At 62.9% G+C, this 54807-nt stretch carries 57 protein-coding genes and 1 pseudogene (1 of these 58 only partly in view); 31 read left to right on the top strand and 27 right to left on the bottom strand.

What is annotated here, in order from left to right; all coding sequences use genetic code 11:
• Positions 1-116: 116 nt before the first annotated feature.
• A pseudogene (locus tag JF545_RS11725) lies at positions 117-1064 on the top strand (DMT family transporter); the annotation flags it as partial.
• 58 nt (positions 1065-1122) lie between these two features.
• On the opposite strand, the gene trmB reads toward JF545_RS11725, so the two are convergent.
• From trmB to thiS, 3 genes are all read right to left on the bottom strand, one after another.
• Positions 1123-1869 (bottom strand): tRNA (guanosine(46)-N7)-methyltransferase TrmB, encoded by a 747-nt coding sequence (gene trmB / locus JF545_RS19940; protein WP_242520804.1) that lies wholly within the window; start codon positions 1867-1869, stop codon positions 1123-1125.
• A 109-nt stretch (positions 1870-1978) separates the two neighbouring features.
• Positions 1979-2773 carry a thiazole synthase gene (locus JF545_RS11720; RefSeq protein WP_206942249.1) on the bottom strand — a complete coding sequence of 265 codons (795 nt, stop codon included), beginning with the start codon at positions 2771-2773 and terminating at the stop codon, positions 1979-1981.
• Positions 2774-2851: 78 nt separating this feature from the next.
• The gene (gene thiS / locus JF545_RS11715) at positions 2852-3052 is read right to left on the bottom strand and encodes a sulfur carrier protein ThiS (protein ID WP_206942247.1); all 201 of its coding nucleotides are present in this window, start codon (positions 3050-3052) and stop codon (positions 2852-2854) included.
• 140 nt (positions 3053-3192) lie between these two features.
• On the opposite strand from thiS, the gene JF545_RS11710 reads away from it, so the two are divergent.
• Positions 3193-3585, top strand: coding sequence for a DUF423 domain-containing protein (locus JF545_RS11710; protein ID WP_206942245.1), 393 nt, complete (start codon positions 3193-3195; stop codon positions 3583-3585).
• A 3-nt stretch (positions 3586-3588) separates the two neighbouring features.
• On the opposite strand, the gene JF545_RS11705 is transcribed toward JF545_RS11710, so the two are convergent.
• Both JF545_RS11705 and JF545_RS11700 read right to left on the bottom strand, forming a co-directional pair.
• Positions 3589-4002, bottom strand: coding sequence for a PaaI family thioesterase (locus JF545_RS11705; RefSeq protein WP_206942244.1), 414 nt, complete (start codon positions 4000-4002; stop codon positions 3589-3591).
• A 151-nt stretch (positions 4003-4153) separates the two neighbouring features.
• Entirely contained in the window at positions 4154-6340 is a 2187-nt protein-coding gene (locus JF545_RS11700; RefSeq protein ID WP_206942243.1) for a malate synthase G, read from the bottom strand.
• 450 nt (positions 6341-6790) lie between these two features.
• On the opposite strand from JF545_RS11700, the gene JF545_RS11695 reads away from it, so the two are divergent.
• Positions 6791-7816 carry an alpha/beta hydrolase gene (locus tag JF545_RS11695; RefSeq protein WP_206942242.1) on the top strand — a complete coding sequence of 342 codons (1026 nt, stop codon included), beginning with the start codon at positions 6791-6793 and terminating at the stop codon, positions 7814-7816.
• Positions 7801-8361: a hypothetical protein gene (locus tag JF545_RS11690; protein ID WP_242520803.1), complete on the top strand. Its 561-nt coding sequence runs from the start codon at positions 7801-7803 to the stop codon at positions 8359-8361. The genes JF545_RS11695 and JF545_RS11690 overlap by 16 nt, the downstream gene beginning before the upstream one ends.
• A gap of 81 nt (positions 8362-8442) precedes the next feature.
• On the opposite strand, the gene JF545_RS11685 is transcribed toward JF545_RS11690, so the two are convergent.
• Positions 8443-9948: a YifB family Mg chelatase-like AAA ATPase gene (locus JF545_RS11685; RefSeq protein ID WP_206942241.1), complete on the bottom strand. Its 1506-nt coding sequence runs from the start codon at positions 9946-9948 to the stop codon at positions 8443-8445.
• Positions 9949-10089: 141 nt separating this feature from the next.
• On the bottom strand, positions 10090-10464 hold the full coding sequence (locus JF545_RS19935; RefSeq protein WP_224907822.1) for an accessory factor UbiK family protein: 375 nt from the start codon (positions 10462-10464) through the stop codon (positions 10090-10092).
• A gap of 399 nt (positions 10465-10863) precedes the next feature.
• Here JF545_RS19935 and JF545_RS11675 point away from each other — a divergent pair, with 399 nt between their 5' ends.
• The 3 genes from JF545_RS11675 to glnK all read left to right on the top strand — a co-directional run bounded on the left by JF545_RS11675 (position 10864) and on the right by glnK (position 13029).
• Complete coding sequence (locus JF545_RS11675) at positions 10864-11202, top strand: P-II family nitrogen regulator (protein WP_206942240.1); 339 nt, start codon at positions 10864-10866, stop codon at positions 11200-11202.
• Positions 11203-11249: 47 nt separating this feature from the next.
• The gene (locus tag JF545_RS11670; RefSeq protein ID WP_206942239.1) at positions 11250-12500 is read left to right on the top strand and encodes an ammonium transporter; all 1251 of its coding nucleotides are present in this window, start codon (positions 11250-11252) and stop codon (positions 12498-12500) included.
• Between the two features lie 190 nt (positions 12501-12690).
• On the top strand, positions 12691-13029 hold the full coding sequence (gene glnK / locus JF545_RS11665; protein WP_206942236.1) for a P-II family nitrogen regulator: 339 nt from the start codon (positions 12691-12693) through the stop codon (positions 13027-13029).
• A 399-nt stretch (positions 13030-13428) separates the two neighbouring features.
• On the opposite strand, the gene JF545_RS11660 is transcribed toward glnK, so the two are convergent.
• Positions 13429-13644: a DUF3820 family protein gene (locus JF545_RS11660; RefSeq protein WP_045993906.1), complete on the bottom strand. Its 216-nt coding sequence runs from the start codon at positions 13642-13644 to the stop codon at positions 13429-13431.
• Positions 13645-13783: 139 nt separating this feature from the next.
• On the opposite strand from JF545_RS11660, the gene JF545_RS11655 reads away from it, so the two are divergent.
• Positions 13784-14419: an SDR family oxidoreductase gene (locus JF545_RS11655; RefSeq protein ID WP_206942224.1), complete on the top strand. Its 636-nt coding sequence runs from the start codon at positions 13784-13786 to the stop codon at positions 14417-14419.
• A gap of 96 nt (positions 14420-14515) precedes the next feature.
• Here JF545_RS11655 and JF545_RS11650 read toward each other — a convergent pair whose 3' ends face one another.
• Positions 14516-15292, bottom strand: a complete 777-nt coding sequence (locus JF545_RS11650; protein WP_045993904.1) for a ferredoxin--NADP reductase — start codon at positions 15290-15292, stop codon at positions 14516-14518.
• Positions 15293-15496: 204 nt separating this feature from the next.
• Here JF545_RS11650 and JF545_RS11645 point away from each other — a divergent pair, with 204 nt between their 5' ends.
• On the top strand, positions 15497-16423 hold the full coding sequence (locus JF545_RS11645; RefSeq protein WP_206942223.1) for a LysR family transcriptional regulator: 927 nt from the start codon (positions 15497-15499) through the stop codon (positions 16421-16423).
• 53 nt (positions 16424-16476) lie between these two features.
• On the opposite strand, the gene JF545_RS11640 is transcribed toward JF545_RS11645, so the two are convergent.
• Positions 16477-16905, bottom strand: coding sequence for a host attachment protein (locus JF545_RS11640; protein WP_206942221.1), 429 nt, complete (start codon positions 16903-16905; stop codon positions 16477-16479).
• Between the two features lie 269 nt (positions 16906-17174).
• Here JF545_RS11640 and JF545_RS11635 point away from each other — a divergent pair, with 269 nt between their 5' ends.
• Entirely contained in the window at positions 17175-17675 is a 501-nt protein-coding gene (locus JF545_RS11635; RefSeq protein ID WP_206942219.1) for a hypothetical protein, read from the top strand.
• Positions 17676-17694: 19 nt separating this feature from the next.
• Here JF545_RS11635 and JF545_RS11630 read toward each other — a convergent pair whose 3' ends face one another.
• Complete coding sequence (locus JF545_RS11630) at positions 17695-18027, bottom strand: VanZ family protein (protein WP_242520802.1); 333 nt, start codon at positions 18025-18027, stop codon at positions 17695-17697.
• Between the two features lie 52 nt (positions 18028-18079).
• Complete coding sequence (gene hemE, locus JF545_RS11625) at positions 18080-19156, bottom strand: uroporphyrinogen decarboxylase (protein ID WP_206942215.1); 1077 nt, start codon at positions 19154-19156, stop codon at positions 18080-18082.
• Between the two features lie 177 nt (positions 19157-19333).
• On the opposite strand from hemE, the gene ribA reads away from it, so the two are divergent.
• The 6 genes from ribA to JF545_RS11595 all read left to right on the top strand — a co-directional run bounded on the left by ribA (position 19334) and on the right by JF545_RS11595 (position 22358).
• Complete coding sequence (gene ribA, locus JF545_RS11620; RefSeq protein ID WP_206942213.1) at positions 19334-19969, top strand: GTP cyclohydrolase II; 636 nt, start codon at positions 19334-19336, stop codon at positions 19967-19969.
• Between the two features lie 85 nt (positions 19970-20054).
• The gene (locus JF545_RS11615; protein ID WP_206942211.1) at positions 20055-20333 is read left to right on the top strand and encodes a hypothetical protein; all 279 of its coding nucleotides are present in this window, start codon (positions 20055-20057) and stop codon (positions 20331-20333) included.
• Between the two features lie 188 nt (positions 20334-20521).
• Entirely contained in the window at positions 20522-20722 is a 201-nt protein-coding gene (locus JF545_RS11610) for a hypothetical protein (RefSeq protein WP_206942209.1), read from the top strand.
• A 362-nt stretch (positions 20723-21084) separates the two neighbouring features.
• Positions 21085-21378, top strand: a complete 294-nt coding sequence (locus JF545_RS11605; RefSeq protein ID WP_206942208.1) for a hypothetical protein — start codon at positions 21085-21087, stop codon at positions 21376-21378.
• A 271-nt stretch (positions 21379-21649) separates the two neighbouring features.
• On the top strand, positions 21650-21943 hold the full coding sequence (locus JF545_RS11600) for a hypothetical protein (RefSeq protein WP_206942206.1): 294 nt from the start codon (positions 21650-21652) through the stop codon (positions 21941-21943).
• A 121-nt stretch (positions 21944-22064) separates the two neighbouring features.
• Positions 22065-22358, top strand: a complete 294-nt coding sequence (locus JF545_RS11595; RefSeq protein WP_206942204.1) for a hypothetical protein — start codon at positions 22065-22067, stop codon at positions 22356-22358.
• Positions 22359-22576: 218 nt separating this feature from the next.
• Here JF545_RS11595 and JF545_RS11590 read toward each other — a convergent pair whose 3' ends face one another.
• Both JF545_RS11590 and JF545_RS11585 read right to left on the bottom strand, forming a co-directional pair.
• Entirely contained in the window at positions 22577-24136 is a 1560-nt protein-coding gene (locus JF545_RS11590; protein WP_206942202.1) for a Na+/H+ antiporter NhaC family protein, read from the bottom strand.
• A 163-nt stretch (positions 24137-24299) separates the two neighbouring features.
• Positions 24300-25316 (bottom strand): aldo/keto reductase, encoded by a 1017-nt coding sequence (locus JF545_RS11585; RefSeq protein WP_206942200.1) that lies wholly within the window; start codon positions 25314-25316, stop codon positions 24300-24302.
• 216 nt (positions 25317-25532) lie between these two features.
• Between JF545_RS11585 and JF545_RS11580 the strand changes: the two genes are divergently transcribed.
• Positions 25533-26453, top strand: coding sequence for a LysR family transcriptional regulator (locus JF545_RS11580; RefSeq protein WP_206942198.1), 921 nt, complete (start codon positions 25533-25535; stop codon positions 26451-26453).
• Positions 26454-26553: 100 nt separating this feature from the next.
• Here the strand turns inward: JF545_RS11580 and djlA are convergent, their stop codons facing one another.
• From djlA to JF545_RS11560, 4 genes are all read right to left on the bottom strand, one after another.
• Entirely contained in the window at positions 26554-27333 is a 780-nt protein-coding gene (gene djlA, locus JF545_RS11575) for a co-chaperone DjlA (protein WP_206942196.1), read from the bottom strand.
• Between the two features lie 476 nt (positions 27334-27809).
• Complete coding sequence (dxs, locus tag JF545_RS11570; RefSeq protein WP_206942187.1) at positions 27810-29711, bottom strand: 1-deoxy-D-xylulose-5-phosphate synthase; 1902 nt, start codon at positions 29709-29711, stop codon at positions 27810-27812.
• 16 nt (positions 29712-29727) lie between these two features.
• A complete protein-coding gene (ispA, locus tag JF545_RS11565) occupies positions 29728-30597 on the bottom strand; it encodes a (2E,6E)-farnesyl diphosphate synthase (protein WP_206942593.1) in 870 nt (289 codons plus the stop codon).
• A 4-nt stretch (positions 30598-30601) separates the two neighbouring features.
• Positions 30602-30880: an exodeoxyribonuclease VII small subunit gene (locus tag JF545_RS11560; protein ID WP_206942185.1), complete on the bottom strand. Its 279-nt coding sequence runs from the start codon at positions 30878-30880 to the stop codon at positions 30602-30604.
• A 337-nt stretch (positions 30881-31217) separates the two neighbouring features.
• Between JF545_RS11560 and serA the strand changes: the two genes are divergently transcribed.
• The 4 genes from serA to JF545_RS11540 all read left to right on the top strand — a co-directional run bounded on the left by serA (position 31218) and on the right by JF545_RS11540 (position 36747).
• Entirely contained in the window at positions 31218-32468 is a 1251-nt protein-coding gene (gene serA / locus JF545_RS11555; RefSeq protein WP_206942183.1) for a phosphoglycerate dehydrogenase, read from the top strand.
• Positions 32469-32617: 149 nt separating this feature from the next.
• Entirely contained in the window at positions 32618-33520 is a 903-nt protein-coding gene (locus JF545_RS11550; protein WP_206942182.1) for a DMT family transporter, read from the top strand.
• A gap of 322 nt (positions 33521-33842) precedes the next feature.
• Positions 33843-35198 (top strand): 8-oxoguanine deaminase, encoded by a 1356-nt coding sequence (locus tag JF545_RS11545; RefSeq protein ID WP_206942181.1) that lies wholly within the window; start codon positions 33843-33845, stop codon positions 35196-35198.
• A 199-nt stretch (positions 35199-35397) separates the two neighbouring features.
• Positions 35398-36747 (top strand): uracil-xanthine permease family protein, encoded by a 1350-nt coding sequence (locus JF545_RS11540; protein WP_206942180.1) that lies wholly within the window; start codon positions 35398-35400, stop codon positions 36745-36747.
• A gap of 124 nt (positions 36748-36871) precedes the next feature.
• Here JF545_RS11540 and JF545_RS11535 read toward each other — a convergent pair whose 3' ends face one another.
• Positions 36872-37432, bottom strand: coding sequence for a GNAT family N-acetyltransferase (locus tag JF545_RS11535; protein ID WP_206942179.1), 561 nt, complete (start codon positions 37430-37432; stop codon positions 36872-36874).
• Between the two features lie 231 nt (positions 37433-37663).
• Between JF545_RS11535 and JF545_RS11530 the strand changes: the two genes are divergently transcribed.
• The 4 genes from JF545_RS11530 to JF545_RS11515 all read left to right on the top strand — a co-directional run bounded on the left by JF545_RS11530 (position 37664) and on the right by JF545_RS11515 (position 40475).
• The gene (locus tag JF545_RS11530; RefSeq protein ID WP_206942178.1) at positions 37664-38473 is read left to right on the top strand and encodes an enoyl-CoA hydratase; all 810 of its coding nucleotides are present in this window, start codon (positions 37664-37666) and stop codon (positions 38471-38473) included.
• Between the two features lie 154 nt (positions 38474-38627).
• Positions 38628-39464 (top strand): IclR family transcriptional regulator domain-containing protein, encoded by an 837-nt coding sequence (locus JF545_RS11525; RefSeq protein WP_206942177.1) that lies wholly within the window; start codon positions 38628-38630, stop codon positions 39462-39464.
• A gap of 43 nt (positions 39465-39507) precedes the next feature.
• Entirely contained in the window at positions 39508-39882 is a 375-nt protein-coding gene (locus tag JF545_RS11520; protein ID WP_206942175.1) for a Rieske (2Fe-2S) protein, read from the top strand.
• Positions 39879-40475: a nucleotidyltransferase family protein gene (locus tag JF545_RS11515; RefSeq protein ID WP_242520801.1), complete on the top strand. Its 597-nt coding sequence runs from the start codon at positions 39879-39881 to the stop codon at positions 40473-40475. Before JF545_RS11520 ends, JF545_RS11515 begins: the two co-directional genes overlap by 4 nt.
• A 155-nt stretch (positions 40476-40630) precedes the next feature.
• Here the strand turns inward: JF545_RS11515 and JF545_RS11510 are convergent, their stop codons facing one another.
• Positions 40631-41137: a MarR family winged helix-turn-helix transcriptional regulator gene (locus JF545_RS11510; RefSeq protein WP_206942173.1), complete on the bottom strand. Its 507-nt coding sequence runs from the start codon at positions 41135-41137 to the stop codon at positions 40631-40633.
• Between the two features lie 249 nt (positions 41138-41386).
• Entirely contained in the window at positions 41387-42589 is a 1203-nt protein-coding gene (locus JF545_RS11505; RefSeq protein ID WP_242520800.1) for a GGDEF domain-containing protein, read from the bottom strand.
• A gap of 525 nt (positions 42590-43114) precedes the next feature.
• Here JF545_RS11505 and hmgA point away from each other — a divergent pair.
• From hmgA to JF545_RS11485, 4 genes are all read left to right on the top strand, one after another.
• Positions 43115-44434: a homogentisate 1,2-dioxygenase gene (gene hmgA, locus JF545_RS11500; protein ID WP_206942171.1), complete on the top strand. Its 1320-nt coding sequence runs from the start codon at positions 43115-43117 to the stop codon at positions 44432-44434.
• A 26-nt stretch (positions 44435-44460) separates the two neighbouring features.
• Positions 44461-45477: a fumarylacetoacetate hydrolase family protein gene (locus tag JF545_RS11495; RefSeq protein ID WP_206942169.1), complete on the top strand. Its 1017-nt coding sequence runs from the start codon at positions 44461-44463 to the stop codon at positions 45475-45477.
• A 21-nt stretch (positions 45478-45498) separates the two neighbouring features.
• On the top strand, positions 45499-46134 hold the full coding sequence (gene maiA / locus JF545_RS11490; protein WP_206942167.1) for a maleylacetoacetate isomerase: 636 nt from the start codon (positions 45499-45501) through the stop codon (positions 46132-46134).
• 197 nt (positions 46135-46331) lie between these two features.
• Entirely contained in the window at positions 46332-47546 is a 1215-nt protein-coding gene (locus tag JF545_RS11485) for a multidrug effflux MFS transporter (protein WP_206942165.1), read from the top strand.
• A 73-nt stretch (positions 47547-47619) separates the two neighbouring features.
• On the opposite strand, the gene JF545_RS11480 is transcribed toward JF545_RS11485, so the two are convergent.
• Positions 47620-48024, bottom strand: a complete 405-nt coding sequence (locus JF545_RS11480) for a hypothetical protein (protein ID WP_206942163.1) — start codon at positions 48022-48024, stop codon at positions 47620-47622.
• 198 nt (positions 48025-48222) lie between these two features.
• Positions 48223-49122 (bottom strand): PhzF family phenazine biosynthesis protein, encoded by a 900-nt coding sequence (locus JF545_RS11475; protein ID WP_206942161.1) that lies wholly within the window; start codon positions 49120-49122, stop codon positions 48223-48225.
• Between the two features lie 264 nt (positions 49123-49386).
• Between JF545_RS11475 and pyrB the strand changes: the two genes are divergently transcribed.
• Positions 49387-50415 carry an aspartate carbamoyltransferase gene (gene pyrB, locus JF545_RS11470; RefSeq protein ID WP_206942159.1) on the top strand — a complete coding sequence of 343 codons (1029 nt, stop codon included), beginning with the start codon at positions 49387-49389 and terminating at the stop codon, positions 50413-50415.
• Positions 50416-50588: 173 nt separating this feature from the next.
• Here pyrB and JF545_RS11465 read toward each other — a convergent pair whose 3' ends face one another.
• A complete protein-coding gene (locus tag JF545_RS11465) occupies positions 50589-51536 on the bottom strand; it encodes a DMT family transporter (RefSeq protein ID WP_206942157.1) in 948 nt (315 codons plus the stop codon).
• Between the two features lie 347 nt (positions 51537-51883).
• On the opposite strand from JF545_RS11465, the gene ada reads away from it, so the two are divergent.
• Entirely contained in the window at positions 51884-52975 is a 1092-nt protein-coding gene (gene ada / locus JF545_RS11460) for a bifunctional DNA-binding transcriptional regulator/O6-methylguanine-DNA methyltransferase Ada (RefSeq protein ID WP_206942155.1), read from the top strand.
• 36 nt (positions 52976-53011) lie between these two features.
• On the opposite strand, the gene ruvX is transcribed toward ada, so the two are convergent.
• From ruvX to gshB, 3 genes are all read right to left on the bottom strand, one after another.
• On the bottom strand, positions 53012-53467 hold the full coding sequence (gene ruvX / locus JF545_RS11455; RefSeq protein WP_206942154.1) for a Holliday junction resolvase RuvX: 456 nt from the start codon (positions 53465-53467) through the stop codon (positions 53012-53014).
• Positions 53467-54024, bottom strand: coding sequence for a YqgE/AlgH family protein (locus JF545_RS11450; RefSeq protein WP_206942153.1), 558 nt, complete (start codon positions 54022-54024; stop codon positions 53467-53469). The genes ruvX and JF545_RS11450 overlap by 1 nt, the downstream gene beginning before the upstream one ends.
• A 177-nt stretch (positions 54025-54201) precedes the next feature.
• Positions 54202-54807: the 3' portion of a glutathione synthase gene (gene gshB / locus JF545_RS11445; protein ID WP_206942152.1), read on the bottom strand. It continues 369 nt past the right edge of the window; the window shows 606 of its 975 coding nt (coding positions 370-975); its start codon lies beyond the right edge, outside the window — the gene reads right to left on this strand; the stop codon is at positions 54202-54204.

The following is a 54807-nucleotide window of genomic DNA, read 5'->3' as shown; positions in this document are numbered from 1 at the left end:
TCCAGGGTTAAGCAACATTGAAGTCAGCGTGCAAAAGCTTTCGCTACTCGAAAGTCTAGCATCTGGGCAGACTAAGCCAACGCTGACTCATCCACCGATGCCTAGAGGAGGTAACGATGCAAAGACCCACCCTTTCGCTAAACGTCGGGCACCGCGGCCTTCTCACCGCCCCCAGCACGACCGTCGGAGCTTGCTGTCTCGCAGCAGGTTTCGTGCTCTGCTGGAGCAGTGGCTTCGTGGGCAGTCGTCTGGCGGTGGAGCTGAACACTCCTGTGTTGGGCCTCTACAGCTACCGTTTCGCTCTGGCTGCGGCGCTGGCCTGGGTCGTGGTGGCCTGTCTCAGGCGACGCCCCGGATTGCGCCCGAATCGACAACAGGTTCAGCATGAACTGCTGACCGGCAGTCTGACCGTTGGCGTCTATCTGCTGGCGATGTTGATCGCCGTGGCGGAAGGGGTGAGTGCTTCGGTGGCTGCATTGATCGGAGCCCTGCAGCCATTGGCGGCTGCCTTGCTGGCCAAGCACCTGCTCCATGAGAAAAGTGAGAAGGCTCAGTGGTGGGGCATGGGACTGGCCACCTTGGGCGCCGCTGCCATGATCACCGGTGACATGCAGAGTGCCGGTGGCGCGCCCTGGTGGGCCTATCTGCTACCGTTGCTCGCGGTGGCGGCGGTCTCTCTGGGCAGCGTGCTGACACCCCCTGACACCTCACGCCCGGGCTCCCAGCATGCGCGTCCTGAGCCACTCTCCCTGGTGCTGCGGCTAGCCCTGCAGCTGAGCGCTGCCACGCTGGTCTTTGTGGTCGCAGCACTGCTGTTGGAGCCAGGCGTGCCCACGCCGCCACCACTGACACTCGACAGCGGCGTGGCGCTGATCTGGCTGGTGCTGCTGTCGACCTTCGGAGGCTACGGCTTTTTCGTCGCCAGTCTCGGCCGCTTCGGGGTCACACCGACCTCGGCACTGATCGCGCTGACGCCCGCAGTGACACTGGCATTGAGTGTCGTCCTGCTCGGCGATCGTACCGACATGCTTGGCCTGAGTGGCCTGGTCGTGTCGTTGCTCGGTGCCCTGTGGGCGCTGGCTGCAGGGCGCCAGCGTCCAGGGCGAGGAGCCGATGCGCGGCTTACTCGGCGCGGCGGTAAATCAGGTCCCAGACACCGTGACCGAGCCGTTCGCCCCGCGCCTCAAACTTGGTCAACGGACGAAAGTCGGGACGCGGCACATAGGGTGTCGTCTCCTCGGTCGCCGTATTGACGTAGCCCGGCGCCTCATCCATGACCTCGGCCATCCACTCGGCGTAGGCCTCCCAGTCGGTCGCCATGTGCAGGGTGCCGCCCGGCTTGAGCCGCTGGCGCACCAGCTCCACAAAGGCTGGCTGAACGATACGCCGCTTGTGGTGCTTCTTCTTCGGCCAAGGGTCCGGGAAAAACAGCTGGAGGGTGGTCAGGCTGGCTTCCGGCAAACATTGCTCGAGCACCGCCAGGGCATCCTCGCGATACACCCTGAGGTTGGTCAGCCCACGCTTGTCGGCTTCATCCAGCAACTTGCCGACTCCCGGCGCATGCACTTCAATGCCGATAAAGTCAGTATCCGGATGAGTTTCAGCCTGCTCGACCAGTGATGCCCCCATGCCAAAGCCGATTTCAACGACTCTAGGGGCGCTGCGTCCAAACAACGCGTCGAGGTCCTGGCGCCCTTGATCCAGCGTCAGGCCAAGCTTCGGCCATACCTCTTCCAACCCACGCGTCTGCGCCTGGGTCATGCGCCCGGCCCTCAGCACATAGCTCTTGATACCGCGACGATGCAGCGGTGCCTCGGGCCCTTCGGGGCCAGTATTCTTGCCCTCTTGCGGGCGCTCTTGATCGGTCATGATGGTGTCTGGCGGCGTGAAAAGTGACTGGTGAGCAGCGCTTCTGCGGAAAGCGCTGCCGCCACTGCTGCACTGGCAACATGACGACAGCGCGTTCCCAAGGCCGGCTTCACACGTTGATGCGTCCAGCGAAAGGTGAGGAGGCTTCAGCGTTGCGACGAGGCATGCGCCCGGCAAGAAACGCCTGGCGCCCGGCCTGTACCGCGTGCTTCATGGCTTCGGCCATCAATACCGGCTGGCGCGCGTGGGCAATGGCGGAATTCATCAGCACCCCGTCGCAGCCCAGCTCCATGGCTAACGCGGCTTCTGATGCGGTGCCAATGCCGGCATCCACCAGCACGGGCACCTTGGCCTGCTCGATGATCAACCGCACATTGTAGGGGTTTTGAATGCCTTGGCCGGAGCCGATCAGTGAACCCAGGGGCATCACCGCGCAGCAGCCGATCGCCTCGAGCTCTCGGGCTACGATGGGGTCATCGCTGGTGTAGACCATGACGTCGAAACCATCGGCTACCAGGGTTTCAGCCGCCTTGAGGGTCTCCACCACGTTGGGATACAAGGTGTTGTCATCGCCCAGCACTTCAAGCTTGACCAGCTTGTGACCATCCAGCAGCTCACGGGCAAGGCGACAGGTGCGCACAGCGTCCTTGGCGTTGTAGCAACCTGCCGTATTGGGCAGCAGGGTGTAACGCTCAGGTGGGACGACGTCGAGCAGGTTCGGCTCGCCGGCTTCCTGGCCCAGATTGGTGCGGCGCACCGCAAAGGTGACAACATCCGCGCCACTGGCGGCGATGGCATCGCCGGTCTCGTCAAAGTCCTTGTACTTGCCGGTCCCGACCAGCAAGCGTGAAGAAAAGCTGTAGCCGGCGACCCGTAGCGGGCTGTCCTGAAAGATATCGGTCATGCTCTGGTCCTTACTCGCAAAGCGATTCTGGGCCGCCGTCGAGCGGCGCACCATGAGAGTGAAGCGGGATGGCTCGCCTCAACCACCTCCGATAGCGTGGACGATCTCGATCCTGTCGCCATCGGCCAGCGGCGTCTGCGCGTGCTGGCTGCGCGGCACGATATCCTCGTTGAGTTCGACGGCGATACGCCGACCACCCAGGCCGAGCGCGTCAATCAACTCTGCCACGGTCTGTTCGCGGTCGAGGGCGTGGGGCTCACCATTGAGCTGGATCTGCATGGCCACCTCATTTTCAAGATGTCGCGGGGCCCACATTGTAGCGACTCACAGCGTCTCGGGGTACGGTTGGGGGCAGATTCCTTGCAACTGTCCCGGCCGCCGGCAGACGCTTCACGCCTCACCCACAGAGAGACCCCCTAATGCCTGATCGCCACTGGTGGATCACCCTGGCCCTGTCCGGGGCCTGCGTCGTCGGCCTCGGGGCCTTCGCCGCCCATGGTCTACATGACCGCTTGCCGGAGCGCCTGTCGGCGGCCTTTGTCACCGGCGTGCGCTACCAGGCATGGCACACCCTGGCCGCCATGGCCGTGCTGGCATGGCGGTCGCAGTTCCCGATCCCTGCTCAATTGCTGGCCCTGAAACTGTGGCTCGTGGGGGTGCTGCTGTTCTCGGGGTCACTCTACGCCATGGCCATGGCGGGACTGGCAGGTGCCGGGCTGGGCCCACTCGGGGTGATCACCCCCATCGGCGGTACGCTGTTGCTGCTGGGATGGCTGGCCCTCGCCTGGGGACTTTGGCGTCAGCCCCGCTGATCATCAGTCAGCGTCCGGCAGCACGTAGGTCGCCGTCACATGGGCCACCGGCGCCTCATCTCCATCAGAGAACAGCTCTACCTCCCCCACCGCCAGACGTCGCCCAAGCTTGATCAACCGGGCATTGGCGATAAGGTCGCGATCACCCCGCGCGCGACGCAGAAAATGGCAGTTGAGGTTACTGGTGACGGCCATGGGTTCTGGGCCTATCTGTGCCAGGATGGCCACGTACAGACACACGTCGGCCAGGCCCATCATGGTGGGACCTGACACACTGGCACCGGGTCGCAAATGCTCGTCCTCGATGGCCAGACTCATGGTCGCACGCATCTCGGACACGGCCTCGATGGTGCCACAGCGCTGTGGGAAGACATCATCGAGAAAATCCTCGATGGCGGCGGCGGTCATCACGGTCATGGCTCTCTCCCTGAAAGCAGTCCAGCGACTTCACCATACCCCAAGGCGCGACACCATACCTCAACGCCCTTGCCACCAGGGCACAACGCAGCACCCCCGGAAACAGGGTTCCGGGGGTGCTGGTGATGCGCTCGACAACGTCTTGAGCGTTTTACTTCGCCTTGTGGACCTGGCGCCAGTGGTGCAGCAGCGGCTCGGTGTAGCCGGCAGGCTGCTCACGCCCCTTGAAGATCAGATCGCTGGCGGCCTGGAAAGCGCTGGAGTTGGCAAAGTCCGGGCTCATCGGCGTGTAGGCCGGGTCGCCTTCATTCTGCCCATCCACCACCTTCGCCATGCGCTTGAGCGTCTCTTCCACCCGCGCAGCATCCACTACGCCGTGATAGAGCCAGTTAGCAATATGCTGGCTGGAAATACGCAGCGTGGCGCGATCTTCCATCAGGCCCACGTCATGAATGTCCGGCACCTTGGAAGCACCAACGCCTTGCTCGACCCAGCGCACCACGTAGCCAAGAATACCCTGACAGTTGTTGTCCAGCTCCTGCTGAATCGCCTCATCGGACCAGTCCGCGGAGGTGACCACCGGAATCGTCAGCAGGGCCTTGAGCAGCTCTTCACGCTGCTCGCTTTCATCCAGTTCCTCGAGCTCGCGCTGCACCTGGGCCACGTCGACCTGGTGGTAGTGAAGCGCGTGCAGTGCCGCCGCCGTCGGAGACGGCACCCATGCGGTGTTGGCACCGGCCTTGGGGTGACCAATCTTCTGCTCGATCATGGCCGCCATCAGGTCCGGCATGGCCCACATGCCCTTGCCGATCTGAGCACGACCACGCAGGCCACAGGCCAGTCCGACCAGCACATTGCTGCGCTCGTAAGCCTGGATCCAGTCGGCGCCCTTCATGTCGCCCTTGCGCAGCATCGGGCCCGCTTCCATGGCGGTATGCATCTCGTCGCCGGTGCGATCCAGGAAGCCGGTGTTGATGAACACCACGCGACTGGTGGCTTCATTGATGCAGGCCTTGAGGTTCACCGAGGTACGCCGCTCCTCGTCCATGATCCCCATCTTGAGGGTATGGCGAGCCATGCCCAGCAGGTCTTCGACGCGTCCAAACAGCGTGTTGGCAAACGCCACTTCCTTCGGACCGTGCATCTTCGGCTTGACGATATAGACAGAGCCGGTGCGCGAGTTGCGCGGCTGATCATCGCTCTTGTTGAGGTCATGCAGCGCAATCAATGAGGTCATGATGGCGTCGAGAATGCCCTCGGGCAATTCGTTGCCGTCAGCATCCAGCACGGCCGGGTTGGTCATCAGGTGACCGACGTTGCGCACGAACAGCAGCGAGCGGCCGGGCAGCGTCAGCTCGCCACCATCCGGCGTCAGGTACTGACGGTCCGGGTTCAGGCGACGGGTGAAGGAGCTGCCGCCCTTCGACACCTCGGCCGTCAGGTCTCCTTTCATCAGGCCCAGCCAACTGGCATAGACCCCCACCTTGTCCTCGGCGTCCACCGCCGCAACCGAGTCCTCACAGTCCATGATGGAGGTCAGCGCGGCCTCGACGACCACATCTTTGACATGAGCCGGATCGGTCTTGCCGATGGGGTGACTGTCGTCCACCTGAATTTCCAGGTGCAGGCCGTGGTGGGACAGCAGCACAGCGCTGGGCGCAGCGGCATCTCCCTGATATCCCACCAGCTTGCCGGGCTCCTTCAGACCGGTCTCGCGTCCACCTTCCAGTGAGACGACCAGGTGGCCGTCGCGCAGGAAGTACTTCACCGCATCACGATGTGAGCCTGTGGCCAGCGGCGCCGCCTGGTCCAGCACATTGCGAGCGTAGGCCACCACCTTTGCCCCACGCTTGGGATTGAAGCTCGAGCCTTTCTCGCAACCGTCCTCCTCGGAGATCGCGTCTGTGCCGTACAAGGCATCATAAAGGCTGCCCCAACGCGCATTGGCCGCATTCAGGGAGTAGCGAGCATTGTTGACCGGAACCACCAGCTGCGGGCCGGCTTGAGACGCGATCTCGCGATCCACGTTCTCGGTTGTGACCTCGACCTTGGCAGGCGGGTCCACCAGATATCCGATGTCCTTCAGGAAGGCTTGATACGCCGCCATGTCACTGACCGGGCCGGGGTGCTCGCGATGCCAGGCATCAAGCTTGAGCTGCAGTGCATCACGTTCGGCCAGCAACTCACGATTCTCGGGCGCCAGGTCGTGAAAGATCGCGTCTACGCCTTTCCAGAAGTCCTCGGGATCAATACCTGTGCCGGGCAGCGCCTGATCATTGATGAACTGGTCCAGCTCGGCGGCCACCTGAAGGCGATGGCGAGTAATGCGTTGCGTCATGGGGTCTAGCTCCTCGTTGGGCCTTGGGTGCCCCCCTGGCACCATCCGGCCGGACAGGATGAAAGGTGACTGCTCCCGAAAGATTTTGTGGAAAATAATTCCACATGTAAACCCAAACGCTTCGTCTTTCCCCCAAGGCTAGACCAAAAGATAAGCCTGCGACGTAACCAATGATTAGGAAACAGTGGTGCCGAACAGGCGCAATCGCTAGCATGGAATGAGCAAGGATGCGTTAACAGGAAGGTTTTCAGGCCTGCCGATGGGCTGCCTCACGCTGTGCCGGACCAGATGGATGACGGCAACCACCGGCCCCATCTCGCTGTCTTACTCAGACAGGGACTGGGCAGGCAAGCGAGGGGCAGCGCGCTGGTGGCTCCCACCCAGCGTACCCGATGACTTTGTTGGCTTCGGGCTCCCGCCACACGGCCGCACCTTCCCGCGGAGGATGCCATGACCGATTACACCCCACTCGAAGACATCGAGACGCTGACGACCATCGTCAATCAGGGGGGCCGACTGTCCGCGGCTGGCGCCACCCCGGCCCTGGAGCAGGTGCTCGAACAGTACCTGTCGCACTATCGCCTCGATGCGATACTCGACGACCGGGTCACCCTGCATGCGGGCAATATCGAGACCCCGCGCTTTCGCCTATGGACGCAGGTCTGGCGTCCACGAAAGCCCAGGGGCACCGCTGTAGTGGTCCACGGTTATTACGACCACCTTGGCCTTTATCGGCATCTGCTCAAGCTGTTGCTGGAGCTCGAACTGACCGTGGTGCTGTGGGATCTACCTGGGCACGGCCTGTCCAGCGGTGAGCGTGCCGATATTGAAGACTTCGCGGACTATGGTGACTGCCTGCGCGCCCTTCAGCAGTACCTGGGCGACCATGGCCTCGCCTCTGGCCCCTGGATTGGGCTTGGACAGAGCACCGGAGGGGCGATCCTCGCCACCGACGCTCTGAGCCGCGGTGACGACGGCCACTGGTCTGCGCTGGTGCTGCTGGCACCGCTGGTCAGGCCCTGGGGGTGGACCCGGGCAGCATGGGTCCACCTGCTGGTCAGCCCATTCGTCGATAGTGTGCCAAGAAAGTTTCGCCCCAATACCAACGATGATGATTTCGCGACCTTCCTGCGGGAGCAGGATCCCCTGCAGCCGGTCCGCTTACCTACCGGCTGGGTCACGGCCATGCGTCGCTGGATGCCGCGCCTGATGCAACTGCCGCCCTGTCAGCTGCCTACCCTGATCGTGCAGGGTAAAAAGGACATGACCGTGGATGGCCCATGGAATCTGGCCGTGCTCGGCAAGAAGTTCCCCCAGGCCACGGTGCATTGCCACGCCGAAGCGAGACACCACCTGGTAAATGAAGCCGAGGACATACGGCTGGAACTTTTCGAGGAAGTGCGTCACTTTTTGGAGCAACAGCTCAGCGCAGAGCCCCCCGTGAAAAGGATGTCACGACGATGCCCAGACGCCTGACCCAGAGTCGGTTCCTCCCCAACGTCTTTGCCCGCCCATCCAGCACCCGTCATCCTTTCAGCACTCTGCAATGGCTGACGTGGCTGATGGCGCTCTGGCTCAGCGGCTGCGCGGGAGCGCCGGAGCGCCCCGATAGCTTGCGTCAGGCGCTGCTGGGACTTGGCCACCATGCCGCCGAGCAGGTCGCCCAGGCTCCTCCCCTGGCGGAGACGCCGCTGATCGATCAGGTGCTGCTGCTGTCGCCGCCCAATGTGGATGAACGTCTGTCATTGAGCGTCGCCCGCGTGCAGGAGAGCCTGACCCGCGGCCTGCTGGCCATCGACGATGGCCCCCAGGTACTGGACTGGCAACCCGGTGATACCCCCGCCGCGGACACCCAGCAGTGGCTGATCGATAGCCGTCTGATTGCCGATGGCCCGCGCCTGCGTCTGTCAGATCGAGAGCTGGTGCCCTATCGCTTTGAACTGCGCCTGAGGCGGCCTGGCGACGGCGCGGCACTGTGGTCGACTGTGCTGAATGGCGCCTTCGACGCCGACGCGCTGTAATCACACCGGGCCATATCCCACGACATGCTCATGCTCGTGGTGGCATTCTGGCCCCACTGGTCAGGTGCCCCCCGTGTCCGGCTAACCTCGCTTGAGCAGACGGTCCAGTTGGCGGTAGCCAATTGCCTCGATCAGTTCGTCATGCCCTGGTGCGTCCTTGGCACCGAGATCGGCCAGCGTCAGCGCTACCCTCAGGACGCGGTGGTAGGCCCGGGCCGACAGTCGTAAGCGCTCCAGCGTCTGCGCCAGCCAGGCGCGCTCGGTGGCATCCAGGGCACAGGCGTTTTCCAGTGCCCTGCCCGATAAGCGCGCGTTCAACCCTCCTCGCGCCATTTGCCGCTCCCGCGCTGCCATCACCCGCGCCCGCACCATGGCGGTGCTTTCGCCAGGCTGCTGAGAGGTCAACTCTTCAACCGGCAGTCCCGGCACTTCGACCTGCAGGTCGATGCGGTCCAGCAGCGGGCCAGACAGCCGCGACTGGTAACGCTGAATCTGTGACGCCGTGCAGCTGCAGTCCTGGCGTGGATCCCCCAGGTGGCCGCAGGGGCAGGGGTTCATGGCAGCCACCAGCTGGAACCGAGCCGGAAAACGACGCTCGTGACTGGCTCGGGTGATGTGAATCTCTCCACTCTCCAGTGGCTCCCTGAGCACTTCCAGCACCTGCCGGCTGAACTCAGGCAATTCATCGAGAAACAGCACGCCGCAGTGGGCCAGGGAAATCTCGCCGGGACGCGGCCTCGACCCGCCTCCCACCAGGGACACCGCGCTGGCAGTGTGGTGGGGAGAGCGAAAGGGACGACAGCCAAAGCCTTCTGACAATGGCAGCGCACAGACGGAGCGAATGGCCGCCACTTCCAGGGCCTCATGATCTTCAAGGGGCGGCAGGATGCCGGGCAGGCGACTGGCCAGCAATGTCTTGCCAGTCCCTGGCGGACCGGCGAACAGCAGGTTATGACCGCCAGCGGCCGCTACCTCCAGGGCGCGACGCGCTTGATACTGTCCGCGCACATCACAGAGATCCAAGGCTGCCTCGACCGTCATCGACGATGCTGCCGCAGTACACGTCTGTAGCGGCACCCGTCCACTCAAGTGGGCGATGACATCCAACAGGTGGTCGGCGGGAAGCACCTCAAGGCCGCTGACCAGCGCAGCCTCCTGGGCATTGGCGGCAGGCAGGATCAATCGCCGCCCAGCCCGAAGGGTAGCCATGGCAAAGGGGAGCATGCCGGCGACAGGGCGAAGACGCCCATCCAGCGCCAGCTCTCCGGCACACTCAATACCGTCCAGCGCCGCCGCAGGCAACTGCCCCGATGCCACCAGCAGTCCCAGCGCAATAGGCAGGTCGAAACGTCCCCCTTCCTTGGGCAGATCGGCAGGGGCAAGATTCAGGGTGATACGACGCAAGGGGTAGTCGAGACCACAGGTCGCAAAGGCACTGCGCACCCGCTCGCGACTCTCTCTGACGGCGGTTTCCGGCAGTCCCACCAAGGTCATTCCGGGTAGGCCGTTGGCCAGGTGCGCCTCGACCTGAACTTCTGGAGCATCCAGCCCCACCCCGGCACGGGTCGTGATGATGGCAAGCGTCATGGGCTCCCTGCCTGACGGCTGACGTTATGGCTGTCAGTAGACCACGATCATCGGCCCCTCGCCGCCTGCGCACGCCAGAAACAGCCGGGCCGGCATATCCCTATGCCGGCCCGCTACATTCGCCAAGTGCTCTGGTAGAGATCACGCCGATGGCGTTTCACCGCCCTTGGCCGCGCCGTCCTGTCCTTGGGTCGCAGGGGGTACGGGGATTTCGGCAGCTTCCTCGCTGACCGCGGGCGTTGCATCGACACCTGTCTGGCCCGCCGCTGCGCGCTCTTCGACCAGGCTCTCCAGGGCTGCAACCTGTTTCTCGAGGGCCTCGACGCGTGAGCGGGTACGCTGCAGCACATCCATCAGGATGTCGAAATCTTCACGCGAGACCAGCTCCAGGCGGTCGAAGGCGCCACGCACCACCTGTTGCACGCCCTTCTGGATGTCTTCCGGGGCCTGAGAAGCGCCCTGCAGACGCTCTCCAATCTGCTGGGCTAAACGGCTGATGCGATCCTGACTGATCATGGGGCTCTCCTTGTGCATCAAAACGGCGACTCTATTGCCGACAGCATACGCAAGCCTGACGCCCAACGCATGTCTCTTGGCTGCCTACGTTGGCTACAACGCTGACGGGCCAGGTCGGCTAACGACGACGGTCCTTCCCTCCGTCACGACGGAACGTCGCGCGCTCACTGATGGCGCACACGCCTGATCGCCAAGCACCAAAGTAGTGCACCGTCATTGATGCAGTGCCGCAATTTACCCCCACTATGCAGCCTCCCGCATATTCAGCGCGCCCCCCATTGACTCCAAGTTCATGTAATAAAAGACATTAGGAATAAAGTGGCACATTTCCCGCTATTACAACGTATCCATGCACCGAGCGGAAACAAGCCGCCACCCATGCACGTAGGGAGCCATGCCATGAAACTGATCACCGCCATCATCAAGCCTTTCAAGCTGGACGACGTTCGTGAAGCGCTGGCCGACAACGGCGTCCAGGGCATCACCGTGACAGAGGTCAAGGGATTTGGCCGTCAGAAGGGCCACACAGAGCTCTACCGCGGCGCGGAATATGTCGTGGACTTTCTGCCCAAGGTCAAGGTCGAGGTGGCCGTCGACGAAGCTCGCCTGGACAGCGTGCTGGAAGCGATCTGCAACGCGGCCAACAGCGGCAAGATCGGTGACGGCAAGGTCTTCGTCACGCCGCTGGAAGATGTCATCCGCATTCGCACCGGCGAACGCGGTTCGGACGCGGTCTGATGTCCGCCCCTGCCCTGACTCCCGATAATAAATAGCGAGACACTCTCATGGTTGATATCAGTGAACTCAGCTACGCGCTGGACACCTTCTACTTCCTCATCTGCGGCGCCCTGGTCATGTGGATGGCAGCCGGTTTTGCCATGCTCGAAGCCGGGCTGGTTCGGGCCAAGAATACCGCCGAAATTCTGACCAAGAATATCGTGCTGTTCGCCGTGGCCTGCACCATGTATCTGCTGGTGGGTTACTACCTGATGTATTCGTCCGACGGTGGCGGCATCATTCCCAATCTGGGCTTTCTGATCGGCACTGAGAACAGCGTCGATGCCGTGCTGGCCGGTGGCGAAGATGCCCCCTACTACTCTGCTCGCGCCGACTTCTTCTTCCAGGTCGTGTTCGTGGCCACCGCCATGTCCATCGTCTCCGGTGCCGTTGCCGAGCGCATGAAACTGTGGGCCTTCCTGGCCTTCGCTGTGGTCATGACGGCCTTCATCTATCCAGTGTCTGGCTACTGGACCTGGGGCGGCGGCTGGTTGTCTGAAGCAGGCTTCTCCGATTATGCAGGTTCCGGCATTGTTCACATGGCGGGTGCCGCTGCCGCTCTGGCCGGTGTGCTGGTCCTCGGCCCGCGTAAGGGCAAGTACGGCAAGAACGGCGCGATCTACGCGATTCCTGGCGCCAACATGCCGCTGGCCACACTGGGTACCTTCGTCCTCTGGCTGGGCTGGTTCGGCTTCAACGGCGGCTCCGAGCTCAAGGTTTCCGACGTCGCTTCTGCCAACAACATGGCCCAGGTACTGGTCAACACCAATGCGGCTGCCGCGGGCGGCGTCATTGCAGCACTGATCCTGGCCAAGATCTGGTTCCGCAAGGCGGACCTCACCATGGCATTGAACGGTGCCATCGCCGGCCTGGTCTCCATCACTGCCGACCCGCTGTCCTCCAGCGCCCTGGGCGCCACCCTGATCGGCGCAGTAGGCGGCATCCTGGTGGTGGTCGCCATCGTGGTGCTCGACAAGCTGCGCCTTGACGATCCGGTCGGTGCCATCTCTGCCCACGGTGTTGCAGGTATCTGGGGCGTCCTGGCGGTACCGCTGAACAACGCCGACGCCACTTTCGGTGCCCAGCTGCTCGGTATTGCCGGCATCTTCGCCTGGGTCTTCACCGCCAGCCTGGTCGTCTGGCTGATCATCAAGGCGATCATGGGTGTCCGTGTCAGCGAAGAAGAAGAATACGAAGGCGTCGACCTTGCCGAATGCGGCCTCGAAGCCTACCCCGAGTTTAACGTCGCCAAGAAGTAAGCCTGAGCTTACCCGCGACTCCAGTGAGCTGGCGTGCTCCACCTGGCCCCTTCGGGGGCCTTTTTTATTGCTGGTTGCCAGGGGTATGCTTTGTCACACTAGTCAGGTCAGGCGCAACGGCGCGCCGCCCACGGGTTAGCGACGGACATGCCGCACGCCGCCCCTACACGGACAGGATGAGGAAACCGCCATGAAACTGGTGACCGCGATTATCAAGCCTTTCAAGCTCGACGACGTGCGCGAGTCGCTCTCCGAGATCGGCGTTCAGGGCATTACGGTGACAGAGGTCAAAGGCTTTGGACGACAGAAGGGCCACACCGAACTGTATCGAGGCGCGGAGTATGTGGTGGATTTTCTGCCCAAGGTGAAGCTCGAAGTCGCGGTGGATGACAGCATGACGGAACAGGTCATCGAAGCCATCGTGCAGGTCGCCAACACCGGCAAGATTGGCGATGGCAAGATCTTCGTCACTCCTCTGGAGCAGGTCATCCGCATTCGTACCGGAGAAACCGACAAGGACGCGGTCTAAGCGAACCTTGAAGGGTGGCGGGTGGTCGCCAAAGGGCGATGGCAGCTTTCTTTACGCCACTCCCCTGGAGCAGGTCATCCGCATTCGTACCGGAGAAACTGACAAGGACGCCGTCTAAGCGAACCTTGAAGGGTGGCGGGTGGTCACCAAAGGGCGATGGCAGCTTTCTTTACGCCACTCCCCTAGAGCAGGTCATCCGCATTCGTACGGGCGAGACCGACAAGGACGCGGTCTAAGCGAACCTTGAAGGGTGGCGGGTGGTCGCCAAAGGGCGATGGCAGCTTTCTTTACGCCACCCCCTTGAAGCAGGTCATCCGCATTCGGACCGGAGACACCGACAAGGACGCCGTCATTGCGACGGCTTCCTGGGGATTCCTTCCCGATACCGCTCGCTACCGCTTACCCCCGGCGTCGCAACGGCTCCAGCAGGTCGCTCAGGCCGTTGTGGTCGATCTCGTGCATCAATGCCAGCAGACGTCCAATCTCTCCGGGGGGAAACCCGACCCGAGCAAACCACGCCAGGTAGGGCCCAGGCAGATCGGCGATCAAGGTGCCCTGATGCTTGCCGAAAGGCATCGGCAAGGTAACCAGGCGTTCCAGGTCCTGAGGATTCATCGCTGCTCCTGAGCGGGTGGGTAAGGGGAAGACGCACAGGGTACCGGCCTGCAGGCGGCGTCGCCATCGATTCGCTCCCCATTGAAAGTCTTCCCCTTCGACGCCATGGTCATTCCCAGGTATCGACAAGGAGGACGACATGACCACACTCGTGATAGGTGCCAACGGCCAGATCGGCCGCCAGGTCTGCGCCATCGCTCACCGTCAGGGACATCCGATTCGCGCCATGGTCCGCCGCGCCGAGCAGCGCGACTGGTTCGAGCAACAGGGGATCGAGACGGTCGTCGCCGACCTGGAGGACGACTTCGCCTCCGCCTTCGATGGTTGCGATCAGGTGCTGTTCACCGCCGGCTCCGGTCCGAACACCGGGCCCGACAAGACACTGTTGATCGACCTCTACGCCGCTACACGGGTGGCGGACGAGGCCAGCCGCCTGGGGCTGAACCGCATGCTGATGGTCAGCGCCATGCGAGCCGAGCAGCCGCTGCAAGCGCCGGAGAAACTCAGGCCCTACATGGCCGCCAAGTTCGCCGCCGATGCTTATCTGCGCAGCAGCAAGGTGGACCATGTCATCGTCAAGCCAGGCCGGCTCACCGACGACGACGCCACCGGCCGGGTGGCCACGTCACTGGACGAGACGGGGGGCAACAACCAGATATCGCGAGCCAACGTGGCCCACGCCCTGGTCCATCTATTGGGGCAAACAAAGATTCGTAACCACGAGACGGTGCTGCTGGACGGCGAACGCGAGATCGCCGAGGCGCTCGGCGACTGACCACTGCCACACCGGCCAACCTCCGCCAGCACCAACGACGACGCCGATGGCAAGTGGCCATCGGCGTCGTCGTTTACGGCGTCCTGTCGAGGTGCCTTACTTCTCCACGAAGGCACGCTCGATGACGTAGTCGCCGGGCTCGCCCATGCGCGGGGAAATATTGAAGCCGAGCTCGTCGAGCAATGCGCTGGTGTCATCCAGCATGGCCGGGCTGCCGCAGATCATGGCCCGGTCCTGCTTGGGATCGATGGGCGGCAGGCCCTTGTCGTCGGTCAGCTTGCCAGTGCGGATGTGATCGGTCAGGCGGCCCATGGTGTGGAAGTCTTCACGGGTCACGGTGGGGTAGTAGACCAGCTTCTCGCTGATCTCCTCGCCCAGGTACTCGTGAGCCGGCAGCTCCTTGGTGATGAAGTCGGCGTAAGCCAGCTCATTCACGTGACGCACACCGTGCACCAGCACCACCTTCTCGAAGCGCTCGTACACTTCGGGGTCCTGAATCAGGCTCAAGAACGGCGCCAGGCCGGTGCCGGTGGAGAGCATGTAAAGGTTACGCCCAGGCAGCAGATCGTCGCATACCAGGGTACCGGTAGGCTTGCGGCTGACCATGATCTGATCGCCCACCTGCAGGTGCTGCAGACGTGACGTCAGCGGACCATCCGGCACCTTGATGCTGAAGAATTCAAGGTGGTCTTCATAATTGGGACTTGCCACGGAGTAGGCACGCATCAGTGGCTTGCCATTGACCTCGAGCCCGATCATCACGAACTGGCCGTTCTTGAAGCGCAGGCTGCGCTCACGAGTGGTGCGGAAGGTGAACAGGGAATCGTTCCAATGGTGAACGCTCAGCACCTCTTCCAGGGCAAACTTGCTCATGCCAACTCCTTAAAAGCGTGGGCTTATACGTTTAAAGAATAAGCCTTGATATCAAATCTTGCGGATAATTCTAAGGCCGGCCATATTATCTGTTAAATGAATTGTATGGATATGTCTTATCTATTTCTTTGATATAGACAGTCTTCATCAGGAATTTTTGCTATCCGCGGCGGGTGCCTGATCCCCCCTCAAGGAGCCTCAATCATGCGCTACACCCTTCGCCAGCTGGAGGTCTTCGTGGCCGTCGCCCAGCACGAAAGCGTGTCTCAGGCAGCCCGCGCCCTGTCCCTGTCCCAGTCCGCGGCAAGTACCGCCTTGGCAGAGCTTGAGCGACAATTCGACTGCCAATTGCTGGATCGCATTGGCAAACGGTTAAAGCTCAATGCCCTGGGCTTCCAACTGCTGCCCAAGGCGGTGGCCTTGCTCGACCGCGCCGAAGAAGTGGAAGAACTGCTACGGGGACAGCAGGGCATCGGTACCCTGGATGTGGGCGCCACCCTGACCATCGGCAACTATCTGGCGACCCTGCTGATCAGCGACTTCATGCAGCGACATCCCGGCAGTCGCGTCCGCCTGCAGGTACGTAATACCCGATCCATCATTGATGCGGTGCGCCACCACCAGCTCGACCTCGGCCTGATCGAAGGGCAATGTGAAGAAGATGACGTTATCACCCAGCCCTGGGTGGAGGATGATCTGGTGGTGTTCTGCTCACCCCGCCACCCCCTCGCCAACACGGGGCCAGTGGAACTGGACCGTCTGCTGAGAGAGCCCTGGATCATGCGAGAGGAAGGGTCAGGGACGCGCCTGACTCTGGAGCAGGCGGCACGTCATCGTCGTGGACGCTTTACCATCCTGCTGGAGCTGGAACATACCGAGGGGATCAAACGTGCGGTGGAGTCGGGCCTGGGGATCGGTTGCGTCTCACGACTGGCGCTACGCGACGCCTTTCGGCGTGGCAGCCTGACCCCGTTGCCCACACCGGAGCTGGATCTCAGCCGTCAGTTCACCTTTATCTGGCACCGGCACAAGTACCTCACGGCCGGCATGCGGGAATTCCTTAGACAGTGCCGCCACATGACAGAGGGCATCCAGCGCAGCGACCAGATCGATCTGCCCCAGATACCGTGACGGCGCCCCACGTCGCGCCGTGCCTGTTGAACGGCCGCGACGTGGGGCCTATTTCAGCGCAGATCATCCACCGCATCGCTGATACGCGCACTGTCTGCCTTGGTCAGGTCCTTGGACAGCGTGTGTATGACCAACTTGGCAGTCGGAGCATCGAGCTTATCGCGCAGATGACCAAGGAAGCGGGGGGGCGCCACCATGATCAGCTTCTCCATGCTGTTATCCACTCGGGCCTTGTACAACCGATCGGCCACTTCTCGTGCGAACAGTACTTCGTGGTGATGCGTTGCGACGTCCTCGCTACCCGCTTGGCGAGATGACGTTGCACTGGACTCATGAACATCGCCGCCCTTGTCGGTCACTAGATCCCCCTCATGCAGCCGGCCTTCGGCATGCACAAGACTCTCCAGCTCTTCAAACCGGCGCCCTTCACGGGTGAAAATCCGCGCCCGTGACGCATCGGCTACCACGATATAGGTCGTCATGATCAGTCCTCGCCTCCCTGAGCTCTGTCACTCCGGCACAATGACCGGTACAGAATCACCATGGCAACGGACCTCAGATGCGTCAACTGATGGTTTTCGGCGACACCTGCGTCGCCCATCTCGGACACTGACCACAAGGACACTATTTGGGGTAGGATGCAGCGACTTGGCCCGCCGGCGAGCCAAGTGAGCACACACTCTCCCCCGCCGAGCAAAGATTCATATCTGTGGATAGTCCAAAACGGGCTACCTGCTGGAGGACCCAGACCATGCGCCAGTTCCTGCTACCCCGCGCCCCCCTGGCCCGGCGCACCCTGCTTTGTTGCCACCTTCTGGCCCAACTCGGTGTTCTTGCTGCCGGCCTGTGGTGGCTGATACCACGCTCTCCATGGGTCACCATGTCGAGCTGGAGTGACAGCTGGCCACCTCTGGCCGTGGGCGCGGGGGTCACCCTGCTGACCATGCTGGCTTTGCGTCTGCTGGCGGAGCTGTGGTTACTGCCCCACCACCTGAGTGCCCAGCGCCCCGGCTTTGCGCCAGGCGCCGTAGTGACGCGCTCCTATGACCGGCGTCCGGCGGTACACGATGGCGACAAGGCCTGGACATCGCAGGCACGCTCCATCGAGGACGACGACGCCGTCGTCGGCAGCGCGCGGGTGACCCGCGAGGCCGAGCCCCTCGCCCAACGCAAGCAACGCGAGCCGGGGCTGGATTTCCATCGTGCCCAGCAGGAAGAGCCCGCCGGACGACGCCAGGAGCCAAGCCTCTAGCGCGCCGCCAAAGCGGCTGTCAGCATCCTCGCCATAACCGTCGCCGCCATAGCCGTCGGCACTGACAGACGAGCAGTACGCCCAGCAGCGCACCTAGCGTGTTGGCCAGCATATCCCAAGGGTCTCCCCCCAGGCGGCCAGGCACCGGGATCTGCGCAAGCTCGATCAGCACCCCGTAGCCGACGGCCAGCCCCACCGATAGCCACGCCCTGTCACAGGCCAGCGCCACCAACGCCGCCAATCCGGCATACGCCAGCAGGTGGTTGGCCTTGTCCCATGGCAGGTCTTCGGGCAACTCGCTGGCCGGCATCAAACTGCCCCAGGCGATGACCGCCGCTAGCAACAACGCCATCCCCCACCACCCGCCTGAATGACGCGGGCGCTGGCGGGTGGCGCCACTAGCGTCAGCCTGTCGCGATGTTGGCATGGTAGGCCGGGCTCAATTCATGCAGCGCGTCCATGAAGGCAGTCACGTTGCTCGGGTCGGTAAACTGGTTGATCCCGTGGCCCAGGTTGAAGATGTGACCAGGCCCTTCGCCGTAGCTATCGAGAATACGGCCGACTTCGGCACGAATCGCCTGGGGAGTGCCAAACAACACGTTCGGGTCCATGTTGCCCTGCAAGGCCACCTTCCGGCCGACCCTGCCGCGCGCATTGGAAAGCTCTGTGGTCCAATCCAATCCCAGCGCATCCGCCCCGGTGTCCGCCAGGTCCTCGAGCCACTGCCCGCCATTCTTGGTAAACAGGATCACCGGCACCCGGCGACCGTCATGCTCCCGCTCCAGTCCCGCCACGATCTGCTCCATGTACTTGAGCGAGAACTCGCGATAGGCCGGCGTCGACAGCGTCCCTCCCCAGGTATCGAAGATCTGTACCGCCTGTGCACCGGCACGAATCTGCGCATTGAGGTAGTCCGTCACGGCATCCGCCAGCGTATCCAGCAATTGATGCATGACGTCGGGGGTGGCGTAGAGCATGCTTTTGACGTGACGGAAGTCCTTGCTGGAGGCTCCCTCGACCATGTAGGTCGCCAGCGTCCAGGGACTCCCGGAGAACCCGATCAGCGGCACCCGACCATTGAGCTCACGCCGAATGGTGGAGACCGCGCGCATCACATAGTCGAGATCTCGCTCGGCATCCGGCGCCTGCAGCGCAGCCACGTCAGCGGCGGTTCTCACCGGCTTGCGGAACTTCGGACCTTCTCCAGTCTCGAAGTACAGCCCAAGGCCCATGGCGTCGGGGATCGTCAGAATGTCCGAAAACAGGATGGCGGCATCCAACGGAAAGCGTTCCAACGGCTGCAGCGTCACCTCACAGGCACGATCGGTATCGCGGCACAGGTCCATGAAGCTCCCGGCCTCGCCACGCACCCGCTTGTACTCGGGCAGGTAGCGACCCGCCTGGCGCATCATCCATACCGGTGTCCGGTCCACTGGCTGCCGTGCCAGAGCGCGCAAAAATCGATCGTTCTTCAGTTCCATGCAGGCATCATCCAACAGGAGATTTGCCCGCATTGTACCGCAATGACTGGCTGACGAGAGGCCCCTGCGACCGTGTGTCGTGGCTTACCCGAGTGCTTCCCGTGAGCCCAGCGCGAGTTCCTGATAGACTAAACGCCCCTTGACGGCCCGACCGTTGTCTTGACTTCGAGGTACCTCGTGACGATCCGCTTCATCGCCGCCTCCCGCCTACCCACCCCCTGGGCGACGTTCACCATGCACGGCTTCGAAGATGAAGCCACGGGCAAGGATCATATTGCCCTGACACTGGGCGATATCGACGATGGCGCCCCGGTGCTTGGTCGCGTGCATTCTGAATGCCTGACGGGGGACGCCTTGTTCTCGATGCGCTGCGACTGTGGCTATCAGCTGCAAGAGGCGCTCAAGCGTATCGCTCAAGAGGGGCGCGGGGTGATCCTCTACCTGCGCCAGGAAGGTCGCGGCATTGGTCTGCTCAACAAGATCCGCGCTTACCATCTGCAGGATCAGGGCGCCGACACGGTGGAGGCCAACGAGCGGCTGGGATTCGCCGCCGACTTGCGACGCTATGACCTGTGCGTCCCCATGCTCGACCACCTTGGCGTGCAAGGCCTCAAGCTGATGACCAACAATCCCAGAAAGGTCGATGCCCTGACCCAGGCCGGGGTGCAGGTGGTGGAGCGCGTAGCCCTGACCACCGGGCTGAATCCCCACAATGAGCACTACCTGTCGACCAAGGCTGGCAAGCTTGGACACATGATGGCCCTTGGTGATTTCACTCAAGCAGACGACGTGGACATCGAAAGAAAGTCCTGAGGTTGTAAGGAACCTGAAGGCGGCCCCGACAGAGGATCAAACGTCAACATGGCGTTCCATGGATTCCTACTGATGAGGTGTCACCATGAAATTCAAGTACCTGCTGCCCCTTGCTGCCATCGCCGCTCTTCCCTTGACCGCACAGGCTGATGCTCGCGCCACCGATCTCGCCAGGGCGCTCAACAGCGAACCCCTGTCCATGCGCGACGCGATGGCCAAGCCGGGGGACGACATCATCAATGCGCATATCGCCAGTGACAGCACCGAGGCCCTGCGCAAGGCTCGCCTCCGCCTGCAGTCCCGTCATGTCGACATGACCAACTTCATGCTGAACCTTGATTTAAGCCGAGCTGCTACAAAGTAAGGTTTAGTTTTCAACACCCTAAAGACATACGACCGTTTTAATAGAAACCGTCAATCGGCATCATTGAAGACCTTGGCTGGCACACAGCACCGCTGCCCAGCATACTCATTTCAGCGTTCGGCGGGGCCAGCAAGCGCTCACACTGTGAGCTACCTTCAGGCTCCGCTGTAACGGCAAGGAGAGACATCATGAAACGCGCTCTGTTACTCGTTACCGTCACCGCTATTCTCGCCGGCATCCTGCCCGCTTCGGCCATCGCAGCGCCACCCAAGTACGCGCTGGCGCAGCTGGACACAGTGGACGGAGATAGCACACAGCATCAGCTCCGCACCCGTATGCCGGCGATGATCGAGGCACAGCAGCCTAGCCAGGTGCAACGCTATAGCTGAGAGCCCTGATTCCTTGTCCGTAAGAACGGGTCCGTAAGAGCGGGTCAGGAAAAACGAGCCCGGAGAAGCGAGTCCTGAAAGTCGCGCCATGGAACGAAGCGGAGTTAGACCAAGGTTGAAAAGGTATTTGACAGTTAGTTAGTCTGTTAATATTATGTCGCCAAGCAATAGCCATCCCCATCAGCGACCGACAGGTTCGACGCTACGCCTGACCAAGGCGGTGGATGGCTAAGCACTCGTGACAGCCAAGACACGGTAGGCCCAGATGGGCCAAAAAATGCCGGAAAAATTAAAACGACCGTTTTATTTTAAACAGGTCGACCAATGAGAAGGGGGCCAAGCGGCCCGCAAGGAGAGACATCATGAAAGCCAAGATTACCGCCACAGCCCTGCTGATCGCTGCTGCCCTGCCACTGACGGCAAACGCTGATCCTGCCACTGACCGCGCGCAACACATCAACGCCGAGCCGCTGGCACAGGTATCAGGCGCCGCTGTCGATGCAGCACACCAGGTCGGCAACACCCATATTGCCGACAACGGCAGCAATGCCATGGCCAATGCCCGCCTCGAGCTACTGCGTGAGCAAGACAAGCGCACCGACTTCGCCATGAGCGAGCATGACCTGGACCTGGCTCGTCAGGCCACTACCGGTTAACGTTTTCGGCGGAAATTAAAACGACCGTTTAATTAAGGCCAGATCACCGTGTCATCGAGTCGACGACATCGATGGTGACGACACACGATCACCGGTGAGATGGCCTCTTGATCCATGGTTGCGCCGATCGTTTCGGCGTGAACAACAAACGAAAGCCGCGACTCGCTGACCATAGACATGGGATGGGTCACGGCAGCAACACCACTCACGACATCACTGACACAGTTTGACCGATAGAAGCTCCCTGGAGAGCTTCCACAGGAGAGAGACCATGAAAGCCAAGATTGCCGCTACCGCCCTGCTGATCGCCGCCGCCCTGCCGCTGACCGCCCAGGCCGATAATGCCAGTGAGCGTGCCCAGGCGCTTAACGCTGAGCCGCTGTCCCAGCTCACTGCTGACGCCGTGAACGTCGCCAATCAGGTGGGCAACACCCATATCGCCGACAACGGCAGTGACGCCATGGCCCACGCCCGTCTTGAGCTGCTGCGCGAGCAAGCCAAGCGCACCGATTTCGCCATGAGCGAGCACGACCTGGACCTGGCTCGTCAGGCCACTACCGGGTAATGTTTTCGGCTGAAATTAAAACGACCGTTTTATTCAGACCAAGAAATGCCACAGCCTCGGTGCCCACGGCATCGAACTGACCGACAGACGATCTGTCGAGAGCTTCCACAGGAGAGAGACCATGAAAGCCAAGATTGCCGCTACCGCCCTGCTGATCGCCGCCGCCCTGCCGCTGACCGCCCAGGCAGACCGGGCCAGCGAGCGTGCCCTGGCCGTTAACGCCGAGCCGCTGTCCACGATTGATGCTGGCGCACTTGAAACAGCACACCGTGTTGGCAATGCGCATATCGCTGACGACGCCAGCAACGCCATGGCCAATGCCCGGCTGGACCTGCTGCGCAACCAGGCACGCCATACTGACTTCGCCATGAGCGAAGACGATCTGGACCTGGCTCGCCAAGCCACCACTGGCTGATCAGGAGATGTTGCCGAGCGAAGCTAACCGCTCGATACCTGACCCTCCTGCTCCGCTAAGCGCAAAGGCCCCGCCCACCTGGATGTTGCCAGGCAGACGGGGCCTTTTGCTGTACTGCTCTCGGCCATCGCCTGCCTGCAGGGCGCCAGCAGCGATGTTCGATATGTCTTCAGCGCTACCCTGGCGCCACGCTGCCAGCGTAGACCTGAACCAGCACGTTACTCGCGGTACGTCACTTCATCCCTCACCCCGTCACTGCGGGGCTGCCACAAGAGCTTCAACAGCAGCGCCAAGGACAGCATCACGGCAATGCCACTGACAGCGCCCATCCACACCGTGCCACTGATTCCTGCCACAAAGAACGCCACTAGCCCGGCGATGCCGGCGGTCATGGCGTAGGGCAGCTGGGTCCGCACATGGTCGATGTGGTCGCAGCTTGATCCCGCCGACGAGAGAATGGTGGTATCGGAAATGGGCGAGCAGTGGTCACCAAAGATGCCTCCACTCAGCACCGACGCGATCGCCAACGCCATCGGCAGATCCATGGCCGCGGCTACCGGCATGGCAATCGGGATCATGATGGCAAAGGTACCGTAGGACGTACCGGTGGTGAAGGCCACCACGGCGCCAATCAAGAACAGCAACACCGGTACCAGGCTGGGCGGAATACTGGCCTCGGTCAGACTCACCAGATAGTCAGCCGTGCCCAGCTCCGACGTGACGCTGCCGATGGACCAGGCCAACGCCAGAATGATGTACACCAGCGTCATGCTCTTGATGCCTTCCACGACAATATCCATCGCCTCGCGGAAGTCGAACAGGCGCTGGCTCATGCCCATGGTCAAGCCGACCATCACCGCCACCAGGGTCGCGATCAGAATCGACTGACCGCCGTCGGCGCTGCCGACCGCTGTGACCAGGTCGTTGTTCGGGAAGTCACCGGTCCACAGAAACAGCGGTGGAATCATGGCCAGCAGAACACCGATAGGCACCAGCATGTTGCGCTTGCGGGCAGTATCCTGTGGCGCCTTGAGCTCCATCGCATCGGTATCAGAGGGCGGCTTGGCGGTGTCTTCCATCAGCTTTCCGGTCTCACGGGCACGGCGTTCCGCCCGCGCCATGGGGCCAAAGTCCCATTGGGTGATGACAATGAAGAAGATCATGCCCAGCGCCAGCCAAGCGTAGAAGTTCAGCGGAATCGATGACAGATAGATCAGGTATTCCGAGCCACTCAGCTCCATCTCGCCAAGCTGGGTGCCAATCAGGCCCATGACAAACACCACCCAGGTGGATACGGGGCCCAGTAGGCACATCGGCGCCGAGGTCGAATCGACGATATACGCCAGCTTTTCACGGGAGACCTGCATGCGATCGGTGATGGGACGCATCACGCTGCCCACTGTCAACGCATTGAAGTAGTCTTCAAAGAAGATCAGCATGCCAAGCCCCAGGGTGCTGCCTTGTGCGCCTCGCGCACTGGCCACCTTGCGGGAAATGGCGCGGGCAATGGCATGGGCCCCGCCGGTACGCTGCAGGACACTGATCAGCACGCCGAACAGGCCACAATAGATCAGTACGGTGGCATTCCACTCGTCACCGATACTCGGCACGATGAAGTCAGAAAAGCTGTTATAGAGGCCGGCTGCGGGATTGTAACCAGCCAGCATGGTGGCCCCGAGCCAGACACCGCAGAACAGTGCGGGTATGACATTGCGTGTCGCCAGCGCCAGCAGAATCGCCAGCAGCGGCGGCAGCAGGGATAAGAGTCCGAAGGACATCGGGAGTCTCCTGGGTTCTTGTCGGTCTTGGCCCGAGGGGGCAACACCATGGGAGGTGGCGTCGCGCGGGCAGCGGGGCATCCTAGGCGCTAACGGCACAAACGGCAACCGCGCTGTCCCATCCCCGCAACCCATCCTCTTTAGGTGCAAGTCGACACGCCGTTCAACCAGGCTGACGAGTCTCCACCTCGACCCCTTTCATGCCCTCCTCAGTGTAGCGCTCCCCTGCCACGGCCTCCCGGTGAAACCAGTCGTTGAGACTCGCCAGATCGGCGTCACTCAAGGACAGCGACAGCGCTCCTAGATTCTCGTCCAGGCGGTTCAGCTTGCGGGTGCCGGGGATGGGGATGATGGCGTCGTCCTGAGCCAGTAGCCAGGCGAGTGCCACCTGGGCGGGGGTGGCACCTCGCTGCTGTGCCAACCCTTCCAGCCGATCCAGCAGGGCGATGTTACGGGCCAGGTTCGGCGCCGAGAAACGCGGTGCGTGGCGTCGAAAATCGGTCTCGCTGATGTCAGCACGACGTCGAATCTGGCCGCTGAGGAAACCGCGACCCAGCGGTGAGTACGCCACCAGTGACACCCCCAACCGCTGGCACGCAGGGAGCACGCTGTCCTCCACTCCGCGACTCCAGAGTGAGTACTCACTCTGGACCGCAGCAATGGGATGCACCGCCGCAGCCCGCTCCAGGGTGGCGGGTGACACCTCACACAGCCCCAGCGCACGAACCTTGCCCTGGGTGACTAGCTCGGACATGGCGCCGACGGTCTCTTCGATTGGCACCTCGGGATCGAGACGGTGGGCGTAGTAGAGGTCAATCGTGTCAATCCCAAGGCGTGCGAGAGAAGCCTCACAGGCAGCGCGAACATACTCTGGGCGCGTGTTGATCGACCGGGCGTAGTCGCCAGGCCTGCGCACGATGCCAAACTTGGTGGCAATCACAGCGCTGTCTCGCCTACCGTGCAGCGCCTTGCCCAAAAGTTGCTCGTTATGGCCCTGGCCGTAGGTGTCGGCACTGTCGAACAGGCTCACGCCTCGCTCCAGGGCCTCGTGAATCAGCCGGGTGGCGTCACGGTCATCACTGGCACCATAGAATTCGGACATGCCCATGCACCCTAGCCCCAAGGGCAGAACGTGCAGGTGGTCACCCAGTGAACGTGGGGAATGTGAGGGAGAGGTCATCGCAGGCTCCTTAACGTAAGGCGGATCACGTCAGACGCGTTGTCTGACCTGCTGCATGATCCTGGCCGTGGGCCCGCGGGAGAATTGCTGATAGATTGATACTTGCAGCGTATCAATCCCTGGCGTCCACGAGATACCTCCCGGTCATCCACGATGGATCGACCGCCGGGGGGCAGTGGCGTCCTTGCTTCTCTTCACTAACCTGACGAGCGCCCCATGCCGCCCAGCAGACAATGGTTCAAGCGTTGCGACCGGCTCATCAGCTTTCTCGCCGTTGCCGATACTGGGCACTTTCGCCAGGCCGCCGACAGGCTGCATCTCACTCAGCCTCCGCTGACGCGCCACATCCAGGCGCTGGAACAGGAGCTGGGCGTCACGCTGTTCACCCGCACCACTCGTCAGGTACGCCTGACCCCGGCAGGAGAGCGCCTTGCTCGCCGGCTGCGCCCCTGCTTTGAGGAAATAGAAGCCGCCTGGCACGAAGCCAGCGCACATAACGACCAGCCCTGCCCCATCGCCATCGGCATGACGCCCGCAGTGGATGATGGCCTGTTGCCCTCCCGCGCATGGCTGGAGGCGCACCTGGACCAGACCGTGGACATCGAGCGCCAACCGTCCAGCAGGCTGCTGTCACGCTTGCTGAAGGATGACGCGAGGCCGCTATCCTTGGCCCTTGTCGGTCTGCCCATCACCCTCCCTGAGCCGTTGGAGTGCCACATCGTCGCCGACGACCCGCTATGGGTATTGATGTCCGACGCCCTTGCCGAGCGGCTTGGAGAGGACCGGGACGTGGATCTCTGCAGGCTGAGCGACCGCCCCCTGTTCTGGTTTTCCCGCAGGGACAATCCGGACTACTTCGACCACTGCGAGCGCCTGTTTCGCATTCACGGCTACCAGCCCCAGCGACTGCGTGAGCCCGACGACCATCACCAGTTGCTGGCGCTGGTCGCGGCAGATGAGGGCATCGCCCTGGCGCCCCAGAGCTTCCTGGTGACTCACCGGCAGGGCGTGACCTCGCGACCATTGTCGCCTCTCTGGAGCGACCTGCGCACTCGCCTCGCCCTCGCCTGGAACCGACATGACGACGCGTCCTGCCGACTGGCACAGCGCCTTGTGGCGGCACTACAGAGCAACTGAAGCGTAAGCAGAGCAACTGAAGCGTAAGCAGAGCGACTGAAGCGTAAGCAGAGCGACTGAGGCGCGAGCAGCACGGCTCAGCCGAGCCGTCCCAGTACGGTCAGGCCTGGCCCCGGGCCTGCCGGATGCGCTGATAGGCATTGCCGATCTCGACGGTGCGGGCCTCGGCAACCTCGCGCATGCTGTCCGGCAGCCCCCGGCTGGCCAGCTTGTCAGGATGGTTTTCGCTCATCAGCTTGCGATAGGCGCGCTTGATCTCGGCATCGCTGGCCTCCGGGCTGATACCCAGCACCTTGTACGCGTCCTCCAGCGGGCTCTGGCTTTCCTGAGTGGCGCCTGCCCCATGGGAGGCTCCCCCACGCAGCATGGCCTCGATCTGGGCTATTTCCGCCTCACTGCAGCCAAGGCCGCGGGCCACCCGCATCAGCATGTTGTGCTCGGCTGGGTGCAACACGCCGTCTGCTGCAATGGCCGACAACTGCACCTGCAAAAAGATCTGTCGCAGCGCACCGCGACCACGGGTCAGGCGTGCCACTCTGGCGATCTCGGCATCCAGATCGAAGTCACTGGCCCGTCCGCGTTCGAATGCGGCACGGGCACTGGCCTTGGTGCTTTCGGGCAAGCGCAGGCGCACCAGCAGTTGCTCGAGCACCTGACGCTCTTCCCCGCTGACCTGACCGTCCGCCTGGCACACGGCGCCCATGACGGCGAAGGTGGAGTCCATGAACTGGCGTTGCATCTCGGCCAGACCCTTGCCGAGCATCACGCCGCCGCGCAGACGTCCGCCCAACCACCAGCCGATGCCGCCACCGATCAACATGCCCAGCGGGCCTCCGGTCAGCAGCCCAATTACCGCCCCGATAACAATGATGGTCAGCATAATTCCTCTCTGTCGGAGCCGTGTTTCAGTCCACGGCGTGCTGTCTGCTCAGGTGGCGCTGGCAGGTGCTTGAACGGTCATCGACTCGCCATCACGCCCACCCACCACCATGGGGGTACGCGAGGCAGGATACCACCGCCACCCGGACGCGGGCGAAAGCGTGAGCCGCCCACCTTTTCATCGAATGGTCATGGGCGTCACCGATACTTGCCGCCAGGTTAACGACGAATGCACTGCCCAGGACGTCTTATGCGACTTTCCTTCACTCGACTCGCCATTGTTGGCGCTATTGTTTCGGCTTGCGCCAGCGTCAGCGTGGCGTCCCACGCCGTGGCGCCGACCCACTGCGCACTGACGCCATCGATCTCTGTGTTGCCGGTCTCTGTTTTGCCGGTCTCTGTGCTACCGCCCCATATGCGATCGGCCCCCATGTAGGGGGCCGATCGCGTCGTGCTCTGAAGGGACGGTAGGCTGACTCAGCCGAGGCGCTGCCGGATCGCCGCTTCAATTCCCTCAGCGTCCAGACCGCAGTCTCGCAGCAATTCAGCCGGCTTGCCGTGCTCGGCAAAGACATCCGGCAGGCCCAGGTTGAGCACCGACACAGAGACCCCTTCGGCCAGCAACAGCTCGTTGATGCCGCTTCCGGCACCGCCCGCCACGACGTTCTCCTCCAGGGTCACTACCAGCTCGTGAGCGCGGGCCGCCTCGAGCACGGCGTCCCGGTCCAGCGGCTTCACACTGCGCATATTGATGTGGCTGGCATCGAGCCGCTCCGCCACTTCGGCAGCAGGACCATTCAAGCTGCCAAAGGCCATCAATACTACGCCCTGGCCCTGGCGACGCGGTTCGGCCACCCCGATCGGCAGCGGCTCAAGGTGATCGGGAATCGCCACGCCTGGCCCCGTACCGCGCGGATAGCGCACCGCCGCTGGACCCGGGTGGTGATAGGCCGCACTGAGCATGGCGCGGCATTCTGCCTCGTCAGCCGGGGCCAGCACCACCATGCCGGGCACACAGCGCAGGTAGGATAGATCCAGGGCACCGTGGTGGGTGGGACCATCCTCCCCGACCAGGCCTGCGCGGTCGATGGCAAAGGTCACGTCCAGATCCTGCACGGCCACATCGTGAATCAATTGGTCGTAGCCACGCTGGAGGAAGGTGGAATAGATCGCGACCACGGGCTTCATGCCTTCGCAGGCCATGCCGGCGGCCAGGGTCACCGAGTGCTGCTCGGCAATGGCCACATCGTAGTAACGATCCGCATACTCCTTCGAGAAACGGATGAGGTCAGAGCCTTCGCGCATGGCCGGCGTGATGCCGATCAGGCGCTCGTCTGCCGCGGCCATGTCGCAGATCCAATCGCCAAAGACACTGCAGTACTTCTTCTTTGGCGGCGCGGGTGGCGTTGCCACCTCAGCTTCCCGAGCCTTGGCCGCATCGGGCGTTTCGAGCTTGGTAATGGCGTGATAGCCAATAGGATCGGACTCCGCCGGCAGGAAGCCACGGCCCTTGCGCGTCTTGACGTGCAGAAACTGCGGCCCCTCGAGATCACGCATGCTGGTCAGGGCGGCACTCAAGGCATCAAGGTCGTGTCCATCGATCGGCCCGACATAATTGAACCCCATCTCCTCAAACAGCGTGGCCGGGCTGACCATGCCCTTCACATGTTCTTCCGTACGGCGTGCAAGCTCCAGGGCACCCGGCAGATGAGACAGCACCTTCTTGCCGTTCTCGCGCATGCTCAGGTACGGCTTGCTGACCAGAATGCGGGCCAGGTAGCTGGCCACACCGCCGACATTCTCGGAAATCGACATTTCATTGTCGTTCAGCACCACCAGCAGATTCGCATCCACATGGCCGGCATGGGCCAACGCCTCGAAGGCCATGCCGGCGGTCAGGGCGCCGTCACCGATCACCGCGCAGACGCGACGATCCTGGCCCTGGGTACGTGCCGCCAGCGCCATGCCCAGAGCCGCCGATATCGAGGTACTGGAATGGCCGACGCCAAAGGTGTCGTACTCCGATTCGGCTCGCCGTGGGAAGGCCGCCAGGCCACCGTAGCGGCGTATGCCGGTCATCGCTTCGCGACGACCGGTCAGGATCTTGTGCGGGTAAGCCTGATGACCCACATCCCACACCAGGCGGTCATGGGGCGTACGAAAGGCATGATGCAGGGCGACGGTCAGTTCGACCACGCCAAGGCCGGCACCAAAGTGGCCGCCGGAAACACCAACGCTGTAGAGCAGGTAGGCGCGCAGTTCATCCGCTACGCGCTTGAGCTGGTCTGCGGTCATCGCACGCAGCGCAGCCGGGGTATCCAGAGTATCGAGCAGCGGCGTTGCCGGCCGCTCGGTGGGAATCGTGTCGAACAGCTTCATGGTAGCCCTGTGGTCGTCAGTGATCGCGTTCGATCATGTAGCGGGCGAGCCCTGCCAGAGGCGCCGCCGACTCGCCCAAGGGGGCGATGGCCTCGAGCGCCTCATCGATCAGTGCCGTCGCCTTGGCCCGAGCTCCCTCAAGCCCGAGCAGGGCGGGATAGGTCGGCTTGTCACGGGCCGCATCGGCACCCGACGTCTTGCCCAGCGTATCGGTGTCACCCGTGACATCAAGCACATCGTCATGTACCTGAAAGGCCAGGCCGATAGCGGCGGCATAGACATCCAGGGCGGCCAGGCGCGCGTCGTCTGCGGGCACCGCGATCAAACCGCCAAGCCTGACGGCGGCGCGAATCAGCGCGCCGGTCTTGTGGCGATGCATGGTTTCAAGGCTGGACAGGTCCGGGCGTTCGCCCACTGCCGCCAGGTCCAGCGCCTGCCCGGCCACCATGCCATCACGCCCGGACGCTTGCGCCAGCGTGGCCACCAATGCCCCCAGGCGAGGAGACGTTGAGGTGGCGAGCAACTCGAAGGCCAGGGTCTGCAGGGCATCGCCGGCAAGAATCGCAGAAGCCTCATCGAACGCCTTGTGCACCGTGGGCTGACCGCGGCGTAGGTCGTCATCGTCCATGGCCGGCAGATCGTCATGCACCAGCGAGTAGGCATGCACCAGCTCAATGGCCGCAGCAGGAATGTCGAGATCGTCGTCGTTGGCGCCCAGCGCCCGACCGGCGGCATAGACCAGAATCGGGCGAAGCCGCTTGCCGCCGACAAGCAGACCATGGCGCATCGCCGCTTCGAGTCTCGGCTCGACCGACTGGCGACCCACGAACAGCGTCTCCAGGCAGCGATCGACTCGCGCCCTGTCGGCGGCCAGACGGGCCAGCATGGTATCAGCGTTCACCCGCGTCCTCCCCGATATCAAAGGGCGACAGCTGCATCCCCCCCTCGGCGTTCTCCGTCAGACTGCGAACCTTGAGCTCCGCATCGTCCAGGCGTTGCTGGGCGTGGCGGGTCAAGGCCACGCCCTGCTCGAACGCCTTCAACGACTCCTCGAGCGACAGCTCCCCCGACTCCAGCCGTTCCACCAGGTGCTCCAGTTGCCCCATGGCCGCGGCAAAGTCCTGAGGCTCGGCATCTTGCTGTGATGGCTGGCGGTCCTGCGTTGCCATGCGCCCCTCCAGACAGTGGGCCAGGGACTGACCCGAAATGGCTTGGTCACGGCCATCGCCGACCGTGCGGGACACCGTGACGCCATCGCCAGGCACCCGGTCACCCTAAAGGGCGACAGTATACACGCTCTGCCCCTGGGGTCGTCTGCCCCGCGTTCCTTGCGCCTTGGTCGAAGACGTCACCGCGTTGGCCAGCGTACATGCACAAGACTCATGCTGCGGTGCAAGGATTTTCAACGTGGCAAAGGCTGCATGTGGTAGGCTATCGACCCTGATTTAGCGCCTTCTCCGCCAACCAGCCGCTGGCTGCCGCCACTTCCAAGAGGTTGATTCGACCATGGCCAAAACGTCCCTGGACAAAAGCAAGATCAAGATCCTGCTGCTCGAGGGCGTCCACCAGAGTGCAGTGGACAATTTTCTCAATGCCGGATACACCAACATCGAGCATCTGCCGACCTCGCTGGACGAGGCCACGCTGATCGAGAAGATCCGGGACGTGCACTTCATCGGTATCCGCTCCCGCACTCAGCTCAATGAGCGGGTGTTCGCGGCAGCCGAAAAGCTGGTCGCGGTTGGCTGTTTCTGCATCGGCACCAACCAGGTCGACCTGGGTGCGGCACTGGTACGCGGCATCCCGGTATTCAATGCGCCCTACTCCAATACTCGCTCGGTGGCGGAACTGGTGCTGGCCGAAGCGATCATGCTGCTGCGCGGTATTCCCGAAAAGAATGCGCGCGCCCACCAGGGCGGCTGGCTGAAAAGTGCCAAGAACAGCCACGAGGCTCGTGGCAAGACCCTGGGCATCGTCGGCTATGGCAGCATCGGGTCGCAGCTGTCGGTACTGGCAGAAGCGCTTGGCTTTGACGTCATCTACTACGACGTCATCACCAAGCTGGCGATGGGCAATTCTCGCCAGGTCGCCAGTATGGAGGAGCTGCTGGCCCGCTCCGATGTGGTCAGCCTGCACGTGCCGGACCTGCCGTCCACGCGCTGGATGATCGGCGAAGAGCAGATCAGCCTGATGAAGCCTGGCGCCATCCTGATCAATGCCGCCCGCGGCAGCGTGGTGGTGATCGAGGCGCTGGCCGAGGCCATCAAGGAAGGCCGCCTCAATGGCGCCGCCATCGATGTCTTCCCGGTCGAGCCGAAGGGTAACGACGACATCTTCGAAAGCCCGCTGCGGGGTCTGGAGAACGTCATTCTTACCCCGCACATCGGCGGCTCCACCCTGGAAGCCCAGGAAAACATCGGCGTCGAAGTGTCTGAGAAGCTGGTGACCTTCTCCGACAATGGCACCAGCATCACCTCGGTCAACTTCCCCGAGGTGGCCCTGCCGGCCCATCCGGACAAGCACCGCCTGCTGCACATCCACGAGAACGTGCCTGGCGTGATGTCCGAGATCAACCGCGTGCTGTCCGAAAATGACATCAACATTTCCGGCCAGTACCTGCAAACCAATGAAAAGGTCGGCTACGTGGTCATCGATGTGGACAAGGCCTATGGCCCCCAGGCCCTGGAGGCGCTGCGCGAGGTCAATCACACCCTGCGTACCCGGGTCCTCTATTCCGAGACCAACTACGCCGACTAGGCCGCCGGACGCTGTTCCAGCTCGACGACGCCGCGCTCCTTCGGGAGGGCGGCGTCTTGCTGTCGTCCCAGGATGAGCGACAGACGACATTTCATGCCAACAAGACCTATCCTGATCTCTCCCCGCTGAGCGCTTCACAAGGATGCCTGATGCCGACCGGACTGGCCTACCTGATCGTGGTACTGGTGTGGGCCTCGACGCCCCTCGCCATCAAATGGAGCGCAGAAGCCGGCGCCCCCATCGGCAGCGTCATGCTGCGCATGGGGCTGGCGCTGGTGGCCGGCATCGTGCTGCTGCTGGTGTTGCGCAGAACACTGCGCACAGACCGCCGCGCGCTGGTCAGCTACGCCGCCGCCATTCCGGGTGTGTTTGGCGCCATGGCGCTGAGCTACTATGCCTCCCAGTTCTTGCCATCGGGCATGCTCTCGGTGATGTTCGGCATGGCCCCTCTGATCTCTGGCATCATCCTGCAAGCGCTGCCGGGCAGCACGCGGCTGAAGCGCTGGCACTGGATTGGCTGCGGCCTGGGAGTGACAGGCCTGGCGGTGGTCTTTCTCGACAGCCTCGCCCTCGGCAGCGGCCAGCAGCTGGTGGCCCTGGTCATGATGCTGTCCGCCGTCACGCTGTTCAGTGGCAGCGGCATAGCGGTCCAGCGCATCTCTGCGGGACTTCACCCTCTCGAGCAGACCGTCGGCGCCCTGGCGGGCTCCATGCCGTGCTTTCTGGTGCTGTGGCTAGCCAGTGGCGAGCCCCTGACCATCCCCCTGAGTGACCGCGGCCTGTGGGCAGTGCTCTATCTCGCCCTGTTTGGCTCCTTGATCGGTTTCCTCTGCTACTACCTCATTCTGTCGCGGCTGCACGCGGCCAGCGTTGCATTGGTCACGCTGATCACTCCGGTTCTGGCGCTATCTCTTGGCATGCTGTTCAACCAGGAGACCCCTTCAGCCTCCATGCTGGCCGGCGCCGCGCTGATTCTCGTCGCGCTTGGCGCCTATCTGTTCGGTGACCGCCTGAGCCGCCGTCGGGCGGCTCGGCATCACGGCGACACTTGACCCTTATGAGCGTCGGCTTGACAACTCATCAGGCCACGGCCATTTTGTACACAATAACTGACAGCGATTGCGTACCAGAACTGTGCACTCATATCGCACATCTGCTGTCGTACACGGCCACCGTCGGTTCCATGGAGGTGCAGTCGGACACAGACCGCGCACACCTCCATCGGTAGCCATCCTTGAAGGCACCTGAACCAGGTATTCGGCCAGACGCCATGCGGTGACGGCTCCTGGCAGCGGTTCGTGTCATGAACACTACCGCATGCCGAAAGCGCCTCACCCTGCCTGGGTAACCCTTCGCTTCGCGAAGGAGGAATGCATGCATTCACACACACCCACGACATGGATCCGGCAGCCGCTGGCCACCAGCGACCCCGCCGCTACAGCAGGCGTCGTGGTGCAGGGCTCACGTATTGTCGAGAAGCTCGGCGCGGGCCAGGTGCCCAGCGTAGCCGTCGACGAGGTGTTCGATGCCTCCCGGCACGTGCTGCTGCCCGGACTGGTCAATACCCATCACCACTTCTACCAGACGCTGACACGGGCCTACTCGCCTGCGCTCAACAAGGAACTGTTTCCCTGGCTCACTACCCTATACGACGTCTGGGCCCACCTGGATGAGGCTCAACTGGCGCTGGCCAGCGAACTCGCCATGGTGGAACTGTTGATGAGCGGTTGCACCACCGTGGCGGATCATCACTATGTGTTTTCCGGGGCCCTGGAACATGCCATCGACGTACAGGTCGAGACAGCTAATCGGCTGGGGGTGCGGGCAGCGCTGACGCGAGGCTCCATGAGTGTGGGTCGCGATCAGGGCGGCCTGCCACCTCAATCCGTCGTCCAGGACGAAGCCACCATTCTCGATGAGAGCACCCGCCTGATCGACGCCTATCACCAGCGCGGCGATGGCGCCATGATTACCGTGGCATTGGCACCTTGCTCCCCGTTTTCGGTCAGCCGCGAACTGATGATCGACAGCGCCCGCCTGGCCGAGGCCAAGGACGTTCGTCTGCATACCCACCTGGCCGAAACCGAAGACGAGACCCACTACTGCCAGAAACTGTTCGGCATGCGTCCGCTGGATTATCTGGAAGATACCGGCTGGCTCAGCGATCGCACCTGGCTGGCCCATGGCATTCACTTCAACGACGACGAGGTCAGCCGACTCGGCAAGGCGGGTACCGGTATCGCTCACTGCCCCTCTTCCAACATGGTCCTGGGCTCCGGCATGTGCCGAACGCTGGAGCTGGAGGCCGCCGGAAGCCCGGTAGGGCTTGCCGTGGATGGCTCGGCCTCGGCGGACCATTCCAATCTAGCCGAAGAGATGCGCCAGGCCATGCTGATCGGCAGGCTACGTTATTCCCCCAGCCAGGTGCGTCACCAGGACGTGATTCGCTGGGCCACAGAAGGCTCCGCCCGCTGCCTGGGCCGAACCGACATCGGCGGACTTGACGCTGGACAACAGGCGGACCTGGCGCTGTTTCGCCTGGACGAGCCTCGTTTCTCCGGCGCAGAAAACCCGCTTGCGGCGCTACTGCTGTGCGGCGCACATCGGGCCGATCGCGTCATGGTGGCCGGCCGCTGGCGAGTCGTCGACGGGCTGCCCGTCGATGTCGACCTGGGGTCCCTGCTGGCCCGTCATGGCGAGGCGGCGGCGCGGCTTCGACAAGCGGTCTAGCCAGCAGGACAACACGGCAAGAGCGATACCGACGCCACGGAGCCCTGCTGCGTGGCATCGTTCTTGCAACGCCATTGTTCATCACCGCTGCATCACGGCAGTCAGCCACCAGGACTGACACCTGATGCGGTGGACCGGACTCATCGCCCAGGCCAGGGGACGGCCTGGCACTACAACGACAACAGGAGAGGATCCCGCCATGCATACGCAAGAATCCACTGGCGATAACCGCGACCGGCCCACGGTTCGCTCCACCCACGACGTCAATGCCATGCCGCCACTGGGAAGGGCGATACCGCTTGGCTTGCAGCATGTGCTGGCGATGTTCGTCGGCAACGTGACCGTTCCCATCCTGATTGCCGGTGCTGCGGATCTGCCGGCGGATCAAACCACCTTCATGATCCAGGCGGCGATGTTTGTCGCCGGTGTCGCCACCTTGGTGCAGTCACTCGGTATCGGCCCCATTGGTGCTCGACTGCCTATCGTGATGGGCACCAGCTTCGGCTTCGTGCCGGTTCTGATTCCCATCGCTGTAGGCATGGGCCTGCCAGCAGCGCTCGGAGCTGCACTCTGCGGCGGTATCGCCATGGCCCTGGTAGGCCTGTTTCTCCCGGTCTTTCGCTTTCTGTTCCCGCCAGTGGTCACCGGCACCTTTGTGGTCATGCTGGGTACACTGCTGATGCCGGTGGGCTTTGCCTACTGGGGTGGCGGCTTCGGCGCGGCGGACTTTGGCGCCACCCATCACCTGCTGCTGGGCGCCCTGGTACTGATCGTCACCTTGGGCCTGCACCAGTATGGACGCGGCATCTGGTCCGAAACGGCACCGTTGATCGGCCTGGTCGTCGGTTACGTGGCGGCCACCAGCTTTGGCTTGATTGATTTTTCAGGCATCGGCAAGGCTGACTGGCTGTCCCTTCCTGTGCCCCTGGCCATCGGCATCGAGTTTCATCTGGCTGCCGTTCTTCCCGTGGTGCTGCTGGCCATCGTCACCTGCGCCGAATCCATCGGTGATATTGTCGGCACCACTGCCGGAGGCCTGGACCGGGAGCCGACGCCCAAGGAACTGTCCGGTGGTGTCATGGCGGACGGCATCTCCAGCGTGTTCGCCGCCATCTTCAACGCCTTTCCGCAGATCAGCTTCAGCCAGAATGTGGGCATGGTCGCCCTCACCGGCGTCGTCAGTCGCTACGTGGTCGCCATTGGCGGTGCCTTCCTGCTGCTGGCCGGGCTCATCCCCAAGCTGGGCGCGATTGTCTCCAGCATTCCCAACTCCGTGCTGGGTGGGGCCGTGTTGATCATGTTCGGCATGATTGCCAGCGCCGGCATCAAGATGCTGTCTCACATCGACTTCAACAAACGCAACATGGTCATCATCGGCGTATCGCTTTCCGCCGCGGTGGGTCTACCCGCCCAGGAGGGGCTTTACGCCAACCTGAACGAGAACCTTCAAGCCATCATTGAGTCGGGGCTGATTCCTGGTGCGCTGTTCGCCATCATCCTCAACCTGGTTCTACCGAAAAGCGACCGAGTGTTCCGTGACGACGTCTAAGCCTCAGCGCCATCACCGGCAGCGACCGAACTGAACCGGCCCTGCTCACGACATCCTTCTCCCGCGCAGAAACAGCACCCACGAGCCCCAACCAGGGCCCGTGGGTGCAGCCACGTGTCCAGACTCAGCAGCTTCTGACGTCACGGTAGCGATGCCGCCGGTAGACCTTGACGCGCTGGCCCTGCAGCGTCGTCATCCCTTCCCATTGGAAACCTGCATGCTGAGCCACTCGCGTCGATGGCACATTGGCAGGATCAATGACCGCCACCAATGACTCGCTGTCGGTGACCGTAAAGGCATGGGTGACGACAGCACGCGCCACTTCGGTAGCCAGGCCCCTGCCCCAATGACGCACCGCATAGCGATAGCCAATCGCCAGCTCCTGCTCGCCATCCAGGGTCTCGTGATCGAAACCGCAAAACCCCATCAGGGCACGGGAGACCGGATGCACCACGGCCCAGTAACCAAACCCCTTTTGCCTGTACGTCTGACGACACGCCTCGATAAATGCCTGACTACGCGCAACGTCGCAGGCCCCACCGAGGGAGTAACGCATGACCCTAGGATCGGCCAACAGCCGGCTCAAGGCGGGCAGGTCGTACGCTTCGAAGGGGCGCAGGCGGCTGCGCGGCGTGGCCAGCACGTCGCCGCTCATCGGTATCGGAGGTTGCTCGTCATTGTGCATGCGGGCTCCGTATCGTCAGGCATGCCAACGAATCTACGTCATCCTGGCAGCGCCTGACCATGGTCTAGCACGAGCCTCTGGGTCTGGCCTCCCTCACGATCTATCACCACCGGGCTCGATCACTCGCCCGATGATCGCGTTCCTTGGTCTAGCCCTTTGGTCGAAGCACGCCCCGACAACCGGTGCTCCCGCGCTAGTCTTGCCAGGTTCGCCCTCGTTGGAGCCACCACGATGTCCGCCTCACCCTCTGCGCTACCTGCCAACGACGACGCTGCCGTCGTCCGCCACGACGACCGCGGGATCGTGCACCTGACCCTCAATCGTCCCGCCAGCTTCAATGCACTGTCCCAGGACATGCTGACGGCGCTGGATGATGCCTTTACGACCATCTCCCCCAGCCCTGACCTGCGTGCCGTGGTGATCGCCGCAGATGGCCGGGCGTTCTGCGCCGGCCACGACCTGAAGGAAATGCGCGCCCTGGAAGATGAAGACGCCTACCGCCAGCTGTTCGCCCAATGCTCGCGGGTGATGCAGCGCCTGCAGGACTGCCCGGTCCCCGTCATCGCCCGGGTTCAAGGCCTGGCCACTGCCGCGGGTTGCCAGCTGGTCGCGAGTTGCGACATGGCGGTCGCCTCCAGCAGCGCGCGCTTCGCCGTATCTGGCATCAACGTGGGTCTGTTCTGCTCGACACCCGCCGTTGCCCTGACCCGCAACATCGGCCCCAAGCAGGCGGCTGAAATGCTGTTTACCGGTGACTTCATCGATGCCGAGCAGGCGTTGGCGTGGGGATTGATCAACCGTGTCGCCGAACCCGACGCGCTCGATGACTGCCTTGAGGCACTGCTGGATAACCTGCGCGCCAAGAGCCAGGTGGCGCTGTTTACCGGCAAGTCGATGCTGGCCCGCCAACGGGCACTCCCCTTGGGCCAGGCCTACGCCTATGCGGGGGAGGTCATGGCGGCCAACATGATGGCCGAGGATGTGGCAGAGGGCATCGACGCTTTTGTCGCCAAGCGCCGCCCCCGGTGGACACATCGATAAAGGGCGCTCGACTCACGACGTTCTCCTTTCATCCTTCACTTTTCACCCAAGGACTGGTTATGGAAGCGTTTTCCGTAAACGCGACAAGACGCTGCACCTGCAGGTATGCTAGCCCTTCAGCAACAGGTTCATGGCTAGCCCCAGGAGAAGACAGGTGACGGAGAACAAGCGCAGAGCAGCCGGGCGACCGGCCACCGGCAAGACCAGCGGAGGCCATAGCCAGTCGCTGGTGCGGGGACTCAATCTGCTGGAGCTGCTGGCCATGCGCCCCGGCGGGCTGGCCCTGTCCGATATTGCCGAGCAGGCCGACCTGGCCCCCTCTACGACGCACAGGTTACTGCAGGCACTGCTGAGCCAGGGCTTCGTGACACAGGACGAAACCCTTGGCGTGTGGCGCATCGACGTCAAGACCTTCCGCATCGGCAACAGCTTTCTCGAGGCTCGCGACTTTGTTGCCACCAGCCGCCCTTACCTGCGCAGGCTAACCAGAGACACCGGCGAAACGGCCAACCTGGGCGTACGCGATGGAACAACCGCGGTATTTCTGGCCCAGAGCGAATCCCCCCAGATGATGCGCATGATCACCCGCCTGGGCTCTCGTGCACCGCTGCATGCCTCCGGCGTGGGCAAGGCACTGATGGCCTGGCTGCCCGATGATGATCTAGAGCGGGTCCTGGCAGAACGTGGACTGGACCGCGTTACCGTCAATACTCTGTCGAGCCCTTCGGAGCTGCGCCGCGCCATGGCCGAGATTCGTCAGCGTGGATACGCCTGCGACCGCGAGGAACATGCCATCGGCCTGCACTGTGTGGCGGCCTGCATTCATGACGAACTCGGCACGCCTCTGGCCGCCATTTCGGTGTCGGGTCCGGTAGCACGCATCCCCGATGAACGACTGGACGCGCTGGGCGAAAGAGTGCGCGATACCGCTGCCGAGATTACCGCTCAACTGGGCGGGCGTGTTCCCGACGCTGACGAGTTCAAGCCCTGATATCTCTACCGGCATCATTCCGTCATCCTCCACAGGAGCTGTCATGAGCGACGCCTGGCGTCAGTACAAGAGCGCTCCACCCGCCGGTACCGTGCTGCTGGAATGCTCCCGCCTGCCCCCTGGTGACAGTCAGTGCCTGTCCCTGGAAAGCGATAACGGTCGGTTTCCTCTGATCATCGCCCGTGATGCCGGCGGAGAGGTGCGCGCCTACGTCAACGCCTGCCCACACCAGTACCTGCCCCTGAACGGGCGCAGCGACACGATAATGAGTCGGGACGGCGAACTGCTGATCTGCACCCATCACCAGGCCTGCTTTCGCCTCGACAGCGGTGAAGGCATCTCCGGCCCCGCCCAGGGCGAAGCGCTGGACCCGGTACCCGTGGTTGAGAACGATGGCTGGTGGGTGATAGGTGAATGAAAACGTTATCCGCGCTTCCATACCAAAGCGCGACCCGCCACATTGATCATGAAGCCACCCTAAGGACGTGGCTTCGCAGTGACGCATCAAGAATGCGAGCCCTCCGTCTGGCGGCGGAGCTGGACCTGGAAGATTGGTGCCTAGCCGCAGGCTTTGTGCGAAATCTGGTCTGGGATAAGCTTCATGACAAGCTGACGCCCTCCCCTCTCAACGACCTTGACCTCATCCACTACGCGCCCACCAGGACGTGTCAGAAGAGCGACGCGGCCATCCAGCACTTCCTTGAACAGCAATCCCCCTTGCCTTGGTCGGTCAAAAACCAGGCAAGAATGCACATTCGCAATCATGACGACCCCTATACGTCGACCGCGGATGCCATGAGCTATTGGGTGGAGCTGGAAACAGCGGTTGGCGTCAGGCTCTCACCCGATCAAGAGATCGAACTGATCGCCCCCTTCGGACTGGCGCCGCTTTTCGCCGGCACCATTACACTCAACCCGAAAAGCGGCAAGGCCGACGCTTTTCGACAGCGCGTCGAGGAAAAGGCCTGGCTTGCTCATTGGCCGAAGCTGAAGGTCCAGCAACACCCATGACGCTACATCGTCTGCCCGACCTCTCACCAAGTGAGGCTGATCATCACGGCTAGGGAGCGCCGTCGTAGGTCTCCTCCCTCAAGCACAGGTCAGCCATAGATAAGCCACAGATAAGCCACAGATCAGCCACAGATCAGCCACAGATCAGGCAAAGATCATTCCCCAAGAGAGGAATCACACCCCTGCTCCAGCTGATCGAGCCGGTCTTCAAGCCGCCCGACCAGACCCATCAGGTCGCGATATTCCTCAGCGCTGAGCGTGGCCACGACATCGGCTTCCCACTGTCTTGCCTCGGGAATCAGCGTGGACAACAGCGTCCTTCCAGCCGCCGTCAGGCGTAGGTGCTGCACCCGCTGGTCATGATCCGCGGGTTGGCGCAGGATGAACCCTCGCTCCTCCAGCGCCTGTACCGCGCGGGAGATACGCACCTTGTCCATGCCCGTGGCCTGGGCGATCTGCTTGGCCGACAGCTCATCCAGATGGGACAGCCACGCCAGCACTCTCCACTGGGCAATGGTCAGCTGGTAGCGCTCTGCGTACATCTGCGCCAGCGCCTGGCTGAGCCTGTCCGCCAGCCGATTCAGCCGGTACGGAAGAAACTGCTGGAGATCCAGCCTAGCGATATCGGTATTGGTAGCGGTATCGCGCTCACGCGAGCCCATGGCGTCTTCCCCGGAGGATACGTTCGGCCGCCGACGTGAACGCCAGCTTATGGATGAATACCGAACGATAGCCGGGATAGGCAGGGGCAGCAATGCGGTGACACCCCTGTAGTGACACCCCTGTAGTGACACCCCTGTAGTGACACCCCTGTAGTGACATCCGTGTGGTGATACGAACGTGGCGCTTGCGACCGTCACTCATGATGCCATCCAGTATGCCCCCCTGAGTCGGCGGGCGTAACACCCGACTCAGCTCACCACGACGCGATCCCGGCCTTCCCGTTTACCGACATACAGCGCCTTGTCGGCCCGCTTCAAGAGCGCATCCAGGTCCGAATCCCCTGGTCGCATTTCGGCAATGCCGATCGTCACGCTCAAGGCCAGCATGCTCATGTCGGAACGCGAGGCGAGCCCGGCGATAGCCTGCTGCAGGCGGGCAGCCACCTGTTTCGCATCGTCAAGGCGAGTGTCCGGCAGCGCCACCACAAACTCTTCGCCGCCGAAACGCCCGATAATGTCCTGTGGGCGCAGCGACTGCTGACAGGCCTCGGCAATTTCGATGAGGACCTGATCCCCCTGGCTGTGGCCCCAGGTGTCGTTGATGACCTTGAAGTGATCGACATCCAGCATGAACAGACTAAGCGGAATGCCTTCCACGCGGGAGCGCTGAAATAGGGTCTGGGCACGCTTCATGAAGTGGCCTCGGTTAGCCAGGCCGGTCAATGCGTCCTGCTCGGCCAGCCGCCTCAGCTGTGACTCCAGAGAACGCCGATGGGCCATTTCCCTGAGCAGCTGCCGATTGTGGCCGCGCTCCTCATGCAACAACGCAAACTGCTTGCGCTGCAGGTATTCCACCCGAAGCAGCGCAAAGAATCCCACTACATTGGCCATGATCAGCAGCAGCGTGATGCGCAAGATGACCACCGCAGAGACCTCCGTCGCCAGCACCACAGCCACCAGAAAGCCCACGCTGAGGTACAGGCTGGCGCCGGTCACCACCGTCAACAGGTTAGGAATCAGCAGGTAGAACGCCATGATCGCCACGATGACCGCCAGCATCTGCGTCGACAGCGTATCAGGGCGCAGCGGGACGATAAGGATAATGCCGGTCGCCAATATCCAGAGCGGCAGGGCGTGCAACCACAGGCGCTGGCTGTAGTTGCCCCAACGCCCTATGGCCATGGCCAGCGCCAGACAACAGCCGACGACAATGGCCCGCATGATGACCAGCGCATAAAAGGCAGCGCTTTGACCGACATAAAAATAATCGGAAATGGTAAACATACCAAAGATCATCGCCGCCACGACAATCGCCAGGCGCGACTCAAAGCGAACCCTTGGTTTTATGGTGCGGCGATATACATCTTCACGGTCACGCTCGCGGAACTGCCCGGTCATCCAGTACACCTGGTGATCGGTTCTCTCTCTGAACTCAGGTGCCATCAATGACATCTCATCTCCCTGTCTGCCTCCCCGCCTATACCTGGCAGGTGTTGCCGGCGTCGCCTTGCCGGTCGGCAGAACGCGAGCCTGCGGCTCGTACAACAGCCTGAGCGGCTGCTGTCCCCGGCAGAACCCATAAATCATTATTTTATTAAATTAAACAAACGCTTATATTAAAATACAAACCATTGAAATTACACAAGTAAAGATCACCTGCAGTGAAAAACAAACATCGATTTTAGGCCGTTAATCGTATCCGTACAGCGATGGTTGAACGAGACCGAAGTGCACTTTAGCCGCCGTGTTATCACGTCTTCACCAGCAACAAAAAAGTGCTTGTTCAGCATGAAAAAGTCCCGCTAGCAAGACGTTTTGCCGGAAAGTGGAAGCGCATAAACTTCACGCCCGTCTTGCGCGAACCGTGTCGGAGAACACTCTTTGGGCGTATTCCACTAAAGTCACGTGCCAATTAGTTTCTTTTGAAACTATATTGAAAGGACATCAGCAGTCGTCTCTTCGATGGAGGTGTCTTTCATGTCTCCCCGCCCTGGACGAAGCTCTCTGACCTACCAGAGTGGCTTTCGTAACCACTTCACCAGCGAGGCACTGCCTGGCGCCCTGCCCCAAGGGCAGAATTCGCCCCAGCGATGCCCTTACGGGTTGTACGCCGAGCAGCTCACCGGCTCGGCCTTTACCGCGCCGCGTAGCCACAACCTGAGAAGTTGGCTCTACCGCATCCGCCCGTCGGTGGCCCAAAGTGCCTACCATCCATTGGATGGCGGTGATCTCGCCACCGCGCCGCTATCACGGCCTGCCGCAGACCCCAACCAGATGCGCTGGGACCCAGTCCCTATGCCCGAGGCGGCCACCGACTTCATCGACGGCCTGACCACCATCGCGGTCAATGGCGACGCCGGCACCCAGACCGGCTGCGGCGTCCACCTCTATGCCTGCAACAGCGACATGACCGAGCGCTTCTTCTACAGCGCCGACGGTGAGCTGCTGATCGTGCCCCAGCTCGGCACCCTGCGCCTGCGCACCGAGTTCGGCCCCCTGGACGTAGGGAATGGCGAGATCGCGCTGATCCCCCGTGGGGTCAAGTTCCAGGTACGCATTGTTGAGGGCGACCAGGCCCGAGGCTATGTCTGCGAAAACTACGGCAGTCCGCTGGAGCTGCCGGGGCTTGGCCCTATCGGGGCCAACGGCCTGGCCAATCCGCGCGATTTCCTGTCACCCGTCGCCGCCTATGAGGACGTCAGCGGAGACATCGAGCTGGTGGCCAAGTTTTCAGGCAGGTTATGGGCGGCCCGGCTCGACCACTCGCCACTGAACGTGGTGGCCTGGCACGGTAACCTGACACCCTGCAAGTACGACCTGGCCAACTTCAACACCATCAACACGGTGAGCTTTGACCACCCGGATCCATCGATCTTCACCGTGCTGACCTCTCCGTCGGATACCCCGGGCATGGCCAATATCGATTTCGTGATCTTTCCGCCACGCTGGATGGTGGCCGAAAACACCTTCCGCCCGCCCTACTTCCATCGCAACCTGATGAGCGAATTCATGGGCTTGATCCATGGCGAGTACGACGCCAAGGCTGGGGGCTTCCTGCCCGGCGGCGCCAGCCTGCATAACTGCATGTCGCCCCATGGCCCCGACGCCGAGAGCTTCGAGAAGGCCTCGAACGCATGCCTGGAACCCCACTACCTGGGCGCGACTCTGGCCTTCATGTTCGAGAGTCGCTACGTGTTCCAGCCCACTGAAAAGGCTCTGGCCGCCGACTTCCGCCAACGCGACTACGTGAGCGTATGGCAGGGACTGCGCTCCCACTTCGACCCGAACCGGCCCTGAGCCACGCGACAACAAGGAATCCTGCGATGAAACTGGCTAGCCTCAAGAGCGGACGCGACGGCGAACTGGTGGTCGTCTCCCGTGACCTGACTCGCGCCGTGCGCGTTCCCCAGATCGCCACCACCCTGCAACAGTTGATGGAAGATTGGGACACCAACGCGCCCCAGCTCGAGGACATCTACCGGCGGCTCAATGACGGCGAGCTGGATCAGGCCTTCGAGCTCGACCATCACTCACTGCACTCGCCGCTGCCACGCACCTACCACTGGGCCGATGGCTCGGCCTATCTCAATCACGTACAGCTGGTACGCCAGGCGCGCAACGCCGAGATGCCAGAGACCTTCTGGAGCGACCCGCTGATGTACCAGGGCGGCGGCGACCGCTTTATCGGTCCCTTTGACGATATCGAGGCGATCAGCGAGGACCATGGCATCGACTTCGAGGGTGAGCTTGCCGTCATCACCGACGACGTACCCATGGCGACCAGCCCCGAGCAGGCAGCCGGACATATCAAGCTGATCATGCTGGTCAACGACGTCAGTCTGCGTGGCTTGATTCCTGGCGAGCTGGCCAAGGGCTTCGGCTTCTTTCAGGCCAAGCCGGCCTCCAGCTTCTCGCCGGTCTGCGTCACCCCGGACGAGCTGGGCGAGGCCTGGCGCGATGGCCGCGTGCACCTGCCGCTGACGGTTCACCTCAACGGCGAGATGTTCGGCGCGCCTGAGGCGGGGCCCGACATGATTTTCAGCTTCCCCCGACTGGTGGCCCACGCCGCGCGCACCCGCCACCTGGGTGCCGGTGCGGTGATCGGCTCCGGCACCGTGTCCAACCCGGACCCGGATGGCGGCCCCGGCAAACCGGTGGCCGACGGTGGCGTAGGCTATAGCTGCCTGGCCGAGGTACGCATGGTAGAGAAGATTCTCCACGGTGACAGCACGACACCCTTCATGCGCTTCGGCGATCGCGTGCGCATCGAGATGTTCGACGACGGCGGTCACAGCATCTTCGGTGCCATCGACCAGCGAGTGGTGAAGTACACACTCTGATCCCACCAGCGGATACTCCACATGCAGCTCTACGGCTATTTCCGCTCTTCGGCGGCCTATCGGGTGCGAATCGTCGCCAACCTCAAGGGCATCTCCCTCGACCATCATCCGATCGACCTGAGCAAGGGCGAGCAGCGGGACAGCGTCAATCTGGCGCGCAACCCCCAGGGGCTGGTGCCGACCCTGATCACCGATGATGGGCAGCCGCTGACCCAGTCCCTGGCGCTGTGCGAATATCTGGACGAATGCTATCCCGATCCGCCGCTGCTGCCCGGCGATGCCGCACAGCGGGCGCGCATCCGCGCCCTGGCCCAGGTCATCGCCTGCGATATCCATCCGCTCAATAACCTGCGGGTGCTGACGCATCTGACCGGCGCGCTAGGCCTGTCCCAAGACTCCCGGCTGGCCTGGTACCGCCACTGGGTAGCCACGGGGCTGACAGCGGTCGAGACCATGCTTGAGCCTCATAGAGGCAGGTTCTGTGTTGGCGATCAGCCGACCCTGGCCGACGTCTGTCTGGTGCCGCAGGTGTTCAACGCCGAACGCTTCGACTGTGACCTGTCCGCCTATCCCGCGATACAAGCGATCTGCGAGCAGGCTCGCTGTCTACCAGCGTTCGCCAAAGCGGCACCCGAGGTTCAGCCCGACGCGCGCTGAGATCGGCTACACTACTCGGCTACGCTGCTCCGCTATCTTAGCCAGCTACCTTAGCCAGCTACCCTGGTCAGCCACCCGAGGCCCCACCAGGCGCTGCCGGTATGGCCGAGCAGCCCGCCATATCATCGTGAAGGGAGCGTCGCGCGGCGCTCCCTTCGCGTTCCCTGACACTTGCCATCGCCGATCTGGAGCTGCACGTGCTGAACCCGACATCCCGCGCCACGGTAGGCCTGCTGGCCGCGCTGACCGCTCTGGGGCCGCTGGCCACCGACATGTATCTTCCCGCCATGCCCGCCATGCGTGAGGCCCTCGGTACCGGCGCCGACCAGATCCAGTTGACCCTATCGCTGTACCTGATTGGCTTTGCCATGGCGCAACTGCTGTGCGGCCCACTGTCGGACCGTTTCGGCCGCAAGCCGATTCTCGCCGCCGGCATGGGTATCTTCCTGCTGGCAAGCCTGGCCTGCGCGTTCGCCCCCAACATTGAGACACTGCTGGTGGCGCGCTTCTTCCAGGCCCTGGGCGGCTCTGCCGGACCGGTGCTGGGCCGGGCCGCAGTACGCGACATCCACGGCCCCTTCGAGGCCAGCCGTATCCTTTCCTACATGGCCAGCGTCATGGCCCTGGCCCCGGCGCTGGCACCGGTGGTGGGCGCGGGCCTGCTGGTGTGGTTCGGCTGGGACGCGATCTTCCTGGCACTGGCGTTCTACGCCCTGGCCATGCTTGGGCTGATCGCGATGATGCCGGAGCCACTGCCCAAGGATCGCCGCCAGTCGATCAAGCCCTCGGCACTGGCTACCACCTTCCGCTCATTGCTCGGACAGCGAGACTTTATCGGCTATACCCTGGCCAACGCCGCGGCTTTCTCCGGCCTGTTCGCCTTTCTATCAGGCTCATCCTTCGTGCTGATCGACTACATGGGTGTCAGTCCCGACGTCTACGGCTATCTGTTCGCCGCTATCGTGCTGGGCTTCTTTATCGGCTCGATGGCAAGCGCCAAGCTCAGCCGTCGGCGTAGCCGACACCAGCTGCTGACGGTAGCGACGCTGATCGCTGCCCTGGGCGGTATCACCATGGCCTTGCTGTCAGTGGCCGGGGTGCATACGCCCTGGGCTGTCATCGTCCCCAACATGGTCTACATGGTCGGCTTCGGCATCATCATGCCGCAGACCATGGGAGGCGCCCTGGCGCCCAACCCTCATTGTGCGGGCTCGGCCTCGGCGCTGTTCGGGTTTATCCAGATGAGTATCGCCGCCGCCGCAGGCGCGCTGGTCGGCCAGTTACACGACGGCACCTCCCATAGCATGGCGATCGCCATCGGGCTTTCCGGAATGCTGGCGCTGGTCTGCTACCGCTGTATTGTGACCAGACCTCCTGCGGCTCCAGTAGGCACGGCCGCCACCGAGAACTGACCAGCAGGCGCTTACGCCAAGCGGCCCCGTGGAGGTGAACTGACCCAACGGGGCCGCTGGCATTGCGGCGCTGCTACTGGCGCCAGGCACGCACGAAGGTCCAGGTGCCGATGCCCCAGGCGCCATTGACCAGAAAGCCAATGGGAAACACGGCAAGATCGATACCGCGCCCCTTGAGCGGGAAGACCACCAGCATCGCCACCAGCGTCAGCGCGATACCGCCGAACAGGCCCGCCTTCCACCAGCCACCGCGCTCAATACGTGCTGCCGCAAACACCAGCATCATGACCAGGCCCCAGACACCGCCCCAAAAACTTGCAGAAAACCAGGCAGGGACGTCGAGAGGGGCGACCGGCGTCATGGAATAAGGTGAAAAGGGGATCACTCCGTAGGCGTTGAGCAATCCCACCACGGGTTGGTGGAAGCAGATGACGGCAAGAAATCCGGCGGCGAAGGCAAGGGCAAGATGACGGGACATGGCGACTCCTCCTGAGAAGCGTGGACAGGGATCATTCTCTGACACCAGCAGCGTCCGGCTGGTGTTCATCAGACTCCCACGGCGGCCTATATCGCTCAAGGGCCATCAGGAAAAGCGCCGCGTCCGCCGTCGTGGCGGGCTGGCTCCCCATGCCTCACTGTGCATGTCTTCAGCGGGCGCCGTCATCGAAAGCAGGCGTTAGCCACCGGGCTGAGGATAGAGTCCCCCCTCGCCGATCAACACGGCCTTGCCGGCAATTTCGATGCTCACCTTGTCCTTGTCATCGCGCTGGGCGCGCGCATGGATCAGGCTAGACCGCCCCATCGCATCGCCCTGATGGATTCGCCAGTCGGCGCTCTTGCCCTTCATTTCTGTTCCTAGAAACCCTGCCAGTGCGGCCGCAGCGCTGCCCGTTGCCGGGTCCTCGACAAAGCTGCCCCCGTGACGGGAGAACATTCGCGCGTGAAGCGTGCCGGCGCCCTTCGCCTGTCTGGCTGCACTCACGTAAAAATAGACCTGCTCCACGCCGCTGGGCGAAACGTGAGAATGCCAGACACTCGAGGCCAGCTGAATGCCCGACAGGGCATCGACACTGGCCAACGGAACCAGGTGGAACGGCAGCCCGCAGGACGCCTGGACCGGATCACCCGCGATGTCATCCGGGGCGAGACCGGCAAGCTCGGCCGCGTTGGCTTGTCCCAGGGTACTGGTGCCAACCTCCGGGGCACGGGCAGTGCGAAAGCGCGCCAGATCGCCTTCATAGGTCACCTTCAGGGGCCCTGCGGCAAGGTCCAGCACCAGTTCGCTGTGGGCGTTATCCACCAGTCCCTGGGCCGCCAGCAGGTGCGCCGTGCCAATGCAGGGATGCCCGGCAAAGGGCAGCTCCCTGTCGGGGGTAAAGATGCGCAGCGGAAAGTGAGCGCCGGCCTGGGCCCGCCCGACGAACACCGTCTCGGCCAGGTTGAGTTCATTGGCGATCGCTTGCATGCGCTCCGCCTCAAGGCCATCGGCATCGAGAAATACCGCCAGGGGGTTTCCGGCGAAGGGCCGGTCGGTAAACACATCGAGCAGATAATAGCGGGTCAAGGACGGTAGCATCGGCGACTCCACGGGAAGCAGGTTGGACCAGCAACAGGCAACATTCACCCGGGCCAGGTAGCGCCTTCCAGCATACTGGCCTGGGCCGCTTTCTCGCCAGCACATGGCGCGCCACTTGTCTCTACGGCAAAGTCAGCGCCAGGCCACGGCAACGGGGGCTATCAGGGGTTCCGAGCTGACCCCAGACAGCTGAGAGGCTTATCGAGGCTGAACTGACTGTGCTCCGGCGTTACACTAGCGCCCGTTCCCACTGCCGAGGCCGCTGTGATGTCCCACCTGCTCTCCATCGATTCCCTGTCCCGCGACGATATCGACCACCTGATGCGGGTGGCGGCCACCATGGAACCCATTGCCCAGCGGCGCAAGGTCACCAGGGTTCTGGAAGGCGCGGTACTCGGCAACCTGTTCTTCGAGGCCAGCACCCGCACCCGCGTCAGCTTCCACACCGCCTTCTCGCGGCTTGGCGGTAGCGTCTGTGACACCACCGGCTTTACCTTCTCGTCCATGGCCAAGGGGGAATCGCTCTACGACACCAGCCGGGTGATGGCGGGCTATTGCGACGCGATCGTGATGCGTCACCCCGACCAGGGGTCCGTGGCCGAATTCGCCAGCGCCACCCATGTACCGGTGATCAACGCAGGCGACGGTCCCGGCGAGCACCCGAGCCAGGCGCTGCTGGACTTCTACACCATCGACAAGGAGTTCAACCGCCAGGGCAAGGCGCTGAAGGGCGCTCATGTGCTGATGACCGGCGACCTGAAGTTCGGCCGTACCGTGCATTCGCTGATCAAGCTGCTGGCACTATACGCACCGATGCGTATCACGCTGGTGGCGCCGCCCGGGCTGGAGATGCCGCAACATCTGATCGAGCGCGTCAGCCGTCAGGGGTTGGACGTGGAAGTGCGCGACAGCCTGGCGGGCGATTTCTCCGACGTCGATGTGGTCTACACCACTCGCATCCAGAAGGAGCGCTTCACCGCCGAGATGAGCGAAGGCTTCAACCTGTCGCGGGATTTCACCGTCCATCGCGCCTTCATGGACAGCCGCTGCAACCCCTCGACCATCATCATGCACCCACTGCCCCGTGACAGCCGGCCAGAAGCCAACGACCTGGACGTGGACCTCAACGGAGACCCGCGCCTGGCGATCTTCCGTCAGACCGACAACGGCATCCCGGTGCGTATGGCGATCTTCGCGACGCTGTTGAAGGTCGAGCATCTGATCGAGCGCGACATGCGCGATGTTCCCTGGTTCGTGCCAGCCACCGTCGGGGTCGATGACGCAGCGTTCTAGGCAGATCGTCCCGGGCCGCACTTATCCGGCGGGCGCCTGAAGGAAGCGCTAGGCGCCCGCCGCGCAGCACCCCGAGCCTATGCGGTATAGGTGACGAGTTCGAGCAGCGCGCAACGCAGCGCATCGTCGGCGCAGGCATCTATGCAGTGTTTCCGGAACTCCCGCCGTGGGCGTCAGTGCCTCGCGCCTTCTCGCCGGGCCTCCCCACGCGTCCGGGCAACGCTTCGACACCATCTCCATGGCCGCCCGTCGATGGCCAACAGCCCAAGGCCGATCAGCCCCAGGCCCGCCAGGTGGCGCCACTCCAGGCGCTCGTCCAGCACCCACATTCCCAGCAGAATGGCGCTGGCCGGGATCAGCAGCAGGTTCGTTGCCCCCGCACGCTCCAGCAGGCGAAAGTAGATCAGATATGCCAGGGCGGTCGAGAAGAGTGCCAGGCTGACCACCGCCGTCCACGTTGCCAGCCCCGGCCAGGGTGATTGCCAGAAACGCTCTACCCCCAAGGCCAAGGGCATCAGCACTAATGCCGAGGCCGTGACCTGGCCACAGGCGGCGATCAGGGGCGGACAGCCCAGGGTGCGAAAACGGCGCCCGAAGACCCCGGCAAAGGCATAGGACAGGGCGCCAGCCAGCACCGCAAGCGCTGCCCATGCGTGGCTCTCGGTACCCGCGTGAACCTCGCTGCCCAGCATATACACCACACCGGCAAAGCCGATCGCCACACCCAACAGCCGACCTGCGCTCAGGGGCTCGTCACGGGTAAGAAAGTGCGCCACGACGAGGGTAAAAAATGGCGTGGTGGCATTGAGAATCGACGCCAAGCCACTGGCAATAACCCCCTGTCCCCAGGCAATCAGGCTGAACGGCAGCATGTTGTTGAGCAACCCCATGGCAAAGAAGGCAGCCCACAGCCCTGGGTCCAGGGGCATGCGCTGGCCTCGCAGCAGTATCAGGACGTTCAGCGCCACAGCGGCCAGGCCCACTCGCAGGGCCACGATGGTGAGCGGCCCAAGTTCCGCGACGGCCACTCCCACGAAAAAGAATGAGCCACCCCACAATATCGACAAGCCCAGCAATAGCGCCCACTCCATGGGCCCCATGGTGCGATCGATCATCTTCATTACGCGACTCCGGTCGGGACACCCTGGCAGCCTATGTCGGTGAAGCGGCGAGGGAACTTCGTTTATTGCTGCGAAAGTCGAGATAACGTCGAGATAGCGTCGAGGTGGGGAATAGACAGAAACGAGATAGTGGTCACGCGACTCGACGCCACCTCAGAGGCCTTCCGTGCCTGGCGGTGGCTATCGGCGTGGTAGAGTGGCAGATGGGCGGGGCGGCACACGAGGTAACGGGCATGTCACGCCACCAGTGTGCAGGTGTTTTGAAAGCAAGAGGCGGAGTGTGTCAGGCGCCGTCGGGGCGCATCTTGTTCCCATGAAGATTGCCGCAGCCTCTGCAGGAGCCCGCCATGAACGAGATACCCGAAGATAGTCCGCAACGCTTCGCTTCCGATGAGGCCAGATGGGCCGCGGTACTGGCCCGCGACGTCGCCGCGGTGGATGCCTTCATCTACGCCGTGCGCACCACCGGAATCTATTGCCGCCCTACTTGCCCATCGCGCCGTCCGCGCCGAGAGAACGCCGAGTTTTATGCCGATGCGGCCGCCGCCGAGCAGGCCGGGTACCGGCCCTGTCAGCGCTGCCATCCCCTGGCCGCCTCCCTGCCCCAGCGGCACGCCCAGAGTGTCGCCAGGGCCTGTCGGCTGATACAGCACGCTGACACGCTGCCATCGCTTGATGAACTGGCCCAGGTGGCGGGGCTAAGTCGTTTCCACTTCCATCGGGTCTTCACTGCCGTCACCGGGCTGACGCCCAAGGCCTACGCGGCCGCTTGCCGCAGCGAACGGGTTCGCCAAGCGCTGACTCGGCAAGACACGGTCACCGACGCGATCTATGCGGCGGGCTTCAATTCCAGCGGACGCTTCTATGCCAGTGCCGAACGTATCCTGGGCATGGCCCCCAAGCGCTACCGTGAGGGCGGCAAGGGCATGGAGATTCAGTTCGCCCTGGGAGAATGCTCACTGGGCACGATACTGGTGGCGACCAGCGACAAGGGCATCTGTGCCATTTCCTTGGGGGACGATGCGGAACAGCTCTTGCAGGCGTTTCAGGAGCAGTTCGCGAACGCCAATCTGACCCCCGGCGACAAGCGCTTCGACGCCTGGGTGGCCAAGGTGGTGGCATTCGTCGAAGAGCCTGGTGTCGGACTGTCACTGCCGCTGGATATTCGCGGGACCGCCTTTCAGCAGCGGGTCTGGCAGGCGCTGACCGAGATTCCCCTTGGCAGCACCATCAGTTACGCCGAGTTGGCAGAGCGGATCGGCTCGCCCAAGGCGGTGCGAGCCGTGGCAAGGGCCTGCGCCTCCAACTCCCTCGCACTGGCGATTCCCTGCCACCGGGTCGTGCGCAGCGATGGAGCCCTGTCCGGCTACCGTTGGGGCGTAGACAGAAAGCGCACCCTGCTGATGCGAGAGTTGGCACAAGGAAAAGCCGCTAAGTGAACGGGAAATACGGGGCATAGAGATAGAGGAGGCCCCTCAGCGGCTGGGCAGGCCTTCCTCTTGGGCGAAGTAACCCTCCAGGATGAGGACGGCGGCGATGCCATCGACGCTCTCCTTGCGGAAATTCCCCCCATGTCCCTGCTCACGGGCGATGGCCTTGGCCTCCCGGGTGGTGCCGCGCTCGTCGAACATCTCGCACTCGACACCGTAGCGGCCAAACAGCCGCTTGCCGAATTTGCGCGCGCGGGTGCTCATCTCGCTCTCGCTGCCGTCCATGTTGAGCGGCAGCCCCACCACAAAGCGGTCGGGCTGCCACTCCTCCACCAGCGCGCTGATATGATCCCAGTCGGGAATGCCGTCCCGCGCCGGCAGCGGAGACAGCTCCCGAGCACTGCGCAAGAGCTCGTTGCCGACCGAGACACCAATACGGCGGGTGCCAAAGTCAAAGGCCAGGATCAGGCGCTCGCCCGGGGCGCGCTTGGAGCCGGCCATCAGCCGTGCCCGGCTTCACGGGTCATCAGGTTGAGGTCGACACCAAGGATGCCGGCACTGGCCGTCAAGCGCTGTTCCGGCGGCGTCTCGAACAGCACATGGGCGCTACCTTCCACGGTGAGCCAGGCATTCTCCATCAGCTCGTTCTCGAGCTGACCGGACTCCCAGCCAGCGCAGCCGAGGCATACCAGAAACTTCTCGGGGCCTTGGCCCTGGGCCAGTGCCTGGAGCATGTCCATGGACGTGGTCAGGGCGATGTCATCGGTGACCTGGATACTGGAGTCCCAAGGTTCGGCCGAGCCGGTATGCAGAATGAAGCCGCGATCCTTGTGAACCGGACCACCGTAATACACGGGGGCCTCGGCAATGGCGCCTTCCTCGACACTGATTTCCAGCTGCTCAAACAACGCTTCGAGGGTCAGGTCGGTGGGCTTGTTGACGATCACGCCCATGGTGCCGTTGTCATCGTGATCACACAGATAACTCAGCGTTCCTGCGAAATTCGGGTCTTCCAGATGCGGCATGGCCATCAGGAAATGATTCTTCAAGCTTTGCATGTGTCTCCCAGGCGGTCTCGCGCGCCATCCAGATGCATGGCCGGGGAAGGGCTGTCAGCCCATATGCCCCGGCAGAATGCCCCCATTGTACCATTCGGGGGCATCGCACTCAGTGACTATCGCGCTCAGCGACAGTGGGCCAGGCAAGCGTTGTCCGGCGCCACCCCGTGAGCCGAGTCAGCGCCCGGCGTGATGCGCAGCCACACGACGCTCGATGGCGTCCATCAGCAGTCCAGCGATGTCCGTGCCGCGCTGGTCATCAATCTCGCGCACGCAGGTGGGGCTGGTCACGTTGATCTCGGTGATGTAGTCACCGATCACATCCAGCCCAACGAACATCAGCCCCTTTTCCTTGATCACCGGTTTGACCTGCTCGACCAGCCAGTAGTCGCGGTCGGTGAGCTCGCGGCTGACCCCTCGGCCACCGGCGGCCAGATTGCCGCGGGTCTCGCCAGCGGAGGGGATACGGGCCAGACCGTAGGGTACGGGTTCGCCGTCCACCAGCAGGATGCGGGTATCACCGTCCTTGATCTCGGGCAGGAAGCGCTGGGCCATGATCTGGCGCTGGCCGCGTTCGGTCAGAGTCTCGATGACCGCGCCAAGATTGCGGCCTTCGGGGCCGATGTGGAAGATCCCGCTGCCACCCATGCCGTCCAGCGGCTTCAGGATGACGTCGCCGTGCTCGGCCTGGAAGGCGCGGATCTCGCTGTCGCGACAGGATACCAGGGTCGGTGTACAGCACTGCGGAAATTGCTGGGCGAACAGCTTTTCGTTGCACTCGAA

The sequence above is a fragment of the Halomonas litopenaei genome, from assembly GCF_017303055.1.
Taxonomy (GTDB): Bacteria; Pseudomonadota; Gammaproteobacteria; order Pseudomonadales; family Halomonadaceae; genus Halomonas; species Halomonas litopenaei_A.
Note: the sequence above shows the minus strand (reverse complement) of the source record. Positions and strands in the feature narration are given on the sequence as shown.

Excerpts from the sequence above, each read along its gene's own strand:
- hemE (WP_206942215.1), bottom strand. The coding sequence starts at position 19,156 with ATGGAACTGAAGAACGATCGATTTTTGCGCGCTCTGGCACGGCAGCCA.
- ruvX (WP_206942154.1), bottom strand. The coding sequence starts at position 53,467 with ATGGCCGGCTCCAAGCGCGCCCCGGGCGAGCGCCTGATCCTGGCCTTT.
- trmB (WP_242520804.1), bottom strand. The coding sequence starts at position 1,869 with ATGACCGATCAAGAGCGCCCGCAAGAGGGCAAGAATACTGGCCCCGAA.
- JF545_RS11670 (WP_206942239.1), top strand. The coding sequence starts at position 11,250 with ATGGTTGATATCAGTGAACTCAGCTACGCGCTGGACACCTTCTACTTC.
- JF545_RS11530 (WP_206942178.1), top strand. The coding sequence starts at position 37,664 with ATGTCCGCCTCACCCTCTGCGCTACCTGCCAACGACGACGCTGCCGTC.
- JF545_RS11710 (WP_206942245.1), top strand. The coding sequence starts at position 3,193 with ATGCCTGATCGCCACTGGTGGATCACCCTGGCCCTGTCCGGGGCCTGC.
- JF545_RS11700 (WP_206942243.1), bottom strand. The coding sequence starts at position 6,340 with ATGACGCAACGCATTACTCGCCATCGCCTTCAGGTGGCCGCCGAGCTG.
- ispA (WP_206942593.1), bottom strand. The coding sequence starts at position 30,597 with ATGCTGGCCCGTCTGGCCGCCGACAGGGCGCGAGTCGATCGCTGCCTG.
- maiA (WP_206942167.1), top strand. The coding sequence starts at position 45,499 with ATGCAGCTCTACGGCTATTTCCGCTCTTCGGCGGCCTATCGGGTGCGA.
- JF545_RS11510 (WP_206942173.1), bottom strand. The coding sequence starts at position 41,137 with ATGGGCTCGCGTGAGCGCGATACCGCTACCAATACCGATATCGCTAGG.
- JF545_RS11675 (WP_206942240.1), top strand. The coding sequence starts at position 10,864 with ATGAAACTGATCACCGCCATCATCAAGCCTTTCAAGCTGGACGACGTT.
- JF545_RS11645 (WP_206942223.1), top strand. The coding sequence starts at position 15,497 with ATGCGCTACACCCTTCGCCAGCTGGAGGTCTTCGTGGCCGTCGCCCAG.
- JF545_RS11585 (WP_206942200.1), bottom strand. The coding sequence starts at position 25,316 with ATGACCTCTCCCTCACATTCCCCACGTTCACTGGGTGACCACCTGCAC.
- JF545_RS11465 (WP_206942157.1), bottom strand. The coding sequence starts at position 51,536 with ATGAAGATGATCGATCGCACCATGGGGCCCATGGAGTGGGCGCTATTG.
- JF545_RS11480 (WP_206942163.1), bottom strand. The coding sequence starts at position 48,024 with ATGTCCCGTCATCTTGCCCTTGCCTTCGCCGCCGGATTTCTTGCCGTC.
- glnK (WP_206942236.1), top strand. The coding sequence starts at position 12,691 with ATGAAACTGGTGACCGCGATTATCAAGCCTTTCAAGCTCGACGACGTG.
- JF545_RS11605 (WP_206942208.1), top strand. The coding sequence starts at position 21,085 with ATGAAAGCCAAGATTACCGCCACAGCCCTGCTGATCGCTGCTGCCCTG.
- JF545_RS11580 (WP_206942198.1), top strand. The coding sequence starts at position 25,533 with ATGCCGCCCAGCAGACAATGGTTCAAGCGTTGCGACCGGCTCATCAGC.
- JF545_RS11600 (WP_206942206.1), top strand. The coding sequence starts at position 21,650 with ATGAAAGCCAAGATTGCCGCTACCGCCCTGCTGATCGCCGCCGCCCTG.
- JF545_RS11635 (WP_206942219.1), top strand. The coding sequence starts at position 17,175 with ATGCGCCAGTTCCTGCTACCCCGCGCCCCCCTGGCCCGGCGCACCCTG.
- ada (WP_206942155.1), top strand. The coding sequence starts at position 51,884 with ATGAACGAGATACCCGAAGATAGTCCGCAACGCTTCGCTTCCGATGAG.
- JF545_RS11610 (WP_206942209.1), top strand. The coding sequence starts at position 20,522 with ATGAAACGCGCTCTGTTACTCGTTACCGTCACCGCTATTCTCGCCGGC.
- serA (WP_206942183.1), top strand. The coding sequence starts at position 31,218 with ATGGCCAAAACGTCCCTGGACAAAAGCAAGATCAAGATCCTGCTGCTC.
- JF545_RS11640 (WP_206942221.1), bottom strand. The coding sequence starts at position 16,905 with ATGACGACCTATATCGTGGTAGCCGATGCGTCACGGGCGCGGATTTTC.
- JF545_RS11720 (WP_206942249.1), bottom strand. The coding sequence starts at position 2,773 with ATGACCGATATCTTTCAGGACAGCCCGCTACGGGTCGCCGGCTACAGC.
- JF545_RS19935 (WP_224907822.1), bottom strand. The coding sequence starts at position 10,464 with ATGATCAGTCAGGATCGCATCAGCCGTTTAGCCCAGCAGATTGGAGAG.
- JF545_RS11545 (WP_206942181.1), top strand. The coding sequence starts at position 33,843 with ATGCATTCACACACACCCACGACATGGATCCGGCAGCCGCTGGCCACC.
- JF545_RS11660 (WP_045993906.1), bottom strand. The coding sequence starts at position 13,644 with ATGAATCCTCAGGACCTGGAACGCCTGGTTACCTTGCCGATGCCTTTC.
- JF545_RS11535 (WP_206942179.1), bottom strand. The coding sequence starts at position 37,432 with ATGCACAATGACGAGCAACCTCCGATACCGATGAGCGGCGACGTGCTG.
- JF545_RS11560 (WP_206942185.1), bottom strand. The coding sequence starts at position 30,880 with ATGGCAACGCAGGACCGCCAGCCATCACAGCAAGATGCCGAGCCTCAG.
- JF545_RS11705 (WP_206942244.1), bottom strand. The coding sequence starts at position 4,002 with ATGACCGTGATGACCGCCGCCGCCATCGAGGATTTTCTCGATGATGTC.
- JF545_RS11540 (WP_206942180.1), top strand. The coding sequence starts at position 35,398 with ATGCATACGCAAGAATCCACTGGCGATAACCGCGACCGGCCCACGGTT.
- JF545_RS11590 (WP_206942202.1), bottom strand. The coding sequence starts at position 24,136 with ATGTCCTTCGGACTCTTATCCCTGCTGCCGCCGCTGCTGGCGATTCTG.
- JF545_RS11695 (WP_206942242.1), top strand. The coding sequence starts at position 6,791 with ATGACCGATTACACCCCACTCGAAGACATCGAGACGCTGACGACCATC.
- JF545_RS11515 (WP_242520801.1), top strand. The coding sequence starts at position 39,879 with ATGAAAACGTTATCCGCGCTTCCATACCAAAGCGCGACCCGCCACATT.
- JF545_RS11655 (WP_206942224.1), top strand. The coding sequence starts at position 13,784 with ATGACCACACTCGTGATAGGTGCCAACGGCCAGATCGGCCGCCAGGTC.
- hmgA (WP_206942171.1), top strand. The coding sequence starts at position 43,115 with ATGTCTCCCCGCCCTGGACGAAGCTCTCTGACCTACCAGAGTGGCTTT.
- JF545_RS11595 (WP_206942204.1), top strand. The coding sequence starts at position 22,065 with ATGAAAGCCAAGATTGCCGCTACCGCCCTGCTGATCGCCGCCGCCCTG.
- JF545_RS11630 (WP_242520802.1), bottom strand. The coding sequence starts at position 18,027 with ATGGCGTTGTTGCTAGCGGCGGTCATCGCCTGGGGCAGTTTGATGCCG.
- JF545_RS11615 (WP_206942211.1), top strand. The coding sequence starts at position 20,055 with ATGAAATTCAAGTACCTGCTGCCCCTTGCTGCCATCGCCGCTCTTCCC.
- JF545_RS11550 (WP_206942182.1), top strand. The coding sequence starts at position 32,618 with ATGCCGACCGGACTGGCCTACCTGATCGTGGTACTGGTGTGGGCCTCG.
- JF545_RS11505 (WP_242520800.1), bottom strand. The coding sequence starts at position 42,589 with ATGTCATTGATGGCACCTGAGTTCAGAGAGAGAACCGATCACCAGGTG.
- JF545_RS11690 (WP_242520803.1), top strand. The coding sequence starts at position 7,801 with ATGCCCAGACGCCTGACCCAGAGTCGGTTCCTCCCCAACGTCTTTGCC.
- JF545_RS11650 (WP_045993904.1), bottom strand. The coding sequence starts at position 15,292 with ATGAGCAAGTTTGCCCTGGAAGAGGTGCTGAGCGTTCACCATTGGAAC.
- JF545_RS11520 (WP_206942175.1), top strand. The coding sequence starts at position 39,508 with ATGAGCGACGCCTGGCGTCAGTACAAGAGCGCTCCACCCGCCGGTACC.
- JF545_RS11450 (WP_206942153.1), bottom strand. The coding sequence starts at position 54,024 with ATGCAAAGCTTGAAGAATCATTTCCTGATGGCCATGCCGCATCTGGAA.
- thiS (WP_206942247.1), bottom strand. The coding sequence starts at position 3,052 with ATGCAGATCCAGCTCAATGGTGAGCCCCACGCCCTCGACCGCGAACAG.
- dxs (WP_206942187.1), bottom strand. The coding sequence starts at position 29,711 with ATGAAGCTGTTCGACACGATTCCCACCGAGCGGCCGGCAACGCCGCTG.
- djlA (WP_206942196.1), bottom strand. The coding sequence starts at position 27,333 with ATGCTGACCATCATTGTTATCGGGGCGGTAATTGGGCTGCTGACCGGA.
- JF545_RS11475 (WP_206942161.1), bottom strand. The coding sequence starts at position 49,122 with ATGCTACCGTCCTTGACCCGCTATTATCTGCTCGATGTGTTTACCGAC.
- JF545_RS11495 (WP_206942169.1), top strand. The coding sequence starts at position 44,461 with ATGAAACTGGCTAGCCTCAAGAGCGGACGCGACGGCGAACTGGTGGTC.
- JF545_RS11685 (WP_206942241.1), bottom strand. The coding sequence starts at position 9,948 with ATGACGCTTGCCATCATCACGACCCGTGCCGGGGTGGGGCTGGATGCT.